The organism is Celeribacter sp., from assembly GCF_048266405.1.
Lineage (GTDB): Bacteria > Pseudomonadota > Alphaproteobacteria > Rhodobacterales > Rhodobacteraceae > Celeribacter.
Genome location: NZ_JBLWZO010000005.1, coordinates 1 through 57671, shown reverse-complemented (window position 1 = coordinate 57671; position 57671 = coordinate 1). Strand labels below are relative to the sequence as shown.

The window sequence follows — 57671 nt, the reverse complement described above, 5'->3', positions numbered from 1 at the left end:
CCCCCGCCCTTGACGGGCAGGTCTTTGATCAGCACCACAGTGTCGCCCGAGGACAAAACCGCGCCGTTGCTGTCGCGGTGGATGACTTCGGGTCCGACGGCCTTGGCCCACTCTTCGACCTCGGGGTCGAGGTAGAGCATATCTAGTGCATCAGACGCCCAGCCCTCATCCTTGTAGCGCGTCAGCAAACGCCACGACAGCACCTTGACCGCGTCGTTCTCCGACCACATCGCCGTGGTCAGCGCGTTCCAATGCCCCTCTGGCACCTCTTCGCCCTTGAGCCCATTCGCGCAGGTGATACACAGATTTGCCATGTCAGTCTTGGGCGCCACGGCAACACCCGACACGCCCTCAGACGCACCACAAATTTCACATTGTGACATAATAATCTCCTATTGAATGGCGCGGACACTAAGACGCGACACATACGCGGGCAAGCAACAAACCGCCATTGTTGCGCGAAACGGGCATCTGACCTCTGGAAACCTGTCGCGGAACCCATCATAGTCTCCCCGCGTTCACCCCGTAAGCGCACGAGTGGGAAGACTTTGGATAATCTTAGAAACGTTCTTTTGGTCGGTGCATGCCTCGCCTTCGCGAATGCGGCGAGCGCCTTTGAGCTGCGCGTCGACGCAGGGGCCGACACCGCCATAACCGAGGCCGTCAAAAGCGCCTCAGCCGTGGCCACGGCCAAATCCGCCAATGTGACTGCAACGGATGAAATCATCGCAGCGGTCCAAGCGGACTACCGCAATATTTTGGGCGCGCTGTACCGCAAAGGCTACTATGGCTCGACGATTTCCATCAAAGTGGACGGGCGCGAAGGCGCAGCCCTGTCCCTGATTTCGCTGCCTAAAACCGTAAACTCCGTCGCCATCTCGGTCGATCCGGGTCCAAGATTTTCCTTTGGAAAAACAAAGGTCTCGCCGCTTGCAACCGGCACGGAGATGCCCGCGGAGTTCACACGCGGCGCACCCGCCCTTGCGCCCTTGGTCGGTGAGGCAAAGGACGCCGCGATCTCCGCATGGCGCGACAACGCCCACGCCAAAGCCGCGCTCAAAGATCAATCCATCGTCGCCAACCACCCCAAGCGTGAACTCGACGTTGCACTCGCCATCGACCCTGGTCCCCGTGCCACTTTCGGGGAACTGGAGGTAAAAGGAGAGACCACCGTTTCCGCCCGTCGCATCCGCAAGATTGCAGGCCTGCCGGAAGGCCGCGACTTCTCACCCGAATATGTCGATTTGGCCGCACGCCGCCTGCAACGCACAGGCGCTTTTCGCTCTGTCACCCTGCGCGAAGCGGACACGCTGAACACTGACAACAGTCTCGACATCACCGCCACCATCGTGGACGAAAAGCCTCACAGATATGGCTTTGGCGCGGAGTTTTCCTCACTCGAAGGCGCGAGCCTTTCCGCCTATTGGATGGACCGAAATTTCACGCGAAATGCGGACCGCCTTCGGTTCGACGCAGAAATCGCAGGACTGGGGGGAGACACGGGCGTGGACTATACGCTCAGCGCCTCCTACCGCCGCCCGACGAGCTTTCACCCGAAATACACAGGCCTATTGAACGCCGAAATCGCGCGACTTGATGAACCCGATTACCAATCGGATACAGGCGAGTTCACATTCGGCGTTGAGGTCGAAGCATCCCTTTTGTCAGACGTCTCATTCTCCCTTGGCTACCGCTATTCCGACGTCACTGACACATTGGGATCTCGTCAGTTTCACCACCTCATTTTCCCCATTGAGGGTACGCGCGACAATCGTGACAATCGTCTCGACCCCAAGTCGGGCACCTATCTCGACGCCGACATCATGCCCTTTATCGGCCTGCGCGGTTCGGCCTCAGGGGGCCGCGTCTTTGCCGATGTCCGTCGCTATTTTACCTTTGGGACTGACGACCGTTTCACCTTGGCGGGACGCGCCCAAGTCGGCTCCGTCATTGGTGCAAGTATCGCGGAAACGCCGCCCGATTTGCTGTTTTTCTCTGGCGGTGGCGGCACCGTGCGCGGACAGCCCTATCATTCTCTTGGCGTCCCGTCAGGCGGCGACACCACGGGCGGGACAAGTTTCCTTGGCCTGTCGGGCGAGTTGCGCGCAGGGATCACCGACAAAATCGGTCTGGTCGGATTTTACGACATTGGCGCGATCGGCGACGACGCCCTACCAGCCTCAGGCGCACAGTGGCATTCAGGTGCGGGCTTGGGCCTGCGCTACAACACGGGCTTTGGCCCCATCCGTGTAGACATCGCTGCTCCTGTCACAGGCGATACAGGTTCAGGCATTCAACTTTACGTCGGGATCGGCCAAGCGTTTTGACCCGTTATACACTCATATGTGTCCTTGCGCTCGCGCCCCTCACAGCCACTGCGCAAGACGACAGCGACACCGCGCGTGACCGCTCCTTGATCCAAGGGTTCTTGGAAGACAATCTGTCAGGGGCGGGGCGTGAAATCCGGATCGAAGGATTTCGCGGAGCGCTCTCCTCCGAGGCCACACTTGACGAGCTGACAATCGCCGATGAAGACGGTGTGTGGTTCACGCTGCGCGATGCTGTGTTGGACTGGGACCGAGCCGCGCTCTTGCGCGGGCGGGTCGATATCGACCGCATTTCGGCTGCCGAGATTATCGTTGACCGCCTCCCGCAGACCGAGACCACAGGCCCCGCACCCGAAGCCACGCCCTTCGCCCTGCCCGATCTGCCTGTCTCTATTGCCATTGACGAGATCGAGGCCGAACGGGTCTCGCTTGGCGCTCCCGTGTTACGCATCGGGACGGCTGTCGATTTGTCGGTGTCTGGCGCGATGCAACTGGCCGACGGATCGGGCAGCGCGACATTGGATATCCTGCGGCTCGATGGGCCAGACGGCGCGTTCAACGTCGACGTAGCCTATACCAATGCCACCGAACAGCTTGACCTCGATCTGTCCCTGACCGAGGCGGAAGGCGGCCTCATCTCTGGTCTGGCCAGCATTCCCGGATCACCCGACATTGCGCTTACCGCCATCGGGTCTGGCCCTCTTGATGCATTCTCCACCGACATCACCCTCGCAACCCGTGGCCAAGATCGTCTTACGGGCTCCATTGCGCTCAAAGCAGAAACCATCGAAGACGAAGGGGCACCAGCACCGCGCCGTTTTGAGGCCGACCTGTCGGGTGATCTGTCGCCCTTGTTCGCCGCCGATTATTCGCAGTTCTTTGGCACATCGAGCCGTCTTGAGGCGCGCGGTGTGTCGTATCCCGACGGGATGTTCGACCTAGACCGCTTTAGCCTCTCAACCCAAGCGCTCTCTCTCTTTGGAAGCCTCTCCATTGCCGCCGATGGGCTTCCCTCCTCTTTTGACCTGACGGGCACACTTGCCACCCCATCACGACGCGCCACACTCTTGCCGCTGACAGGCGAGCGGACCTTTGTGGATCAGGCCAAAATCGTCGCAAACTATGACGCCGCGGCGGGCGAAGCATGGACGGCCAACGCCACGCTCGACGGTTTTTTGCGCGACCAGATCGCGATTGCCCATATCGACGTAACAGGCGAAGGCACGATCGAGCGCACTCCGCAATCCGATGTGACCACCTTTCTGCGCGGCGTCGCCGCAGAGATCGCAGTCGCGGTCTCTGGCTTTGAAACCGGCGATGCGGCCCTCCAAGATGCCTTGGGGGCTGACCTCAGCGCCGCGGCATCACTCGTCTGGACGGATGGCGATCCACTGTTGGTCGACCGTCTCGACATCACCACAGGGGCGACCGAGTTCTATGCCTCGGGCAGCGTTGGCGGCTTTGACAGCGGCTTCGAATATAACGGCGGCCTCGTGCTCGACACCCCGCGCCTGTCTCGGTTCGCGGCCCTGTCTGGCTTGGCGTTGAGCGGCGAAACCGAGGTTTCCGCCTCCGGACGCATTGTGCCGCTCGCAGGTGCCTTTGATGTCTTTATCGAAGGCACGGGGTACAATCTCGCTATGGGCATTCCGCAAGCTGATGCGCTTTTGGGTGGGACGAGCCGCTTTCAATTGACCGCCGTGCGCGACGAAACAGGCCTGACCCTTGAGGGAGCGGAGCTTGACACACCCGCCGTCGCCGCCCGCGCTTCGGGCACTGTGTCGTCCGAGGCGGGCGATCTCACCGCCACAGTGCGCCTTGATGACGTGGCGCGTCTCGACACGGGGCTGACAGGGCCACTCACCATCGAAGGCACGATGACGCATAGCGGCACAACCACGCCGTGGACCACGCGCGCCGATCTCGTCGGGCCTGGCGGGGCAACCGCCCGTGTGGACGGCAACATTGCGCAGGATTTCGACACCGCAAACCTCGCCATTACGGGCCGTGCGCCGCTTGGGCTTGCCAATACGTTCACAACCGCCGCCCTCGTGCAGGGCTCCGCGGGTTTTGACCTCGCCCTATCCGGCCCGCTCTCTCTCAACGCGCTGTCGGGGCAGGTCTCGATCAGCGACGGGGCCCGTGTCGTCCTTCCTGCCGCGCAACTGATCCTCACGCTGCGCCCCTCGCAAATCGACCTGCGCGGCACGCAAGCCACGTTAAACGTCAACGCCTCTCCTGAAAAAGGCGGATCAGTTGGCGTCACGGGAACAGTCGCACTAACCAACGGCCTTCCTGCCAGCCTCACGACCACGTTGACGAATTTTGCGCTCGAAGATCCGAGCCTCTATTCAACCTCGCTGAACGGCACCCTGACCCTGACAGGTACATTGACCACGGCTCCCACGCTTGCAGGAACCATCAATCTAGGGGAAACCGAGGTGCAAGTCGCCCCGTCGGCCTTGGGCGCAGGCGGAGATATTCCCGAGATCACCCATGTCGGCGCACCCGCCTCCGTGCAAACCACACGCGCCCGCGCGGGCGTCATCGGTGACGGGTCGGGCAGCGGGGCGTCATCGACCATCGGCTTGAACCTGACCGTACGCGCCCCGAACAAGGTTTTCATTCGCGGACGCGGTCTTGATGCTGAACTTGGCGGGCAATTGACGCTTCGCGGCACCACCACCGACATCATTCCCGTTGGCCAGTTTACCCTGATACGTGGACGCCTCTCGATCCTTGGTAAGCGCATTGATCTTGATGAGGGGGAGTTGGCTGTGAGCGGCGATATTGATCCGACATTCCGACTGGTCGGTGTGACATCCACAGACGATTTGAGCATCCAGATCACCACCCAAGGGCGCATTTCTGCCCCCGAGTTGTTGTTGACCTCCTCGCCTGAATTACCCGACGAAGAGATTCTGTCGCAACTGTTGTTCGGCCGTGCCTTGACCGAAATTTCCGCGCTGCAAGCGGCGCAAATGGCGGCGGCGGTGGCGACACTGACGGGCGGGGGCAGCGGCTTGTCCGGCTCCATTCGCAAGAGTTTCGGCCTTGACGACATCGACCTGACAACATCGGGCGATGGCGAAGCGGCGTTGAAGCTAGGCAAATATATATCTGAAAAAGTCTATACCGATGTGACCATCGACAGCACGGGAAAATCAGAGATCAACCTCAATCTCGACGCATCAAAATACGTCACGATCAAAGGCTCTCTCTCAACCGATGGCGACACGGGCCTCGGCGTCTTTTTCGAAAAAGACTACTAGGTCAGCCCGTGCCACTTCGACCATTATCGCGGCAGTTTTGCGTTCTGTTCGACGAAAGCGATGATGTCGCGAGCGGGACGCGCTCCTGCAAGGCGGGCAACTTCCTTGCCACCTTGATAGAGGATCAGCGCAGGGATACCCCGAATGCCGTTTTTTGCTGAAACGCTTGGATGATCTTCGGTGTTGATCTTCGCAAACCGTGCGCGCCCTTTCAGGCTTCGCGCGGCCTTTGCGAACTCAGGCGCCATTTGGCGGCACGGGCCACACCACGGCGCCCAAAAGTCCACGATCACGGGCAGATCATCGTTCTTGGCGACCGCGTTGAGCGTTTTCGGGTCCAGTTCAGCCACCTTGCCAGAGACAAGAGGATCGCCGCAGGTGCCGCATTTCGGACCAGCGCCGAGTTTGGATGTGGGCACACGGTTCATTTGACCGCAGGTGGTGCAGGCCAGTTTCACAGCATCTTTTGCAAGGGGTGCGGCCATATCAGCCTCCATTCATATTCTTTCTCATGAATAAATGAGACGCGCAGCCACATATTTCAAGGCCCCGATCCATGAGATCGGGGCCTTTCCATTATTCAGACGCTTCGATGTAGCTTTCCACGGGCGGACACGAGCAAATCAGATTGCGGTCGCCGTAAGCGTTGTCGACGCGACCGACTGGGGGCCAGTATTTGTCGACGCGGAACGCCCCCGGAGGGAAGCACGCCTGTTCGCGGCTATAGGGGCGATCCCATTCAGCCACGAGATCATTGACCGTGTGCGGCGCGTGAACGAGCGGATTGTTGTCGCGCGGCATCTCGCCCGCCTCAATCGCGGCGAGTTCCGAACGGATCGACAGCATCGCCTCGATGAAACGATCTAGCTCGGCCTTTGTCTCGGACTCCGTAGGTTCAATCATCAATGTCCCTGCCACGGGCCACGACATGGTCGGCGCATGAAAGCCGCTGTCCATCAGGCGTTTGGCGATGTCATCCACGCCCGTCTCCGTCGCATCACATATCTCACGCGGGTCGATGATACATTCGTGCGCCACACGGCCTTGTTTACCTTTGAACAACACGGGGAATGCACTCTCAAGACGCGCCGCCATATAGTTGGCGTTGAGGATCGCCACCTTCGTCGCCTGCGTCAGCCCCGCACCGCCCATGAGCATGCAATAGGCCCAAGAGATCGGCAGGATCGACGCGGAACCAAAGTTCGCCGCCGACACAGGCCCCGTGTCGCCACCGCCCAATGGATTGCCGGGCAAGAAGCGTGCAAGGTGGCTTTTGACGCCGATCGGTCCCATGCCGGGACCACCGCCGCCGTGCGGGATACAGAAGGTTTTGTGCAGGTTGAGGTGGCTCACGTCGGAGCCGATCTCACCCGGTTTGGCGAGGCCGACAAGCGCGTTGAGGTTCGCGCCGTCGAGATAGACCTGACCGCCAAAGGCGTGGGTGATATCACAGATTTCTTTCACCGATTCCTCGAACACGCCGTGGGTCGAGGGATAGGTGATCATACAAGCGGCGAGCTTATCTCCCGCGGCTTCGGCCTTGGCGCGGAAATCATCCACGTCGATATCGCCGTTCGCCGCGGATTTCACCACCACAACCTTCATCCCGCACATCTGGGCGGAAGCGGGGTTGGTGCCGTGCGCCGAGACGGGAATGAGGCAGATGTTGCGCTCACCCTGCCCGTTGGCACGGTGATAGGCCATGATTGTCAGCAGACCCGCGTATTCGCCCTGCGCGCCCGAATTGGGCTGCATCGACATCGCGTCATAGCCCGTGATCTCACAGAGCTTCGCACTCAGGTCGTCGATCATCTCGACGTAGCCTTGCGACTGTTCAACGGGCGCATAGGGGTGCATCGCGTTGAACTCTGGCCACGTGATCGGCATCATTTCAACAGCGGCGTTCAGCTTCATCGTGCAAGAGCCAAGTGGGATCATCGCCCGATCAAGAGCCAGATCACGGTCGGCCAAACGGCGCATATAGCGCATCATTTCGCCCTCGGCGCGGTTCATGCCGAAAATCGGATGGGTGAGATAATCGCTCTCACGCACCAAGGCGTCAGGGAAGCCGAGCGCTGTTGGGGCCTCATCCGCCTTGGCCTCGTGCCCAAAGGCCCGCCAGACCTTTTCAATCGTCTCGGGGGTTGTCATTTCATCAACCGAGATACCGATCCGGTTCTTGCCGATTTTGCGCAGGTTCAACCCCTCGGACATAGCAGAGCGCAAAATCACCCCCTGCATCGCGCCGACAGTCACCGTGATCGTATCGTAGAATGCGGCGGGCGCGACGTCGAAGCCTTCGGCCTTGAGCCCCTTGGCCAAACGCACGGCGTTAAAGTGGATGCGCTCACCGATAGCACGAAGCCCCGCAGGACCGTGGAACACCGCATAGAACGAGGCCATCACCGCCAAGAGCGCCTGAGCCGTACAGACGTTGGAGGTGGCTTTCTCGCGGCGAATATGTTGCTCGCGGGTTTGCAGACTCAAACGATAGGCCCGCTCGCCACGGCTGTCGATCGATACACCAACAATCCGTCCGGGCATGGCGCGCTTTATGCCGTCCTTGCACGACATAAAGGCCGCGTGTGGGCCGCCAAAGCCCATCGGCACGCCAAAACGCTGCGCAGAACCGACGGCGATATCGGCGTCCATCGCGCCCGGTTCCTTGAGCATGGTCAGCGCCATCAGATCTGTCGCCATGATCGCGATGGCTTTTGCCTCATGCAGCGCGGCGATCTCGGGGGTGAAGTCACGCACCTCGCCAAATGTCCCTGGATACTGGAAAATCGCGCCGAACACCTTGCTCGGGTTCAGATCATCGGGATGGCCCACGATCACATCAATGCCAAGCGGAGCGGCACGGGTTTTCATCACTTCGATATTCTGCGGATGGCAATTCTCGTCGATGAAAAAATGGGTCATCTTCGACTTTGCCACGCGCTGCGCCATAGTCATCGCCTCGGCACAGGCGGTGGCCTCATCAAGCAGCGAGGCATTGGCCACAGGCAAGCCCGTCATGTCGCTGACCATCGTTTGGAAATTGAGCAATGCCTCAAGGCGCCCCTGCGCAATCTCGGGCTGATACGGGGTGTAGGCCGTATACCACGCGGGATTTTCGAGGATGTTGCGCTGAATGGCGGGTGGCGTTGCCGTACCGTAGTAGCCCTGCCCGATGAGCGAAGTCATCACCGTGTTACGCCCTGCGACCTTGCGGATGTGGTCGAGCACTTCGTGTTCGGTCATCGGGTCCCACGTCAACGGCTCCAACTGTCGGATCGACATGGGAACGGTCTCGTCGATCAAACTATCGAGCGACGAGGCCCCAACCGCTGTCAGCATCGCATCCATCTCCGCGGGAGACGGGCCGATGTGACGGCGGTTGGCAAAATCGTAGGGGTTATAGGTCGAGGGCGTATAGGTCACGGGCAACAATCCTGTGGTTTGGGCCTTTGTCTATGGGGCCGAATGTCATGATCCGAAGGGATGACAAAGCGCGTCGGTTTACCCGATGAGCGCCTTGTAATCGGCCTCGGACAGCAGATCGTCGAGGGCCGACGGGTCATCGACTTTCATCTTGAAGAACCACGCATCGCCAAGCGGGTCTTCGTTGACCTTACCGGGATCTTCGGCGAGCGGTTCGTTCACTTCGACGATTTCCCCATCAAGCGGGGCAAGAATGTCTGAGGCGGCTTTAACCGACTCGATCACAACAACTTCGTCGTCTTTGGAGACCGTTGTGCCTTCGTCTGGCAGTTCGATGAACACAACATCGCCGAGCGCGGTTGCGGCATGTTCGGTGATACCGACGACGACAATATCGCCCTCAATACGGAGCCATTCGTGTTCTTCGGTAAATCTAATATCGTCGGCCATATGGGAGATCCCTTTTCGATAGGTTTAGCGTTTGTAGGTTGAGGGGCGGAACGGCATGTCCGCGACATTTACGGGAAGGCGTTTGCCACGCAATTCCGCAAAAACTTGGGTGCCTGTCGTGGCAAAACTGGTGGGCAAATACCCCATTGCAATCGGCTTTTCGAGCGAGGGCGCAAAGCCCCCAGAGGTAATTACACCAATCTGATCGGCGCTGTCCTCGGACGCGAACAAAGGCGTGCCCTCGCGCATCGGCGCACGGCCTTGCGGCAAAAGTCCGACACGCAAGCGCTCAGGTGTCCCGTCCAGTTCTGCCAGAATACGCGCCGCGCCAGGGAAGCCGCCCGCACGGGCCCCTCCCGTGCGGCGCACCTTTTGGATGGCCCACGCGATGTTGCCCTCTGCGGGCGATGTGGTGGTGTCGATGTCATGGCCATAGAGGCACAGCCCGGCCTCAAGGCGCAGACTGTCACGAGCGCCCAAACCGATGGGGGCAACCTCCTCCATCTCGCAAAGCGTTGCGGCAAATTCAGAGGCCAAATCAGCGGGCAGTGAAATTTCAAACCCGTCTTCGCCCGTGTATCCCGACCGCGAAATCCACCATTCGGCGCCGTTTACCTCAATGCGGTGGCTATCCATAAACCGCATCTCGGTCACGGCAGGCACGAGGCGAGCAAGGGCCGTTTCGGCGCTTGGGCCCTGCAACGCCAACAGCGCACGGTCGGTGATCTCAGTGACTGTGATATGCGCAGGCAAGTTGGCTTTGAGATGAGCAATATCCGCGCCCTTGCAGGCCGCGTTCACCACGAGGAACAACGCCTCGCCCGTGTTGGCAATCATCAAATCGTCGAGAATACCGCCCTCATCGTTGGTGAACACACCATAGCGCTGACGCCCTTTTGCAATCCCAGTGATCGATACGGGCACAAGGGCCTCAAGCGCGAGAGCAATCGCCTCGACACCTTGGTCAGAGGTGAGCATGACCTGCCCCATGTGGCTCACGTCGAACAGCCCCGCCTGCGCGCGCGTATGCAGATGCTCTTTCATCACGCCAAGCGGATATTGCACGGGCATCTCATAACCCGCAAAAGGCACCATTTTGGCCCCTTGGCTCACGTGAAAATCATAAAGTGGCGTGCGGCTCAACGTCGTCATGTCATCCTCTTTCCAACCCTACGGGACGTCCTCGTCGGTGACAGATCAACCGACATCACAACAGGGAAATCCCCTATCCGATGCCCCCTCTGTCCTGTGCGCCTGAGATCGTTATCCCTTCGGCGGGTGCGCATGACACCACTCTCCAGAGTTTTGATCCCGCGAAGGTCCTGTTGCCTGAGAGTTTACCGGGGCGGTTGCTCCTTCGGCACGGGGGCATTGCCCTTTCCGTTCTCCCAACACGAGATGTTTCGCGGACGTTATGCGAGCGCCAGATTCGGGGCAAGAGGCAAGTTTCCTATCGGAAACCAAAGTTGAAAAAACCCGCCCGTCGCGCAGGTGGCGAGGGCGGGCTTGAGACATTTTGCGCCAGTTTCGAGCAGCGCGTATCTTATTCGCTTAAAGCGACGGCGCTTTTTGCAACAGCGGCATCACGCTCGACATATCGGGGCCGCGCTCCATGCCCGTCACGGCTTTGCGCAGAGGCATGAACAACCCTTTGCCTTTACGGCCAGTGGCCTCCTTCACGGCAGTGGTCCACTCTTTCCATGTCTCGTCCGTGTAAGGATGGGGCGGCAACATGGCGAAGGCTTGGGCGATGAAGTCCTTATCCTCGTCATCCACGAGCGGCGTCGCGCCGTCTCGGAAAAGCTCCCACCACCCGGCCATGTCGGCCTTAACGGTGATGTTTTCACGCACAACGGTCCAGAAGGCCTCGGCCTGATCGGCAGGCACGCCAAGGGCGGCAACCTCGTCTTTGACTTCGGCAAACGGACGCGTGTGGTTGACCTGTGCCGAAAGCGGCAAAAGGTCTTTGGGGTCGAACTTGGTCGGAGCCGAGCCAAAGGTGGAAATGTCGAAGCCTTCGATCAGCTCCTCCATTGTGCTGCGCAACTCGACAGGCTGAGACGAGCCAAGGCGTGCCATCAGCGACAGAAGCGCCATCGGCTCGATCCCTTGGGCCCGCAAATCACGCAGAGACAAGGTGCCGAGACGTTTGGACAGCGCTTCACCTTCAGGGCCCGTCAAAAGCGAGTGATGCGCAAAGGCCGGAACCGTGCCGCCCAAGGCGGTGATGATCTGAATCTGCGTTGCCGTATTGGTGACGTGGTCGGAGCCGCGTACGACATGGGTGATGCCGTAGTCGATATCGTCGCACACAGAGGCCAATGTGTAGAGGAACTGACCGTCGGCACGGATGAGAACGGGGTCGGACACGGACGCGGCATCAATCGAAAGGTCGCCCAAGATACCGTCGGTCCATTCAATACGCTCGTGGTCCAACTTAAACCGCCAGACCCCATCGCCACGCTCGGCGCGCAGTTTGGCCTTTTCGTCTTCCGACAGCGCGAGATGGGCGCGGTCGTATACGGGCGGTTTGCCCATGTTGAGTTGCTTCTTGCGTTTGAGATCCAATTCCACGGGTGTCTCAAAACACTCGTAAAACCGACCATTAGCGCGCAGCTCATCGGCGGCCTGATTATAACGATCAAGGCGCTCGGATTGTTTTTCCAAACGGTCCCATGTCAGACCAAGCCATTCGAGGTCTTCCATGATCGCATCGGCGTATTCCTGTTTCGAGCGCTCGGGATCTGTATCGTCGAGGCGCAAGATGAATTGGCCGCCGCTTTTGCGAGCGATGAGGAAGTTGAACAGCGCAGTGCGCAGGTTGCCGATGTGGATGTAGCCTGTTGGCGAGGGGGCGAAACGTGTGACGGTCATGTCTATCTCCTGTTATCGCTTGCTCTTTCATATTGTGGGCAAAGAGTCCATATCGGGCGGGCCCCTGTTCATAAGGTTTGACCATGTCTGACACCCCGATCCACACCCCACTCGACGCCATTGCCCCCGACCTTGATCAAATCGAGGACATCGCCCACGCCACCCTTGCGGCCCTGCCGCCTGCGTTCAAAGTATTGGCCTCGCAAATCGCGCTTTCCGTATCGGATTTCGCACCTGAGGATTTGCTCGGCGAGATCGGGATCGAAGATCCGTTTGAATTGACGGGACTCTATACGGGCATTCCACTCACCGAGAAATCGGTGATGGATCAGGCCACCGCGCCCGACACGATCTGGCTGTTTCGCCGACCGATTTTAGACGAATGGGTGATGCGGGGGAATGTGACGCTACAGCAAATGGTGGCTCACGTGACCATCCACGAGTTAGCCCATCATTTCGGATGGTCGGACGAGGATATCGCAACCATCGACAAATGGTGGGTCGTCGATTGATCTGATGGCGAAACCCTCGGCAAGCCCTTCTCGTCACTTGACCTATTTGTCGCTGCAATATTTTCAAAGGAAAGATCAACATCTGCGCAATGCTGTGATTTGCATCAAGGTTGCTGGCGCGGTCATGTATAGTGTGGCGTCAACGATTCTATAAGAAACAGGAGCGCGCTCATGGCTGATATCCTGACGGTCACACTCAATCCAACCGTAGACCTGTCCACGGTGGCACCCGAGGTCACATCTGGACCGAAACTTCGGTGTGATACGCCCACCGCAGACCCGGGTGGTGGCGGCATCAACGTCTCGCGTGCCATCAAGTTTCTGGGCGGGAAAAGCACGGCTTTCATCGCCGCAGGGGGTGAAACGGGTGCACGGCTGTTGCAGTTATTGGCCGCCGAACATGTCAAATTCACGGCCTTCAATGTGACGGGCGACACCCGACAATCCATCGCCGTCACTGACGCCTCGACGGGAGAGCAATACAGGTTTGTGATGCCCGGCCCTGTGTGGGATCGCGCGACGGTAAGTGACGCGCTTCATGCTATTGAAGCCGCTGCGCCCAAAGGCGGACTTGTGGTGCTTTCCGGTTCTCAACCGCCCGGCGTTCCTGCGAGCTTCACCGCACAACTCCAAAGCATTTTGACTCCGAAATCATGCGACCTCTTTGTCGACACCTCTGGCGCGCCGCTCCATGCCTTGGCCACATCGGCGGTCGGACCCTTTGTCCTGCGCATGGATGATGTCGAGGCCGAGGATCTGGCCAACCGCCCTTTGCTCAAACGCACGGATACAGCTGATTTCGCCTCTGAGCTTGTAGCGCAGGGCGTGGCGCAGAACGTCATTATCGCCCGCGGCTCGGACGGTTCGACATTAGTCAACAAAGACGGGCGTTGGCATTGCTCTCGCGCCATTGACCCTGCGGACGTTGTCTCCGCAGTGGGCGCAGGAGACAGTTTCGTGGGCGCGTTCTGCATGGCGGTTGCCCGTGGCGACACGCTTGTCCATGCGCTTGCAATGGGAACTGCGGCGGCCTCTGCGGCAGTGATCACCGCAGGCACACAACTATGCAATGCGAGCGACGTTATGACACTGCTGCCCGACTGCGAGCTATCCGAAATCTAGCCCGTTTAGGACTTATCGCGCCATCCGTTCACAATGGGGTAGCGTCGATCTAGCCAGAAGGCGGCAGGGGTCAGGCGTGGTCCGGGTGCGGATTGGTAGCGTTTGTATTCGGAGATGTAGAGCAGATGCTCGACCCGCTTGACCGTCTCGCGTTCAAACCCTTTGGCCACCAGATCGGCGACGCTTTCGTCGTGATCCACAAGCCCTTCAAGGATCGCATCAAGCACCTCATAGGGCGGCAGGCTATCATCGTCGCGCTGATCGGGACGCAGTTCCGCTGAGGGGGGTTTGTCGATGATCGACACGGGAATGACTTCTCCCGCAGGGCCCTTCATCCATGGACGGTGGTTGGCGTTGCGCCACCGGCATTGATCGAACACGCGGGTTTTGTAGAGGTCTTTGATCGGATTGTAGCCGCCGTTCATGTCGCCATAAATCGTGCAATAGCCGACGGCGACTTCGGATTTATTGCCCGTGGTCAACAACATCGAGCCGAATTTGTTCGAGATCGCCATCAACAGCAAACCGCGCAGACGCGACTGGACGTTTTCTTCGGTCACGTCCGCATCGCGTCCCTCGAACAACGAGGCAAGCGTGTGGGTGATCGCATCGCGCCCCTCGGAGATCGGCACAAAGTCATAGCGACAGCCAAGCCGCTGCGCGATGTCTTTGGCGTCATCAAGCGAGCTTTGCGAGGTGTATTCCGATGGCAGCATCACGCAGCGCACATTCTCCGCGCCCAAGGCATCCGTGGCAATCGTCGCCACAATCGCGCTATCAATCCCGCCCGACAGCCCAAGCACGACCTTTTTGAAACCCGTCTTGCCAAGGTAGTCGCCCAAACCCTCGACCATCACGCGGTAATCTTGTTCCCATTCATCGGGATGATGCGTGATCTCGCCCTCGCTTGCGACCCAGCCTTCCGCCTCGCGGGTGAAATCCACGTGGCGCAGGCATTCATCGAACACGGGCAGAATATGCGCGGGCTTGCCGTGGCGGTTCAGAACAAATGAACCACCATCAAAAACCTGATCATCCTGCCCGCCGACCATATTGAGATAGACCAGTGGCACATCGTTCTCAGTGACGCGAGCCACCATATGGCTCAAGCGCACATCGAATTTATTGCGGAAATACGGAGAGCCGTTTGGCACGATGAGAATTTCAGCGCCGCTTTCGACTTGGGCTTCCGCCACATCCTCATGCCACGCATCCTCGCAAATAGGCGATCCGATCCGCATGGGGCCAATGGCGTACGGACCTTCAAGCGGGCCTTCGGAGAACAGGCGCTTTTCGTCGAAGACGTTGAAGTTGGGCAAGCGGTGCTTGCGCAGAACCTGCTTCACACCGCCCTCAGCCAAAATCCAGTACCCGTTATAAAGCGCGTCACCATAGGCATATGGCCCACCGACCCCGATGGCGGGACCATCGACGGTGAGGGCTGCAAGCTCGTCCATCTTGGCCATTGCGGCGTTGACCAAAGCGGGCTTTTTCACCAAATCCTGCGGTTGATAGCCTATCAGGAACAGCTCGGGAAAGACCACCATATCCGCCGAAGCCGCCTTGGCCTCCGCGTAAGCGGCCCGCACGGCATCGGCATTGGCGTCAATCGCGCCAACGGTCGGGTTCAACTGGGCCATCGTCAGACGGAATGTATCGCTCATATTGCACGCCTTTGCTCATTTGTGTTCGGTTTATCAGACTGTGCGGCAAGGGAAAGCCGATCACGGCAAAAACATTTGCTCATGTGTGCTGACCCCTTTACGCTTGCGCCAACGGCAAGACCTGAACGCGGTCCATTATTGAGGGCGCGCAACGGGCTATGACCAACTATGGGGTACGACAGGTGAAACGCGCGACATTTCTCACATCATTTGCAGTTTTGGGAGCCGTGATCTCTCTTTCGGCGACGCCACTGTCCGCACAAGACGCAGGCGAGGTGATCACCCGTCAAAACGATCAAGGCGGCATTTATGAGGGCACGTTCAAGGACGGCGTTCAACACGGTGTTGGCTCCTACCGCCTCCCCTCCGGATTTGAATACACAGGCGAATGGTTTGAAGGAGAGATCAGAGGCGAAGGCCTCGCGCGTTATCCCGATGGTTCCGTTTATGAGGGTGCTTTTGAAGCAGGCAAGCCCCACGGCTTTGGCCAAATCACCTATGCAGATGGCGGCACCTATGAGGGCGATTGGGTCGAGGGTGAAGCCACCGGCTCCGGCGTTGCGGTCTATGCCAATGGCGTCAAATACGAGGGCGGCTTTCTCGCCGCCAACCACCACGGTCAAGGGCGCATGGAAAGCCCTTCCGGTTATGTCTATGAAGGCGCATGGGTCAATGGCGTCAAAGAGGGCAAAGGCACCATCACCTACCCCGAGGGCGCCACCTATGTTGGCGATCTCGCCAATGATCAACGCTCGGGTGCGGGCGTTTTGACCATGCCTGACGGGTTGGTGTTTGATTGCACTTGGGCCGACAACCAGTGCAACGGCACAGGCACCATCACGCAGCCTAACGGCGATGTCTACGTGGGCGATCTCAAAGATGGCAAGCGCGAGGGGCAAGGCAAAGTCACCTATGCCAACGGCGATGTCTACGAGGGTGCCTTTGTCGATGACAAGCGTCATGGGATTGGCACCTACACGGGCACCGATGGCTACACCTACAAAGGACAATGGACCGAAGGCCGCATTGAGGGCAACGGACGCGTCACCCATCCAGATGGCTCGGTCTACGTCGGTGAATTCCTCGACGATCTCAGCCACGGCAAAGGTATGATCACCTATCCGTCGGGCACCACCTACGAAGGCGACTGGCAATACGGCATTATCGAGGGAACGGGCACGGCGAAATACGCCAATGGCCTGATCTACGAAGGCGAGTTCAAAAACGCGCGCAATCACGGCAAAGGAAAAATGACCTACACCGACGGCTTCGTCTACGAGGGCGACTGGATCGATGGTGTACGTGAGGGCAAAGGCAAAGCAACCTACACCGATGGCACAGTCTACGAGGGTGATTTCGTCGCGGGCCGCCGCGAAGGACAAGGCACAGCCGTAATGCCCTCGGGGTTCACCTATACGGGCGAATGGGCGAACGGTGAATTCAACGGCATGGGCCGCGCCACCTACGCAAATGGCGACATTTATGAGGGCATGTTCGCGGACGGCAAACGCCAAGGCAAAGGGACAATCACCTATGCTTCGGGCGAAGTGGCCTCCGGCGAATGGGCTGATGGCGCATTGGTCTCTCAGGTGTCTGATGCCACGACGCCCGAGACCACGCCAGATGAAGCGGCCCCGCAAGACCCGCCTGCCGACACCCAATAACGACGCTTTATATATAAAGTCCCAAACATGGGTTTACGCAGGAATACGCGCCTAGCCGCAATGTTCCGCGCCATAGGCTTGCGTCTATCACCTGCAAAAAGTTGGTTTTGGGGGTTTTCATTAAGGTTCGCGTGACTATAGTTCAAAACATGATGACAAACGCACATATCGCTCTTGCCCAACCGCGCCTTTGCGCGGGTTGCGCCCGTGCGCGTCTTCTCCTTCTTAGCTGCCTCTGAGCGTGCCTTCGGCGCGATGCTCAGAGGTTGACACTTTGCGCCGCTCCAAAACCACGCAAATCAATAGCTAAGGACACGATCCTATGACACCTGTTACCCTTGCTCAAAAGCTCACGCTTTTTGATGCTTGCCGGGCTTCCATACACGTATCAGCCCGCACAAACAGCCATATCATGGCTGCGACACGTCAGGGCAAATTCCCGTCTCTCTGTCATAAGACATCTAATGATTTCGCTCTCACGCTTGAGGGTGAACCGATCATGGATTACGAAGGCGTCGATCCGGTCATTGTCCCCGAGGGGCACACCCACCGCCCCCGCGCCAAAGCGAAGGCCACGGTCCTCCTGATCGCGCCGCACGGCAACACCAATTCCGGCGATAGCGGCAAAGACGCCCGCGCCAACAACATACATTTAAACGAGGCACGATATGTCTGACCAAGTCCTGATTTTTGACACGACCTTGCGCGATGGCGAACAATCTCCCGGCGCGACGATGAGCCATGACGAAAAGCTCGAAATTGCAACGTTGCTCGACGAGATGGGCGTAGACATCATCGAAGCGGGTTTCCCGATCGCCTCCGAAGGCGATTTCGACGCGGTGTCCGAGATTGCCAAAAACTCCAAGAATTCGGTGATCTGTGGCCTCGCCCGCGCGAGTTTCAAAGACATCGACCGCTGCATGGAGGCCGTCAAACACGCAGCCCGCCCCCGCATCCACACCTTTATCGGCACCTCGCCATTGCACCGTGACATCACGGCGCTCGACATGGACAGCATGGCCGACAAAATCCACGAGACCGTGACCCATGCACGCAACCTGTGCGACGATGTTCAATGGTCGCCAATGGACGCGATCCGCACCGAGCATGATTACCTGTGCCGCGTGGTGGAAATCGCGATCAAAGCTGGGGCGACCACGATCAACATTCCCGACACCGTTGGCTACACGATCCCGCGCGAAAGCTCCGACATCATCAAAATGTTGCTCGAGCGTGTGCCCGGTGCCGACGAAATCGTGTTTGCGACCCACTGTCACAACGACCTCGGCATGGCCACGGCCAACGCTTTGGCCGCTGTCGAAGCAGGCGCACGCCAGATCGAATGCACAATCAACGGCTTGGGCGAACGCGCGGGCAACACGGCGCTCGAAGAAGTCGTGATGGCGCTCAAGGTGCGCAGCGACATCATGCCGTACTCCACAGGCATCGACACGACAAAGATCATGAACATCTCGCGTCGCGTGGCGCAGGTGTCGGGTTTCCCTGTGCAGTTCAACAAAGCGATTGTCGGCAAGAACGCCTTTGCCCACGAAAGCGGCATCCACCAAGACGGGATGCTCAAAAACTCCGAAACCTTCGAGATCATGCGCCCCGCTGATGTGGGGCTGTCGGGCACCTCGTTGCCGCTTGGCAAGCACTCAGGCCGCGCGGCCTTGCGTGCCAAACTCGAAGAGTTGGGCTTCGAGCTTGCCGACAATCAACTCAAAGACGTCTTTGTGCGGTTCAAGGAATTGGCCGACCGCAAAAAAGAAGTCTTTGACGACGACCTGATCGCCCTGCTCCGCGATGCGGCTGGCGGCGAGCAGAACGACCACGTGAAACTCAAATCGCTCAAGGTCGTCTGTGGTACTGAAGGCCCGCAACAGGCCGTCATGGTTCTGGACGTCGATGGCGTCGAGAAATCTGCGGATGTGACGGGCGACGGTCCAGTGGACGCGACCTTCAAGGCGATCAAAGAAATCTTCCCGATGTCCTCGCGCCTGCAACTCTACCAAGTGCACGCTGTAACCGAAGGCACCGACGCACAGGCCACCGTTTCTGTGCGCCTTGAGGAAGATGGCAAGATTGCTACGGGTCAGTCGAGCGACACTGATACGGTTGTGGCCTCGGCCAAGGCCTATATCAATGCGCTCAACCGCCTGTTGGTGCGCCGCGAAAAATCCGCCCCCGGGGCGGATGTCAAAGAAGTAAAATACACCGACGCAAGCTAAGACGCTCGACTGCACGGTTTAACGATAATGGCCATCCTTCGGGGTGGCCATTTTTGTGACCGACCTGCTCACTTTTGACGGCGCGTCTCACAGACCCGTCACGCAAAAGTGGCGGCGCTTTGCCGCCTTGCTCGAAAGCGACCCTTTTCCATAGGGCCAGACCCTCTTATAAGACCTTCGGTGTGGGAGATTCTCTCCCATGTCGGAGTGAAGGACATTAGGGGCAATATGGCGGGTTTTTCGGGACTTTTTTCAGCGGATATGGCGATTGACCTCGGCACCGCAAACACACTTGTCTACGTAAAAGGCAAAGGCGTGATCCTCAATGAGCCATCTGTTGTGGCCTATCATGTCAAGGACGGGCGCAAGCAAGTGCTCGCTGTTGGCGAAGATGCCAAGCACATGCTCGGGAAAACCCCCGGCTCGATTGAAGCCATTCGTCCGATGCGTGATGGTGTGATTGCCGACTTCGACACCGCCGAAGAGATGATCAAGCACTTCATCCGCAAGGTCCACAAACGCACGACATTCTCCAAGCCCAAGATCATCGTCTGTGTCCCACACGGCGCGACCCCCGTTGAGAAACGCGCGATCCGCCAGTCGGTGATGTCCGCAGGGGCCCGTAAAGCCGGTCTGATCGCAGAGCCTATCGCCGCCGCCATCGGCGCGGGCATGCCCATCACCGACCCGACGGGCAACATGGTTGTCGACATTGGTGGCGGGACCACCGAGGTGGCCGTTTTGTCCCTCGGCGATATCGTCTATGCGCGTTCTGTACGCGTCGGCGGCGACCGTATGGATGACGCCATCATTGCCTACCTGCGCCGTCAACAGAACCTGCTGATCGGCGAAGGCACCTCCGAGCGGATCAAAACCACCATCGGCACGGCACGTATGCCCGACGACGGGCGCGGCTTGGTCATGACCATCCGCGGGCGCGACCTGCTCAACGGTGTTCCCAAAGAAATCGAGATCACACAAGCGCAAGTGGCCGAAGCTCTCGCCGAACCCGTACAGCAGATTTGCGAAGCGGTGATGCAAGCGCTTGAAACGACCCCGCCCGACCTCGCCGCCGACATCGTAGACCGTGGCGTGATGCTTACGGGTGGCGGTGCCTTGCTTGGCGATCTGGATCTGGCCTTGCGCGAACAGACAGGTCTGGCCATTTCGGTCGCCGATGAGCCGCTCAATTGTGTGGCTATGGGCACGGGTAAGGCCTTGGAGTTTGAAAAGCAGCTCCGTCATGTAATTGACTACGACAGCTGATACTGGGCGCCCATCTCCCCTCAGGGGCATCGGGTCACCACAGCATAAGAGGTGATCGTGGCTAGAGACAAAAACACATCGGACAACTACGTCCGCCCGATCCGGCGTTTGCTGGTCGGCCTTTTGGTGTTGGTGTTTTTGGCCCTGTTTGTCTTGTGGCGGATCGACAGCCCGCGCGTCGAACGCATCCGTGCAAATCTCGTTGACACCTTCGTTCCCTCCTTCTCATGGGCCTTGGTGCCTGTGACGAAATTTGTCGGCATGGTCGAAGGCTTTCAAAGCTATCAACGCATCTACGAACAGAACCAAGAGTTGCGCCGCGAGTTGCGCCAGATGACCGCATGGAAAGAAGCCGCACTTCAGTTAGAGCAAAAGAACGCCAAGCTGCTCGACCTGAACCAAGTGCGCATCGACCCGAAATACACCTACGTTACAGGCGTGGTCATGGCCGACAGCGGATCACCTTTTCGCCAGTCAGTCGTTTTGAACGTTGGCGCGCGGGACGGCATTATGGACGGCTGGGCGACGATGGACGGTGTCGGTCTGGTCGGACGGATTTCTGGCGTGGGCGAGAATACCGCCCGTGTAATCTTGTTGACCGACAGCAACTCGCGCTTGCCCGTCGCTATCCAGCCCTCGGGACAACGCGCGATCCTTGCGGGTGACAACTCCCCACGGCCACCACTTGAGTTCATCGAAAGCCCCGAATTGGTGCGCCCGGGCGATCGGGTTGTTTCATCGGGCGATGGCGGCGTCTTCCCCCCCGGTCTGTTGATCGGTCAGGTGGCATTGGGTCCGGACCGTCGGTTGAGAGTCGCACTGTCAGCAGACTACGAACGCCTCGATTACCTTAGGGTTTTGCGCACCCATGAGGGCGAAAAAATCGTCGACCCCGGCGCATTGATTGTCGGGCCAGAGCCACTCACCCCGTTCGCGGAAAACACCGAAGAGACCGACACACAAGACGAAGAGGCGACCGATGGTTGATCCTCATACGCTTCATCGGTGGTCGCATCGTCTCCTGTTTGTGGCGATTTCGGCATTCTCCTTGTTCATCTATATTCTGCCGTTGCATGTCGGCACGGCCCGTTGGCCCGGGCCGGACTTGATCGTGGCCTTTGCCTTTGCATGGGTGTTGCGCCGTCCCGCTTGGATGCCGCTATGGTTAGCCGCGCCGATCTTTTTGATCTGTGACTTTATGTTCTTGCGCCCTCCTGGCCTGTGGGCCGCGCTCTGCGTCATCGCTCTCGAATTTTTACGCACCCGCGAAGCAACCTCCCGCGATATGCCCTTCTTCGTAGAATGGATGATGGTCAGCGGTGTGATGCTTGCAATGGCTGTAGTTTACCGTGCGGTTCTTGCTGTATTCATGGTCGATCTCACCTCATTAGGCCTTGTCATCTCGGGACAAATTTCGACCCTGATTGCTTATCCGGTTGTGGTCCTGATCTCCACATTCGTTTTGGGCGTACGCCGTCTCACTCCCGCTGAGGCCGATGAATTGCGGGGACAAGTCTAATGCGTCGCTCTCCGCAAGAAACAGCCCTCTCGGCCCGCAAAATATCGCGTCGCGCAATGTTGCTGGGTGGCGCGCAGCTTGGCTTTATGGGCCTTTTGGGTCTGCGAATGCGTTATATGCAAGTCGAGCAAGCTGACGAATTCCGCCTGATGGCCGAGGACAACCGCATCAAGGTCCGCCTTTTACCGCCGGCTCGTGGCCTCCTGTACGACCGCAACGGTGTGGCATTGGCCGAGAACGAACAAACATTTCGCATCGTAATCCGCAAAGAGGATGCAAACCAGATCGATCAGGTTCTGGCAGAGTTGGAGCACCTCATAAATCTGCCCAAATCCGAGCAGGAGCGCGTGCGCGAAGGATTGCGTAAAGCAGGACCATCCGCCCCTGTGACCATTGCCGACCGCTTGTCTTGGGAAGCCTTTTCCGCCGTGGCGGCCAACGGCCCCGCGCTTCCGGGAGTGACACCCGAAGTGGGCCTGACCCGTCACTATCCGCTCGGTGAGGATTTCGCCCATACGGTTGGCTACGTCCGCGCCGTCACCCGAGACAAGTTGGACAAGATGGAAGTGGTCGATCCGATCTACCGCATTCCAGATTTCCAAATCGGTATGACAGGTGTTGAAACCACGTTGGAAGATCAACTCAAAGGCAAGGCAGGCACGTTACGTGTCGAGCAAAATGCGCGCGGCCGGATCATCCGCGAGCTCGACCGCCAAGAGGGGATTCCGGGTTCAAATATTCAACTGACATTCGATCACAAAATGCAGAATTTTGTGCAGGCCCGTCTTGCAGGAGAAAGCGCCGCGGCTGTCATTCTGGATATTGAAACGGGAGATGTTATGGCTGCGGGATCAACCCCCGCCTTTGATCCTAACCAGTTCGTGCGCGGTATTTCGGTGGCAGACTATAGCGCTTTACTGGAGAATAAATACCGACCTCTGCCCTCAAAGTCTGTCCAAGGGGCCTACCCCCCGGGATCTACATTCAAAATGGTCACGGCACTGGCCGCCCTTGAGGCGGGCGTCGTCGCCCCCGATGAAACCGTGCGTTGCGTAGGACATACCGAGGTGGGGGGGCGCAGGTTCCACTGTTGGAAACGCGCTGGCCACGGCAATGTTAACCTCGTCGGATCGCTGCGCCATTCATGTGATGTCTATTACTACGAGATGGCCCAACGCGCAGGTATTGAAAAAATCGCCGAGATGGGTCGCAAGCTCGGCCTTGGTGAAAGCTATGGATTGCCCTTGCCGGGGATGAGTTCCGGCCTAATGCCTGATAAACAGTGGAAACTCCAAAAACGTGGTGCCGAATGGGTGATCGGTGACAGTCTGAACGCCTCTATCGGGCAAGGTTTTGTGCTGACCACTCCAATGCAACTTGCCGTCATGACCGCTCGCATTGCGTCAGGACGTGAAGTAATCCCGCGCCTTGTGAAATCCATCGACGGGGTCGAACAGGAAATACTCGGCGGCGACAAACTGGATATCAACGAAAACATGCTCCGTGCCGTGCGTCAGGGCATGTATGAGGTGACAAATTCGTCACGCGGCACGGCCTATCGGTCACGGATCGCGGACGCGACACTACAAATGGCGGGGAAAACGGGCACCAGCCAAGTGCGCAACAAAGTTGTGAATAACAACAACGTCCCGTGGGAAGAGCGCGACCACGCCCTCTTCGTCTCCTATGCGCCCTATGACAATCCGCGCTATGCGGTTTCGGTCGTAGTCGAACATGGCGGCGGCGGATCATCGACAGCCGCTCCCATTGCACGCGATCTGATGCTGTTTGCCCTGCATGGCTCGGTGCCGCCGCTTGACAGCTATCCGTCCTCGCAACGCGGTACGATCCGCGAACGATTCCGCACCTTGCCTCTGCGCGACGACCCCGAGGCAGACACCGAGAAGAGCCGCGCATGAGTTATCTTGAAAGCAATATGAAGACGGTCCCAACGGGCCTATCCAAAGTGCTTTACGTCAATTGGGCCTTGGTCGTGCTACTCACGGCAGTCGCGTCAGTCGGGTTTATCATGCTCTATTCCAACGCAGGTGGGTCGCTCACGCCGTGGGCAGAACCCCAGATGAAGCGCTTTGCACTTGGGATCGCCCTGATGCTCTTTATCGGAATGGTGCCGATCTATTTCTGGCGCAACGTTGCCGGCCTTGGATACATCCTGTCGTTCGTACTCCTGTTAGTTGTGGAGTTTTTTGGCGATGTTGGCATGGGCGCTCAGCGGTGGATTGACCTCGGGTTTATGCGGCTGCAACCCTCGGAGTTGATGAAAGTCACCCTCGTGATGTTTTTGGCCGCATATTATGATTGGCTCGATATCAAGAAAGTCTCGCGTCCAATCTATGTGGCCATTCCCGTCATCCTCATCATGGTGCCGACCTTTCTGGTCCTCAAACAGCCTGACCTCGGGACTTCTATCCTGTTGGTCATTGGCGGCGCGATTGTGATGTTCGCGGCGGGAGTGTCGCTATGGTATTTCGGAGCAGTGGCCGCCATGGTCAGTGGCCTTGTCGCTGCTGTCTTCGCCTCACGCGGCACCACATGGCAGTTGCTGAAGGACTACCAATACCGCAGGATTGATACCTTCCTCGATCCTTCCTCCGACCCCTTAGGCGCGGGTTATCACATTTCGCAAGCCAAGATTGCGCTTGGTTCGGGCGGTTGGACGGGCCGCGGGTTCATGCAGGGCACCCAAAGCCGCTTGAACTTCCTCCCCGAGAAACACACCGACTTCATCTTCACCACTTTGGCCGAAGAGTTCGGGTTTCTGGGAGGGTTCTCGCTGCTGTTGCTCTACGCGTTAATCATCGTGTTTTGCATTGTCTCCGCCATGCGCAACTCTGACCGTTTCGGATCTCTCGTCACTATCGGGATCGCCGCGACTTTCTTTTTGTTCTTTGCGGTCAATATGTCGATGGTCATGGGCTTGGCCCCTGTCGTGGGCGTTCCCCTGCCGCTCGTCTCCTATGGAGGCTCGGCGATGCTCGTTCTTATGGCGGCCTTTGGCATAGTTCAGTCCGCGCACGTCCATCGCCCAAGAGGCCGCTCATGACGCTGACACTCTTGTTTTCCGCACCTGATCGGCTTTGGCCTGCCTATAGCGCCGCCCTGCCCCATGCCCTCGCCGAAGCGGGCATCGACGCGCAGATCACGCGCGAGACCGACAATCCTGAAACCGTCGATTACATCATCTACGCGCCCAACAAGACGCTGACCGATTTCACCCCGTTCACCCGCGCCAAGGCCGTGTTGTCGCTTTGGGCAGGCGTCGAGCGGATCGTCTCCAACCCGACACTGACCCAACCACTGTGCCGCATGGTCGATGACGGGTTGGCGCTTGGAATGCGGGATTATGTTGTGGGGCATGTGATGCGTCATCATCTTGGCATGGACGCACATATTCTCGGACTAGGTGGCGTGTGGGATCAGGTGGTTCCACCCCTCGCCCGAGATCGCACGGTTGCCGTTCTGGGTCTTGGGGCCTTGGGGCAGTTCTGTGCGACGGCCCTCGCGGAGTTCGGGTTCAAAACGTTCGGATGGTCGCGCTCACCCAAGGAGATCGCAGGGATCACCTGCGCGCACGGAGCAGACGGATTGCGTGACGTGTTGCGCCACGCCGAGATCGTTGTGACGCTCCTGCCCAATACACCAGAAACGGAGAACACACTCAATGCGCAGAGCCTTGCACTCCTGCCCAAGGGCGCTGTGATCATCAATCCCGGTCGAGGGGCGTTGATCGACGATGACGCGTTATTGTCATCCCTTGATACTGGCCACATCGGGCATGCAACGCTTGATGTGTTTCGCGCCGAACCATTGCCCGCCACGCATCCCTACTGGTCGCATCCGCACGTCACAGTCACGCCGCACATTGCTGCCGAAACGCGCCCAGAGACGGCGTCTCATGTTATCGCGGACAACATTCGCCGCAGCGAGACTGGCGCACCGCTTTTGCATGAGGTCGACAAAAAAGCGGGCTACTGACGCGCCCGCATTTTATCTCACGCAACCATCCTATCTCAATTTCGGGGGGCTTGACGGATCCATTCCCGGCGCGGATGGCCCCGTGTTGAGAGCCTCAGGCTCAGGCAAGTCGAACCGCAACCCATGACGTGCGAGTGCTGCACAGACCGGATCAGACGGACGGAAAAACGCCACATCAAGGGCACCAGCCTCCACCCCCGAAAAGATCAGCGCCTCAGAGACCAGTTTCGCCAAAGCCCCTTCAGAGCCGGGAACATGGTCCACAAAGGCGAGAATATGCGATTTCGCGCCGCCCTCGTAGGACACGCCCGCGAGATAGGCGAGCCGCGCCAAGCCGCCCGTGATCGCGAGCTTTTGATCCAATGCGGTGATGAGAACTTCGGGCAGCCCATGCGGCGGCGTTATTTCCTCAGGCGTGGCCTCGGTCTCTGTCGGTGCGGCACCAAGCGTATCGCTCAACCACTCTACGGCCTCGGGCGGCAGGAGCATTTCGGAGGGCGCGACAGAGAGATTGAGGCCAAGGCCAAGACCCGTCCCGCTCAACATTTCGGACAGCGCACGTCCCGATAGCGCCACATAAGGCACCGAGCCTGCGAAAGCAGCAAGGCGTTCTTCGCGATCAAACGCGAGCACGAATTGTGTGTCCTCGACAGGGAAAATGCGCGGCGTGACGGGGGCGTCGTCTTGGGGAGCCTCCTCAAGCAAGAGGAACAACTCCGCATCGGCGACACGTTCATAAAACCGCAGACGCGCATTGTCGTCGTCCGGAGAGGCCGTCATCGCGGCATGAGCATGGTCGATGGCAGTCTCAATGGGGGCTGTCGACGTATCGTTCATAGAACCTCCTGTATCCGTGCGCGCAAGGCGAGCAAAACCTCACCTTCGAACCACGGATTTTTCTTTAGCCAACCCGTATTGCGCCACGACGGATGAGGCAAGGGAAAGGCGCGGGGCGCATAGTCGCGCCAGTTGCGCACGGTGTCGGTCATCGCGCCTTTTGTGCCCAAATGGTAACGCATCGCGTGCAGTCCAATCGTGAGGATCAGCGGCACATCGCCAATTTCGGCCATCACGCGATCATGCCACGCCTCGCGGCACAGGACAGGTGGGGCAATATCTGACCCTTTGGCGTCATATCCCGGAAAGCAAAAGCCCATCGGTACGATTGAAATGCGGTCACGGTCGTAAAAGGTGGACGCATCTACCCCCATCCAGTCGCGCAACCGATCACCCGACGGATCGGTAAAGGGTGTCCCGCTCTCATGGACCCGCGCCCCGGGGGCCTGCCCCGCGATCACAATCCGTGCATTGGGGCGAAACCAGACCACGGGCCGCGGCGTATGAGCCGAGGCTGTAGCAGCAAATCGCTCGGCACATAAACGACAGTTTTTAATCTCTTGGGACAGTGACATAGGACGGTCATACCGCGCAGAGCGTTCGAAATCCATCCATCGCACCGCATAAGGCGCACAGCATCTCCCGAACCACCTCGCTAGTCGCTTGCCCTGCACCGCCCCTTCCAGTATTCCCGTTATAAACTTGTCAAAAAGGGGTGGATCAAAGACATGTATAAGGTCTGGAATTTTGTAACCAACTATTCGTTGTTGCTGATCTTTGGCGCAATTACGGCGCTCATCTGGGCCAACATTGACCCCGCATCCTATCATGCCTTTGTGGAGTTCCCGATCGCGAATGATTTCTTTATCGGGCATCTGCATGACGACGGTCAGGGCCATGTGTCGCGCACCCTGACTCTGCATTACCTCGTCAATGACCTGCTCATGGCACTGTTTTTTGCCATCGCCGCCAAAGAGGTCTGGGAAGCCGTCATTCTCAAGAATGGCTCGCTGCGCGGCAAAAAGGCCGCCACTCCGCTGGTCGCCACAGCCGGCGGTATGCTTGGACCGATCTTTGTCTATCTCGGTCTCGCCGCAATCTTGGGATCGGACACCTTCGACGCAGTTAAAAACGGTTGGGCCGTTCCCACCGCAACCGACATCGCGTTCTCTTATCTCGTTGGTCGCATTGTCTTTGGTGCAGGCCACCCTGCAGTTCGCTTCTTGCTGCTCTTGGCCATTGCCGATGACGCTGCGGGCCTTGTGATCCTTGCGGTCTTTTACCCAACGGGTGAACTGGCTGTGCAGTGGCTTTTGCTATCGATCGCTGCCGCTGTTGCCGTGTTTGTTCTGGCCAACTGGTTGCCACGCAAAATGGATCGCGGCAATGAGCTGCGCCCGAACTCCACTTGGGTCCGCCAAAAACTTGGCTTCTGGCCCTACCTGATTGCAAGCTGCCTGTCGTGGTATGGCTTTATGCGTGCGGGTATTCACCCTGCACTTGGCCTGTTGCCCATCGTACCGACCATCCCGCACGCGGACCGCGCCTTCGGTATCTTCGCCTCCGCAGAACAGCACCTGTCGGACCTGCTCAACGACATCGAACACAAGTTGAAACTGCCTGTCGAGGTGATCTTGTTCTTCTTCGGTCTGCTCAACGCGGGTGTGGAATTTAACGCGATTGGTGATCCGACGTGGCTCGTTCTTGGTGGACTCATCATCGGCAAACCTCTTGGCATCTTGGTCATGGGAGCCTTTGCCGCCCATATTCTCAAACTCGGCCTGCCCCAAGGGATGCGCACTATTGACCTCTTCGTCATTGGTTGTGTTGCCGCCATCGGCTTTACCGTGTCTCTGTTCATCGCCTCCGTGGCCTTTGATGCAGATGTGATGCTGGGCGATACACCCGTGCAAGCCGCCGCCAAAATGGGGGCTTTGTTCTCCTTCGCTGCGGCAGCGATTTCCATTATTGCGGGGAAACTCTGCAGGGTCGAAAAACAAAACGGCTAAACAAACCGCGTTTCGCCGGCAATCTCGAAAAATTGAACGGGGGCAATCATCAGATTGCCCCCGTTTTCTTCACAAAGACTGTATTCTAATGGCACTATTCCGCCGCACGGGACATAATGTCGCCCAATTGATAGTTAATCATTATATAGTGACGCAAAGCCGTTAAGAGCTTTGGCTTAAACAGTTTCGAGGCCACATTAGATGCTCGAGTTCGATAATGTCAGCAAGTCCTTCTGGACGGGCACGCAGCGCAAGGTCATCCTTGATCGCGCGTCGTTTCGCGTGGAATTGGGCAATTCGCTCGGCATTCTCGCCCCGAACGGAACGGGAAAAACGACAATTATCAACATGATGTCAGGCCTCGAAAAACCCGATGAGGGTGAAATTCGTCGCGGGTGTCGTATTTCTTTTCCGCTTGGGTTCATGGGCGGATTGATTGGAAAACACACCGCGCGCGAGAACGTACGCTTTATCGCGCAGCTCTATGACCTCGACCCTGATTATGTGGAAGCCTTTTGCCGGTGGCTTTGCGGACTTGAGGAATACTTCGAAATGCCCGTGGCAACGTATTCGTCAGGTATGCGTGCTCGCTTGTCCTTTGCCCTGCTCCTAGCACTTGATTTCGACATATATCTGATCGATGAGGGTATGCCCTCGACCACGGATGTCGAGTTTAACCGTAAAGCAGGGAGCATCCTACGCGAGCGGCTGGAAAAGTCGACGCTGATTGTGGTATCCCACCAGACAGCAACGCTCGAAAAATTCTGTCGTTCGGCTGCGGTCTTGCGCCGAGGCAAGCTGCATTTCTTTGACACCCTGGAAGAGGCGAAATCCCTGTATGACTACGAAGCCTAAGGTCCAGAAATATCGCGTGCGCCGCGGGCCGCGCACGGCTGCTCAAAGCCCTTCAGCTCAGGCGAGCTTGCAAGCTGCCGCGGCACAGGCCGCTGAGGACGCGGAGGTGGTACAAGAACGCGTGCGCAAATTGCAGGCAGCCAATACACCCGCAAATGATACCTCGAAAGCCCCTGCGGAATCCTCCAAGGAGGCACCGTTGCAGGGCGACAGCCTGTTTGATAATGGGGCTGCTGATGACGGATTTGGCGACGGTCCCTTTCCCGGATCTGCTGCTGCCGAAAAAGCTCAACCTTCACGTCGCACCGCGCGGCCTCATGGCGGCGTAGCCGCGGAACTGGCGGGTGCGTCTACCGCCAAAACAGGGGATGTAACCCCCGCCGATGAGACGAGCATTGACGCCGAGATTGATGCCATTCGCCGCGAAGGTCTCACGGGGCGCCAATTGCGTATGGCCCGCCGCGTCGCGAACAAGCATGGGCTTGCCCCCACATCCGACTTCGACGCCATCCGTCTTTTGCGCAAACAAGGGATCGATCCGTTTCAAAAGGGGACAATGCTCGATCTGGTCGAGACGGGAAAAGGGAACGGTGGGGGAGCGGGCCTACCTGCACACCAGAATCCTCAGCTCCCCAAAACGGTAGATCAACCTGCGCTGCCATCCGCAGCCGTATTGGAGCGCATCGCCCGCGAAGACGATATTTCGACCATCCAACGCGACATTGCCAAGCGCCGTCGCCGCAAAATTCTGTTGCTCGTCGCCCGCCTCACGGTCTTTGTCTTTTTGCCCACCGCTTTTGCAGGCTACTATTTCTATAATATCGCGACACCGATGTATGCCACCGATACCTCGATGGTGATCAAGCAGGCCCAGTCTCCGTCGTCAGGGTCCGGCTTGGGGTCTATGCTGTCTGGCTCGCCGCTTGGCACATCGCAAGAAGCTGTGACGGTACAGGACTATTTGCTGTCCAAAGACGCAATGCTGCGCCTTGACGCTGACGTCGGCTTCAAAGATCACTTTGCCTCTGAAAAAATCGACCCACTACAGCGCTTGCCAGAAAATCCCTCTAACGAAGAGGCTTACAAGGTCTATCAGGACCGCGTCATGATTGGCTACGACCCGACCGAAGGCATTCTCAAGATGGAAGTGGTGGCCGCTGATCCACAAGTTTCCAAACAGTTCTCCGAAGCGCTGATCAAATATGCCGAAGAACGGATGGACCAACTCACGCAGCGTATTCGCGATGACCAAATGAGCGGCGCTCGGGAAAGCCTCGACGAGGCGGAAGCCAAGATGAGTCAGGCACAAGAGGACGTCGTCAAGCTGCAAGAGCAAATGGGCATCATTTCACCTGACGCGGAAACCTCCGCACTGATGAGCCAGATCAACGGGTTTGAAACCCAGTTGCAGCAGAAACGTTTGCAACTGCAACAGTTGCTCGACAACAGCCGCCCGAACCAAGCGCGTGTTGAGGGCGTTCAGGGCGACATTGGCAGACTTGAGGCCCTCATTAGCGATTTGCGCAACGACATGACCGAAGCCCAACGCCCCGCAGGATCGCTTGCCCGAATCACGGCGCAACTGCGAATGGCCGAAGTAGAACTCCAAACTCGTCAGGCAATGGTACAGCAAGCCCTGATGAACCTTGAGAGCGCCCGTACAGAGGTGAACCGCCAGATTAGCTACCTGTCCACCGGTGTGAGCCCTGTCGCCCCTGAGGACCCCACCTATCCGCGCAAATTCGAAAACACTCTTCTCGCGTTGCTTGTGTTTTCGGGTCTCTACCTTCTGGCCTCTTTGACCGCCGCCGTATTGCGCGAACAAGTCTCGGCATAATTCGACGGCGCGCCTCCTCTTGGGCGCATTATCAGCAGGGCCACGCATCACAGCGCGGCCCTGCATGCGATTGAACCACCCGCGCCGCGCCACATAAGCGCGCACAGGAGCAGTCAGGGCACCTGAGGTATCTGGAGTGGAAATTCGGGCGACACGGGCGGTGTAGCGCAGCTGTGTCGTCATACGCCCTCAGCACTAAGGCTCCACGGCTCACCACATTGGATAAACCCAACGTTGCGCCCTTAGGAGGCGCTGATTTCTGCTCGGACTCGTGCAAAATCCCTCGCAACATGTCGGGAAACCCTTTTCCTTCGCCTCTTTGTGAAAATTCTTTTCTTTCTGGACCCGCTTTTTACCATTTCAGGGGTTGCACAGAACGCGCGGTCGGACTAATTACGCGTCCACGTTGGGATGTAGCCAAGTGGTAAGGCAACTGTTTTTGGTACAGTGTACCGTAGGTTCGAATCCTACCATCCCAGCCAACCTTCTCAAAAAATCGCTTAAAAACAATCCCGAGACCTTCGTGGCTTAGAAAGCTGCACAAGAAGGTTACACAAGGGGTTACAGAACCACATCCCTCGTCTTGATTCCATTTTCCTCCAGCAGTGACCAAGAATGAGGTCACGATGGATTATCCTACCTACCTAACGAAGTGTAAAACGCGGAGCAATAATGGGCCACAGAAGCTGCAGCGTATCGCAGTCGTAGCGGAGTATAATTCCGCCAGTTCGTGTCCGTCGTTTATTCGGAGGACGGGAGATGTATTCTGTGGATACTTATAATCGTGTGCGTCGTGCTTGCTTGAAGGGCGGCATGTCTGCTTCAGAAACTGCACGTCATTTCAACAAGGATAGTAAAACGATAGCGAAGATGCTGCGGCATGAATTGCCACCCGTTGCCTGTCAGGGCATGTTTACATGCCCGAGAAGGGGGATATCGCCGGTCAGAAGCACCACCTTGATGATTATGTCGGGGTCATCGATGAGATACTACGAACGGACAAATCCCTAATCAAAAAGCAGCGTCACACAGCCAAGCGTCTCTTTGAACGTAAGAGGGATGAACACGGTTATACAGGTAGCTTGACCACAGTGACCTATTACGTTCGCGAACAAAAGCGGCGCACTAAAGAAGTATTTGTACCTCTGTCGCATCGACCGGGTTATGTATTACCAGACAGGTGCAAGTTGATTTTGGCGAGACCCTTGGCGTGATCGGCGGCGTGGAATGCAAGATCCACTTCTTTGTTATGAGCTTACCGAATTCTGATGCGGTGTTTGTGAAGGGACATCCTTCCGAAACGACGGAGGCATTCTGTGATGGCCATATCTCGACCTTTGCTTTCTTTGGTGGCATTCCCCAAGCCATTCTCTGCGACAACACCAAAATGGCTGTGACCAGTATTCTTGGAGATCGAACGCGTGTGCGGACACGGCGCCTTACAGAACTGCAATCGCACTACCTGTTCGATGACAACTTCGGGCGACCAGCGCGAGGAAGCGATAAAGACAACGTTGAAGGCATGGTAGGATATACGCGCCGCAACTTCATGGTGCCCGCACCGCGTTACGAACGCTTTGATGGTCTAAATGCGCATCTGGAACAGGGATTTTTAGCGCGTCAGGGAGACAAATTGCGTGGTCGCAGCCAAACCATAGGTCAACGTTTGGCCTCCGATACTGAGGTTTTGATGGGATTGCGCTGCATCAGCGGTCCTATGCCAAAGCGGATATGATCTTTGATCCGCTCCACTTTCTACCTTTGATTGAGCAGAAGGTTAGGGCCTTAGATCAAGCCGCCCCTTTGCTGGGGTGGGATCTACCGGATGTCTTCGCCACCGTACATCGACTGCTTGAAGCCAGAATGGCAAGCCGGGCAAGCGGGAATATGTTCAAGTCCTGCGCCTGCTGGAAACCTTTGAGATGGATGTTGTGCAGGGTGCGGTCCAGCATGCGCTTTGGCACGCGTTAGCTATTTGGGGGCACACGCGCCAAAGCACATAATGCCCGAGAACTTAGTGGACCCATTTTACGCCGCGATCTGGTCTCCTTTTTACTTTGCGATTGGCAGGCTGCTGGAGTCTTCGGTGCGCATGGCTCCAGAATTCGGCGGGTTACAAGGGGGGAAGTTTCATGCGCAGATGTTCGAGTAGCTTATGGGCCAAACTGTTCCGGCGCGCATTGGGAGGCCACAGGGCAAAGAGGCCGGGCTTGCTCAACTCCCACTCAGGGAGGAGCTTTATCAGCCGCCCGTCGTCAATATCCTGCTGCACGGCAAACTCCAGTATTGACGCCACCCCGGCGCCCGCGAGGGCGAACTGAACGAGCGCCAGAGAATTGTCGACCGAGATTTGGTCGTCGCCCACAATGGTTGCCTTGCCCTTCTTGGGGTGGGTCACAACGGTTTCATCGGGAATGACGTCAAGCCGGATGAAGGACCAGCGTTCGAGATCGGCCGGCTCTTTAAGTTTCGGGTGCCTGGCGACATAGGATGGACTTGCCACCATACATCTGGCGATGTCTCCAATCCTCCGAGACTTAAGAGAACCATCCTTAACCTCGCCAATCCGGAAAGCAATATCTATGCCATCGCGGATCAAGTTGCTTGGGGCGTCTGAGAAGCTCAAGCGAAGCGCAATTCCGGGGTAACGATTGGTGAACGAGGTGAGTGCGCGGATCATGATTCCGGTATTCAAGAGCTGAGGCATCGTAACATGTAGAACGCCTACAGGTCCGGCGGCCTGATCGGAAAAAACCGTTAACCCCTCTTCGGCCGCAGCAACCATGCGTTGGGCGGATTCAAGTAATTTCGCTCCGTCGTGTGTAAGCGAAAAGTTTCGTGTTGAACGGTAGATCAAGGGTGCGCCCAGTCGCGTCTCCAAATTTGCGATGTGCTGGCTGACTACAGAGGGAGACAGGCCGAGAATGCGGGCCGCACCCCGAAATGAGCCCGTTTCCGCAACCTTGCTAAAAATCGCAATCGCGCGAATTTCATCGATCATATTGTTCGCATTTCAGAACAGTAAATTTTGAAAGTTCGTATTTATTATGCGGACGTGAGTCAATACTTTGCGGATAGGCAATTAAGGCAGAGGCGCCTTTGAATTCATAAGCAATCATCATGACGCAGAACGCTATGTCGCTCAGAAGCCAAGTTGTCGACGATGTCGCTGTTGGCATACACGTCAGGGCGATTAGAGAAAGCGTAATAAGTTGTTCAGAGCCATCTGAAGCAAACTCCCCTCTATGCCTTTGGATTCAAGTGAAAATACTTCTTACACGCCGTCTTCACAAGCTGCCCATGGGGACCAAAACCCAACCGAAACTGAATCGAGAAGGAAACCGATAATGAGAAAACTGTTAACAGCGATGGTGACTGTCGCTGGTCTTTTACCTGGACTTGCGACAGCGCAAGACCAGTTTGACTACGAGAAAACCAAAGCCCAATACAGCACGCGTGACTATGTAAATTCGAAGTTGCCAGAGCGTGGCTACGACTACTACAAAATTGCCGAAAACGCTTGGTTTGTGCATGACGACTTTGAAAATATGGTGTTCTTTGTCACCGACGAGGGTGTTGTTGTCATCGATCCCAAGCCGGACGTGTCGCCGTTTGTGCTTGAAGTGATCCCACAAGTGACTGACAAGCCGATCACGCATGTGATCTATACCCACCACCACCGCGACCATAGCCAGGGGGCCAGCCTCTTTCCCGAAAGCGCTGTCCTGATTGCCGAAAAAGACACGGCTGACCTGCTGGCAGAAGCCAACGACCCCAAACGTCCGCAACCTGATTTTGTATTCGATGATGAATACGTCCTCGAAACGGGTGGCTTGCGGCTGGAAATGAAAGACCTCGGGCGGAACTGGCATTCGCAAGATGACATGGTTATCTGAGCTCCCGAACAGAAAATCTTGTTCGCAATTGACATGTTCCATCCCGATGCAGCCCCCTGGATTCACTGGGGTGAAAGCTCGGACCCATGGTTCGCCTATGGTATGCCAGACCGGTTGCTGGAGAACTATGATTTCAATTTCGTTGTTGTCGGGCATGAGCGGATTGTCGGCACTCCCGAGCACGTGCGAACCTATAACGCCTTCATTAACGACATGAAGCAGACGATTATGGGGATCGTGCAAAGCGATTGGTACCAGACAACATCAAAAGAGGCCGCAGCGCGTTTTGACGAATCTGCGACGCACTACATGTACAAGGATGGCATCATGAGCGCCGCAAACGCCTGCGCCGAGCAGATGATTCCGAAATGGGCAGGCAAGCTGCGCAATGTCGAATTGAATATGGTCGAAAATTGTCAAACCATGTTCATGCATCTGGTCATTTTGGATCCGTAACGGGCTCTCGGAAAAAGCAAAACAGCGCTGGTTTGCCGCCCTCGGCAAATCAGCGTTTTTAATCTCCATGAAGTCGGATTGGGGCCTGTTCACAAAGAAGGGCCGGCCACCACCGTCTGCGGTTCAAAATTTACGTGCGCGACCTCCGCGAGTCGGAATTCGCCGTCTCTGGAACGTGGTCAAACTATGATCCTGAGATGGGTAATGACCAATTTTCTCGGCGAATATGGAAAGTCTCGCGCGGGATCCTATCTACGTCATTTCTACGTCCACGAGCCACTCTGGGTCGTCGGGTGGTAAGAGTTTTTCCGTAGAAATATACTCGTTCACCAACAGCACAGTAAACCAAGCGCATCGGTGCGCGTTTCGATCCGCCCTTACGCCGTTTACGCCAACGGAATTTTAAGCTTCACGATCAGCCCTAACTCTTGTGGCACCAGCTCGGCATCGCCCCCGTGACGGCGCAGGACATCCTGAACGATTGCAAGCCCCAAACCACTACCTTCCCCTTCGCTCAATTGAGCGAACCTTTTAAAGGCTGCTTGCCCACTGACGTCAGGGATGCCAACGCCGTCATCTTCTACCATCAGAACCGCAGATTGTCCTTCAATCTTAGTGCTCACACGGATCGCGGACAGACTTGCCCCGCCGTGGGTCAGCGCGTTTTCAAGCAGATTGGTAATCGCCTCACCGAGCAGGACAGGGTCACCCTTGATCGGAATAGAGTCTGCATAGGGTTCAAAGTCGAAATCCATGTCCCGCGACAGGATCGAGGGTGCAAAGTCACTGCAAACTTCGGCAGCGATGGCGTTTAGCTCATGAGCATCATACGCTGGTGCCTCGTCGTATCGCAGCCGTTCAAGAGACAACAACTGATTGGCAAGGCGCGCCGATTTGCGCGCCGCAGCAATCAATTCGCGTTCCCTTTGGCGGCGCTCTTGCGGGTCGCGGACATCTGGCAAAACCTCGGCCAGAGACAACAACGCCGAGGCAGGGTTGCGCAGCTGATGCGCAGCATTGGAGATGAAGGCCTGATGATCCTCGATGCTCTGCCGCACCTGCCCGAAAAGTCGGTTCAGCGTGGCGACAATGCCGAAGACCTCCGCGGGCACCGCGCGGCGTATATCGCGCAGGTCATCGGGAGACCGGTGTTGGATCGCGTCTTGCAAGTCGTTCAAGGGACGCAAGCCGATCTTCACCCCGAACCACACCACCAATGCAAGTGCTGCCATCAGGCTGGCAATCAGGGCAGCAGCACGCCGCGCCAAAGCGGCGGCGAATGCGTTCCGGTCACTTTCCCTTTGCCAGACCGTGACAATCGTGTCGCCGGTCAGGTTGCCGATGGTCGTACTCTCCGCCATCCGCAACACGCGCACTGGCTCGCCCCGATATTCGGCATCGGTGTAGTTTAGCCTGTCTTCGTCCGTTTGACCGCTGGACACGGGTGGATAAGCATAGCCTGTGATGTAGATGCCGCCGGGGCCAGTTACGTGGTAAAAAAGTTCCCCGCCCCCGGCATCGGAGACAAAATCCCGCGTGCTAGGTGACAGTGCATCTCCGCCAGAAATCGCCACATCGCGGGAGATCGCCAACGCTGCGGCCAGCAGGCTGCGGTCGAACAAGGTTTCAGAGGTGCGCTGCGCCACTTCAAAGCGCCAAAATCCCAGAATGATAGAGAGCAACAGCAACGGCGGCAGGATCAGCATGAAAAGCCGTGTGCGCAGCGACATTGAGGTCATACGCTAACAACCTCCAGCATATAGCCCAGCCCGCGCGCGGCCTTGATGCGGATACCGAAGGGAGCCAACCGTTTGCGGAGACGCGAAATATGCGGCTCAATTGCACTGTCGTCCTGTTCCGTCCCGGTACCATAAACATGAGTGATCAACTGGGATTTCGAAACGATCCGCCCGCGCCTTTCCAACAGGCACTCCAGCGTCGCCAACTCTTTGCGAGGGAATGCCAAGGGCTGCTCATTCTCCAACAATTGGCGACTTGTACGGTCAAAGACTAAGGGGCCAAGCGCGTCGCGGGCGGCGAACTCAAGGTTTTTTCGCCGCGCCATGGCCCTCAGGCGCGCCTCCAACTCATCCATCTCGAAAGGCTTGGTCAGGTAGTCATCGGCTCCTGCGTCCAGCCCGGCCACCCGCTCTGAGGTCTCGGCTCGTGCGGTCAGCAGGATCACTGGTGTTCCATCGCCTCGGCGGCGCAGGCGACCAAGAACTTCCAGCCCGTCGCAGCCGGGCAAATTACAATCGAGCACGATCAGGTCGGCCCCCTCAACGCGCAGAAATGCGTCGGCGTCTTCCCCGTCATGTAGCAGGTCCACCGCATGGCCGCGATCCCGCAAACGGTGTGCAATTCCCTGAGCAAGGGCCTCGTTGTCTTCGATGACTGCAATGCGCATGATTGAAATTTAATCCTATTGCGCAAGTTTCGCGCAAGGTTGAAAAGGCAGTGTGTCCGTATTGGAGGAGGGATTCGTTCCCTAAAACAAGTTCGATTTCTGGCAGACATGAGAGCCTGACCAGTACAGAATGTCTACGGGAGGACACCTATGACTATCAAGTATTTCGCAGCGACCGTTGCATCCACTGCCTGTTTTGCCGCCTGCCTAGCGGTTCCGGCATCGGCTGAGGTCGATTTTTCAGGCAAGACAATCGAGTGGGTCATTCCTTTCTCGGAAACCGGTGGCTCGGCCAAATGGGCAAACTTTTTTGCACCGCTTTTGTCCCAAGAACTGCCGGGCAACCCCACAGTCGTTGTCAAGTTCATGCCGGGTGCCGGTTCGACTAAAGGCGCGAACTGGTTCCAGGAACAAGAACACGAAGACGGTACGCTGCTCTTTGGCACTTCCGGTTCGACCCAGTTCCCCTATCTACTGGACGATCCGCGCGTGCGCTATGAATACAGCGACTGGACGCCCGTCATGGCATCGGGCACCGGCGGGGTCGCCTATCTGAACCCCACGGACGGTGAAAAATTCGACGGCACGGCCAACAACCTCAAGGACATCAACTTCATCTATGGTTCACAGGGCGCGACGCGTCTTGACCTCGTGCCGCTGCTGGCATGGGAAATGCTCGGGATGAACGTCGAGCCGGTCTTTGGCATCAAGGGCCGTGGTGATGGCCGTTTGATGTTCGAGCGCGGTGAGGCCACCATCGACTACCAGACGTCCTCAAGCTATCTCGGCGCCTCTGCTGATCTAGTGGAGAACGGTCAGGCCGTGCCGATGATGACATGGGGCGCTTTGGATGAAGACGGCAACATCGTGCGCGACCCCACCTTTCCCGACATCCCGACTTTCAAGGAAGTCTGCGAAGCCACCGAGGGCTGCGAGACGGAAGGTGAGGCGTGGGAAGCGTGGAAAGCTTTCTTTATCGCGGGCTTCCCAGTGCAGAAGATCGCCTTCCTGCCTGCGGGTACACCTGATGATGTGATCGCAACCTATACGGCGGCCTTTGACGCGGTACGCAACCGCGAAGATTTTGCCGAGATCGCCGAAAAACGTGTCGGGGAATATCCCGTCTTCGTCGGCGAAGCTGCAGCCATGGCGACGCAGCGCGGCACGACGGTCTCTGCGGAGGCGAAGGCCTTCGTCTCCAACTGGCTGCAAGAAGCCTATGGCGTTTCGCTGAAATAAGCGACCCCCTCTTGGCCTCGGGGTCACCTCGAGGCCACCCCCATTATTCAAAAATTCCGAGGTCGGTGCGATGGAACTGTTCGCAACCGCTCTGCCTGCGCTTGGCCAGGCATGGGCTCTAATTCTGCAACCTGTGGTTCTGGGTTATCTGGTGCTGGGCGTCGTGATGGGCCTTGCTGTCGGGGTCTTTCCCGGCCTCGGCGGAATCGCGGGGCTGTCACTTCTTTTGCCCTTTATGTTCGGCATGGACCCAGTTCTAGGTCTGGCGCTGATGATTGGCATGGTCGCGGTGGTGCCGACCTCTGACACCTTTGCCTCAGTCCTAATGGGCATCCCCGGCTCCTCCGCCAGCCAAGCCACGGTGCTTGACGGATTTCCGATGGCCAAGAAAGGCCAAGCCGCGCGGGCGCTTTCTGCGGCGTTCACCTCCTCGCTTTTCGGCGGGTTGGTCGGGGCGGCATTCCTCACAATGTTCATCGTCGTGGCACGGCCCATCGTGTTGTCCTTTGGCCTGCCTGAGATGCTGATGATCTCGATCCTCGGTCTGTCGATGGTGGCGGTACTGGCGGGACGCGTGGCTCTCAAAGGGCTGGCCGCGGCGGGGCTTGGCCTTCTTATCGGCACCATCGGCGAGGCCGACGCGGGCGGCAGCCTGCGCATGGCGACATATGACATCCCCTACCTGACCGACGGGCTGCAACTGGTAATCGTGGGCTTGGGAATTTTTGCAGTGCCAGAGATCGTATCCCTCCTGCGCCAAGATCGAGCCATTTCCAAAGAAGCGACACTTGGGGCGGGTTGGGGCGAAGGCGTGCGCGACTGGGTTGCCAACAAATGGCTCTCGGTGCGTTGCTCGCTGATCGGCGTTGTCGTTGGCGTCATTCCTGGCCTTGGCGGCTCTGTTGTCGACTGGATCGCCTATGGGCATGCCGTTCAGACCACGAAGGACAAGTCGAACTTCGGCAAAGGAGAGGTCCGTGGTGTGATCGGGCCGGAAAGTTCGAACAACGCGAAAGAAGGCGGCGGGTTGGTGCCCACGCTGCTCTTTGGCATTCCTGGTTCTGGTTCAATGGCAATCTTCATTGGTGCCATCGCGCTGCTCGGCTCTGGTGAAATTGAAGTCGGCCCTTCAATGCTGCGCGACAACCTCGACATTACCTATTCGATCGTCTGGCTGCTTGCGCTGGCCAATGTCGTGGGCACGTTACTGTGCATCGCGGCTTCGGGTGGTATCGCCAAGCTGACCACCATTCGGTTCACCTACCTAGCGCCGTTCCTCTTCATGCTCATTTCTTTCGCAGCATTTCAGTCCGGCCAGAACTTTGAAGACCTCCTCGCGCTCTTCGTTATCGGCCTGATCGGCATTTTTCTGCGTCGCTTTGACTGGTCGCGACCAGCATTCCTGATCGGTTTTGTTCTGTCCAACCCGGTCGAAAAATTCTCGAACCAGGCGTTTCAGATCGCCTCCTTCCGTTTCCGCAAATCCTTTGAGGAAGGGATGGACTACATCTTCTCGCCAATCGTCATTGTGCTGTTGATCATTACCGTGGTTTCGGTGGTGCTGGGCCTGCGCCAAGCCAAGTCGATCATGGCCGAAGGCGATGTGCAGTCAGGCTCGAAGCGCGCGCCGGTGATCTTCTTGCTGGTGATCATGGGGTATGTAGTGGCCGCATTGATCAATGCCTCGCTGATCCCTGACTACAACATGACCGACAAGATCGTGCCGCTGGTTGTGGCGGGCATCGCATTGGCTGCGCTGCTGATCCTGCTTGCGCAGATGATCCTGCGACCTGAAGGCGATGCGGTTTTTGCCGACAAGGAAGTCTCAGGCGAGGACGCAGATGCGCCCTATGGCCTTTGGGGCACTTTGGCTTGGTTCGCGGGGCTGATCGTGGCGACCTACTTCGTCGGCTTCATCCTCGCGCTCTTGGGCTTTTTGGTCAGCTTCCTGCGGATCCGAGCGCAGGCGCATTGGCCCAAAACCCTGATCCTGACCGCCTGTGGCATCGCATTGATGTGCGTCATGGCCGGTGCGCTCAATCGCGATTTCCCGCCGGGTCTGCTGCAAGACGCAATCAATCTTCCGTGGCCACTGAAATGAGGAGTGTTGAGATGACACAGACGGCTATCCCCTATCTGTTCATGCGCGGCGGCACTTCACGTGGCCCGTACTTCAACCGCGCGGATCTGCCCGAGGATCGCGAAACCCTTGCTAGAGTCCTGCTCGCCGTGGTCGGCTCTGGCCATCCACTGAACATTGACGGCATCGGAGGTGGTGCTGCGGTGACCACCAAGGTCGCGATGCTCTCCCCCTCGCAAGACGCTTGGGCGGATGTGGATTACTTTTTCGCTCAGATCTCGGTCTTGGATCGAATGGTCGATTTTAAGCCAACCTGCGGAAATATCCTCTCTGGTGTCGGCCCTGCGGCGGTCGAATTGGGACTGGTCGAGCCCACCAGTGATGTTACGGAAGTAAAAATCCACGCCGTTAATACTGGGGCCAAAGTGCTGTCTAAGGTGCTGACCCCCGATGGCGTGGTGACCTATGATGGCGACGCGGAGATCGCAGGCGTGCCCGGCACGGGCGCTCCTATTACGCTAAACTTCATGGAGATTGTCGGCTCTTCGACTGGGGCGTTTCTACCCACGGGCCACCTCCGCGACACCTTTGACGGTATCGAAGTCACATGCATGGATGTGGCAATGCCGATGGTCATCGCACGCGCGGTAGACTTTGGTCTGACCGGTCACGAAAGCGCCGACGAGCTGGACGCAAACACCGATTTCTTTGCCCAGATGGAGGCGATACGCCTTCAGGCGGGGTTGGCTATGGGCATGGGAGACGTGTCGAAATCCGTCACACCAAAGTTCGGATTGCTTGCCCCTGCCAAGGACGGCGGCACCATTGCGACACGCTATTTTATGCCGTGGAATACACATCCGTCCATGGCGGTGACTGGGGCACAATGCCTCGCGTCTTGTGCGCTCACTCCCGGCAGTGTGGCAGATGGCTTGTTGGAACGTCCCGACCAAAGCCCCGCCAATGTGGTGCTGGAACACGCCTCTGGCACGATTGACGTGCTGGTAGATTACGACACGTCGGAGGGATTTTCTCTGAACTCGGCTGGGCTATTGCGGACAGCGCGCAAACTGGCGGACGGCCGCGTGTTTGTCCCGTCACGCATTTTGGAGGGTCACTGATATGCCCGTTATGAACTTACTTGTTGCCTTCAACGGATCCGACGCCTCTGTCGCTGCGCTGCGCTATGCCGCGTCACTGGCCAAGGAGCGCGGAGCGCATGTGACCGCGTTCCTTGCCCATGCCGCGCATGAGGTGATCGACCGCCGCTCGCGTTGGATCCCCGAAGAGGCCCGCGCCCTGTTGGTGGCCGCCAATAAAGAGATTGTGGCCGAGGTCACTCGCCAGTTCGAAGAGCTACGCCCCACGCTTGGTCTGGGCGATGCGCTGGATTTTCGCGATGAGACCGGTCGTGTCGACACGCTGCTTTCAGAGGGAGCGCGGTACTATGACATGCTGATAGTCGGCGCTCGCGCCGATAGTGATGACGCCCATGTGACCAACCACCCGGATCGCATCGCGTTGCAATCCGGGCGTCCGGTGATCGTGGTCCCGGCAGGCTATGATGCAGGTGCACAGCACAGACACGCGGCACTGGCATGGGACGGCGGGCGCGCAGCAGCGCGAGCGTTGTCCGACAGTCTTCGCCTGCTCGAAGGCGAAGGACGGGTCAGTGTCCTGACGGTGGGCAAACGGACCTCTTGGCCGATCACCGATCTGATGACCCATCTCGACCGCCACGGAGTCGAAGCCGTGCATGAGAACTTCCCCACCTCCCATCCGGTGGCGCCGACTCTGCTGTCCTACTGCGAGCGGCACAATCCCTCGCTACTGGTCCTCGGCGCCTATGAACATTCCAAGTTCCGCGAAGATCTCTTGGGCGGAGTGACCGCCGAAGTGCTTCAAAAGATCAAGATCCCGGTTCTGTTGTCCCACTGAGAAGAAAATGATGACCTATTACGAGAAAATCCACATCGCCCGCCGTGAACTAGAAAAACTGCGCGCCGAACTGATTGCCAAGCTCGGTACGCAAGATGCCCGCGATACTGACCTTCTCATACTACATGAACGGGTTAGCAAAGCGATCAGCGCACTTTCAGCATAGGGTGCTGTGATGAAAGTCCATATCCTTGACGACTGGTTCGATACACTGCGCGGGCTGCCATGTTTTGACCTTCTGAATGGTCACGATGTTACAGTCTGGACAGACCATCAGCCCGATGAGGCCATATTGGCTGACCGCTTGCAGAATGCTGAATGCGTAGTCCTTTTTCGCGAGCGGACCAAGGTGTCGCGCGGATTGCTGGAGCGCCTGCCAAGGTTGCGGTTGATTTCGCAGCGCGGGGCCTATCCGCATGTGGATGTCGCTGCCTGCACCGACAACGGCGTGCTGCTGTGCTCCAATAAAGGCGCCGATGGCGCCAACTACGCGGCGGCGGAACTGACCTTCGCGCTGATCCTCTCGGCCATACGCCAACTGCCACAGCAGATGGCAAGCGCCAAGGCGGGAGGCTGGCAGATGGGCGTAGGGCGCAGCCTGCGTGGGCGACGGTTGGGGCTTTACGGATATGGACGCATTGGACGTGTGGTGGCCGACTATGCCCGCGCCTTCGGAATGGAGGTCGTCTGGTGGGGATCCGACGCAGGACGCGCGCGCGCCAAAGCCGATGGCGAGATTGTCGCCGAATGCCGCGCGGCCTTTTTCGGAACAAGTGACGTCGTCTCGTTGCACTTGAGACTAACACCTGAGACTCGAGGCAGTATTACCGCCGAAGACCTCGGCGCCATGTCGCCCCGCGCAGTGCTGGTGAACACGTCACGAGCCGGTCTGATTGCAGAAGGCGCATTGTTTCAAGCGCTCAACGCTGGCCATTTGGGCGCAGCAGCGGTGGATGTCTTTGACACAGAACCGCTGACTGATCCCGCTGACCCGCTGCTGTCACATCCCAAGCTTATCGCTACCCCGCATATAGGCTTTGTCACCGAAGACGAATTCAACAAGCAATTCACCGACATTTTCGCGCAAGTGAATGCCTATGCGGCGGGCGCGCCAATCCATATGATCAACCCTTCCGTCTACGCGCGATAAGGCCCGCGACCAGCGGCGCACCGACGATCACCAACACGATGCGGGTCAGGTGGTGTGTGATGACAAAGCCCAGATCGGCACCGGTCACGATGGCCAGAACCGTCATTTCGGCCTGCCCGCCAGGCGCGAAAGCGAGGAAAGCCTCAACCGGCTCGCCCAGTCCTGCCGTCGAAACGAAGGCCGTGAAACCTGCGGCCAAAACGCCGAGAACCAGAACATAAGCGATGCCCGCCAGCACCACCCGCGTCAGCTCGCCCCATGTCACGCCAAGAAAATGCACTCCGATCCCGCAGCCGATAAAGAACTGCGCGGTGAGGATGGATTCGGCGGGAGGTCGGCTGTGAATCAGACCGAAAAGCGAAAGCACAGCAGTGACAATCATGGGGCCAAGGATTGACGCGCCAAAGAGACCTATTCGCTCTCCCCCCTTCCAACCGATCAAGGCTGCAATGACCATCAAGGCCATCTCGCCCATAGGCAATTCTGTCGCCGGCGCGCCGATGGGATTGGTCAGCCCCGCCCCATAAACCAGCGTCAGGAAAGCGGGTGCAAGGGTGACGATAATCAACACCCGCGTGGCATGGATCAACGACAGTGCACGCGGATCGCCCCCCGCTTCGGTGCCAAAGATCACCATGTCCTGTAACCCGCCAGGCATCGCGGCGTAATAGGCCGTCGGCGCATCGAACCCCCAGATACGCCGAAAGAACGGCACGCCCACCAGCCCGATGAGCGCGATGAACACCGGCACCAGCGCCACCGACATCGCCATTTGCGGGAGTTGGTGAAAGAGCGCGGGTGTGATCGACGCGCCCACAGCCACCCCAAGGATCGTGCGCGCCGCGACCGAGACCTGCCCGAAGCCTTGGATCTGCACATGCGACAACGCCGCGATAAGGCAGGCCGCCATTGGGCCAAAGAGGAATGGCAGAGGCAGATCAAGCCACCAGAACAGCCCTACCCCCGCACCCGCGAGGATCAAGGTTAACGCACGACGCCGACTGACTGGGGAGCGGTATAAAGGGGGCAATTTTACGTATCCTTCCGGCCTTGACCTATATTGGATACACCTGTATCCAACTGTATGCAATAGGTGCAAGAGGAGCGTTCCATGAGCGAAGAAGACCGCACACCGCAAGGCAACTCTGCCTATAATCAACTGATGGACGAGCTGCGCGCCGGACGATTAAACCCAGGCGACAGGCTGCGTGAGACAGAATTAGCCGAGCGCTTGGGGGTGTCCCGCACCCCTGTGCGCGAGGCGATCCGTCAGTTGGAGACTGACGGCATCGTGGCCCATATCCCCCGCCAAGGGGCGAGCATTCGCACCCTGGGGTATGCCGAGGTGATGGAACTCTACGAGATGCGCGCCGTGCTGGAGGGCACAGCAGCACGGCTGGCCGCCCGCGCCGCGTCGGATATCGAGATTGAAGAACTGCAAGACATGAACCAGACCCTTGCCACTTTGGGGAACGTGCCCGAGGCCTTCATACTCAACCGCCAGTTTCACGCGGCACTACTGGATGCGGCCAAAAACCGATTTTTGACCCGCTCGATTCACACCTTGCAGAAAACGTTGCTGATTCTTGGTCCAACGACCCTGACCGATCCTGCCCGCGCCGAAAAAGCTGTCGAAGAACACTTTGGAATCCTCAATGCAATCAAGGCCCGCGACGGAACCCTCGCCGAAGCCGCCATGCGTGCGCACATTGAGGCCGCGCAGCGAGTCCGCGTGCGCGCCCTACGCACACAGCCGTCGAGCATCGAGACCTATGATGGAGACCTGCTGTGACCGAAGCATACGATATCGTCGTCATCGGCGGCGGCAATGCCGCGCTCTGCGCCGCGATCACCGCGGCCGAGGAAGGCGCCCGCGTGCTAATCCTTGAGACCGCGCCCAAACCCTACCGGGGCGGAAACTCGCGTCATACCCGCAACTTTCGCTGTATGCACCATGGGCCACTGGGACCGTTGGTGGAGAGCTACACCGAAGACGAATACCTTGCCGATCTGATGAAGGTAACGGGCGGCAAGACCGATCAACACCTCGCCCGCCTCGCCATCCGCACCTCGGAGGAATGCCTGCCTTGGATGGAGGAACATGGCGTCCGGTTTCAGCCGTCGCTCTCGGGCACCCTGTCGCTGGCGCGCACCAATGCATTCTTTCGCGGCGGCGGCAAAAGCCTTGTGAATGCCTATTACCGTACCGCCGAGGGGCTGGGGGTGGATGTGCTTTACGAAGCTGCCGTGACCCATCTGGAACTGGAAGGAGACCGGGTGACAAGGGTGGATTATACCCATGAAGGCATCAACAAGAGCCTCTCGGCCAAATCCGTTGTCGTGGCCTCCGGCGGCTTTCAGGCTGACACCGACTGGCTGGCGCGCGCATGGGGGCCCGCCGCGAAGAATTTCCTGATCCGCGGCACACCCTACAATCGCGGCGTCGTGCTGGCTGATCTGCTGGATCAAGGCATCTCACAGGTCGGCGACCCGACCCAATGCCATGCCGTCGCCATCGATGGACGCGCGCCAAAGTTTGACGGCGGAATCGTGACGCGGCTGGACTGCGTGCCCTTCTCAATCGTCGTCAACAAGGACGCGCAGCGTTTCTATGATGAAGGTGAGGATGTCTGGCCCAAACGCTACGCGATCTGGGGCCGTTTGGTGGCTGCGCAGCCTGATCAGGTGGGCTATGTCATCATCGACGCGAAATCTCTGAACCTTTTCATGCCTTCCGTCTTTCCGCCGATCAAAGCGGATACACTGACGGAACTGGCCGAGAAGATGGGCCTGCCGGCTGATGCGCTGGAGCAAACAGTGGCCGAGTTCAACGCAGCCTGCGGCGATCAAAGCGGCATTCACCCGACCGAGCTTGACGGTGTGGCGACCCACGGGATCACCCCGCCCAAAACCAACTGGGCGCGCCCGATCTCTGAGCCACCGTTCTACGGCTACAGCCTGCGCACCGGTGTGACCTTTACCTATCTCGGGCTGAAGGTGGACGAAAACGCGCAATGTTCCATCGGCGACCAGCTTGTCAGCAATCTCTGGGCGGCGGGCGAAACCATGGCCGGCTCGATTTTGGGGCAAGGCTATCTCGCCGGATTCGGCATGACCATCGGCACCGTCTTCGGACGTATCGCAGGCAAGGAGGCCGCAGCCCATGCAAATTGATCTACTTCAAGAAGCCCGCAGACAGGTCGAAATTTGCAATGCCTGCCGGTATTGCGAAGGCTACTGCTCTGTCTTCCCTGCCCTACAGGCGGAACGCGCGTTCTCCGACGGCGACCTGACGCAACTGGCGAACCTGTGTCACAACTGCCGTGGCTGTTACTACGCGTGCCAATACACGGCCCCGCATGAGTTTGAGTTGAACCTGCCCCAAGCCCTGGCTGACGTGCGCCAAGACAGCTGGGAAGAGTTTGCCTTTCCCCGTGCCGCCGCAAAAGCCTTTCAGAAAAACGGCCTCGCTATCGTGCTCGCCACTGTGTTGGGCTTTGCCCTTCTGTTCTGGGCCGCCCGCTCGCTGTCTGCTGGGGGAGGCGAAGGTTTCTACGCGGTACTGTCACACAACGCGATGGCCGCGATCTTCCTGCCCGCTTTCCTGTTTCCATTGTTGAGCATTGCCATTGGCCTCCGTCGCTATTGGAAAACCGTTGGCGGTGCCACGATCCACCTGTCCCATTTGCGTGAGGCCACCACCTCCATCGCGAATATGCGCAACCTTAAAGGTGGCCACGGTGATGGCTGCAACTTTGAGGACGAGGACCGCTTCACGCATGCCCGACGCTATGCGCATCAGGCGATCATGTATGGCTTTCTTCTGTGCTTTGCCTCGACCAGTGTGGCGACGCTGATGCACTATCTACTGGATATGCCCGCCCCCTACGGGCTGTTTTCCGCGCCCAAGATCCTTGGACTGTCCGGCGGCCTTCTATTGGTTCTGGGCTGTACCAAGATGATTTGGCTAAAGCTGCGCTCAGACAAGGCGCTTGGCGCAACCAATGCCTTTGGCGGCGAGATCGCCTTCACTGGACTGCTGGGATTTGTCGGACTGAGTGGCCTGTTGCTCTATGCAGCAGGTGGCTCCAGTTGGATGCCAAGTCTTCTGGTCATTCACCTCGGCGCGGTGCTGGCATTCTTCTTGCTGACGCCTTTCACCAAGATGGCCCATGGCTTCTATCGAATGGCCGCCTTGGTGCGGGATGCACAGCGGCGCGAAGGTAGCTGACGGCTCGGACTTCGAACCGCAGATAATCCGAAATGCACTGCTTCACTGACTAAGCTCTCCTGCCAAGAAACACACAAATAGCAGCGTGAAGTTCTCACGTCGCGAACTGTCAGACCAGACGGCGAAGATTCCCAGCGGCATGAGTTGCCATTCCGGGAAAAGGCGTATCATCTTGCCGGCAGCTGTCGCCGGGCTGGTGAATATAGGATCTGTCTCTGGGTCAAAGAAGGCGGGGGTTTTTATCGGGTCCCCGAAACTGCCGTCCGCTTCAAAGGTATAGCTCGCAAGTGTTCCATCGCCACATACGGTAGAAAAGGACAAACCCTCGGCGGCCGGCATGATGGTCCAACAGCCCGGTGTTGGAATTTCCGCGATATGTTTTCCTTCTTCTAGGGAGACAACGCCAACCGAAGTGGCGGGAGTCGCATACTGTATTAGAACGAACTTTTCATCAGCTGTAAGGGCGACCATCGTGGGCTGGTTTGTCGCCATCACGAGCCGATCGGAAATCGGAATTTCGCGCAGGAGTGTAAGGCTTTGCGTATCCCATTCGGCGAGAACCGGATCATCGGGTCCAGAGATTATGCGCTTGAAATAGTGTGAGGCGCTATAGATCCGCGCACCATCACACGTGAGCCTGCGGTTCTCAGCCTCATAATCCACAGATGATGCCTGTGACGCAGCCTTCGCGCAATGCTTCATCCATGTGTAAAGTGAATAAGTGCTGACGCCCAATCGCTCTGAAACCTCACGAACTGGATATACACGCACCTTGATCTGATGCACAGAATCACGCTTGAAATCTTCACTGAAATTTGACGTCCCCATAACGGCCTCCGTACCTCAAAATTAGGGAAGAAAGCGTCTACAATATTAGGGGCTATTCAGAGTGTAGGCGTTGGTGGTTGCAGAAGGTCATCCATTTCCGGATGCCCGTCTTTGCTTCAGCCCCGGCCTCTCAGGCATGCAGGTAAACACACTCGTATTTCAGGGTCCGCAAAAGCCGCTCGATGAAGGTATTTTCGAGAAACCGCTCCCTTCCGTCCATCGAGATGCGCACGACGGTCCGTCCAGACGAAGGAGGAGAACTGGTTCCTATTATATGACTATCAGTATTCATTATCTCGGGCGGGCCAAACTTGTGGTTGGCCTCGTTCAGCGCCTCGACCTTTGCCTGGCAGGCGATTTGCAACGCATATCTGCCGAGAGGGGCAGAAGTTGGCCTCAAGCGTGTTCGAGATCCACCAGGACAGAACCTTGCGGGAGTGCCAGTCCATGATGGCGACCAGATACAGGAACCCGCGCCGCATCGGTAGATAGGTAATGTCCGAGCACCAGGCTTGGTTCGGGCGATCCACGCGCAGACCTCTCAGCAGGTAAAGATAGGTCTTTTGCCCTTTCGCCCGCTTGCTGGTATTAGGCTTCTGATAGATTGGCATCAGATTGAAGTTCTGCGCGGCCTCGCCCTTCGCCGTGTAATAGAATGACGTACGTGAGATCGACAGCAGCTTGCTCTGCTGGACGACAGACAGTTGGGGGGGATCGGGCTCAATCATACCGCGCCTCACTTCCCGCCCCAAGGCTTCAGCTTTCTTTCCCAAAAAAAGAGCTGGCCACGGCGTGCGCCCACTCTCTCCAACGCATGGCCTTCGCGGGCTTACCACACAATCTTGGCCTGGAGTTCCTTCACCTGCTCCTCATTGATCTCGGGCTTCTTTCTGCCGCCGCGTTCAAACATGCCGGAGGCGCCCTAATGGAGCGAACGTTTCCATTGATGGATCATCGTCGGATGCCCCCCCGAACCGGCTCGCCATCTCGGCGGCGGTCTCCTCGCCCTTCAGGGCCTCCAGCGCGATCTTCGCCTTAAATTCAGGCGCATGTTGTTTGCGTTTCGACATATCTAATCTCCTTCGCGTTGAAGATCAGCAGACTGCAAATCACATCTTACGTCAGTGTCCAATGAACTACCCCGCTGACTTCAGCCTACGGCTCGTTGCGGGCCTTAGTCACAAGCCATGCCGCGTTGCAACTTCACCAGACTGGACTGTTATTCATCACTCAGCTTTATGCGTTGCTCGATGATGGATAGAATTCTCATTCTCTTCTCTTCCGTCATCGTAGCTAAGTTTTGTTTGTCCGGCAGTGCAAAAAACCTTCATTGGAGGATTTTGACCAATCTCAAAATAACGTGTGCAGACACCTACATGTTTGCAAGGCTGGACCAGCGATACTAAGCCGAGAGAACCCTATCCAAGCGAGGTTTGATGAAAAATGTCATTGCGAGGCTCATCGCAACGGCAACTGGCAATGCCGCAATCAGGATACTGACCCAATATCCACCGAACCCCGCGCCCCAGCCATGCAATTGCAGGGTAGTTACGCTAGCCATCATGCTTTCCATCAGCAACGCCATGCTCGCACCCAGCAGGATTTTTTGCTTACCAGCCGCCATATTTGGGAAAACGATGCTGATGACTTTGCTCATCAGATACATGAGCGCAAAACCAAGTGGGGCAATGACAAGCGCGGCCCTCATCCAAACGGGCAGCCATGCATCGATAAATCGCTGCCCATCCGGCAACCCCGCATATGTCATAACAGCAGTCATAAGCCCCGTCAGTGTAAGAAGCATCGCGGCAAGCAGGCTAACCTTGGTAAGTGTCTTGTTCATCTTGTCTATCCATCAGTTCTGAGGTATGTTGACTTTATCAACTAAATTTAATTGTGGATAAAGTCAACCAAAAAAGGTAAGCCGCAAACATGGACACCTCTTCTGAGCTATCACAGCTGATGAACATATTTATGCGCCGCATGAAAACAGGCATGCAGCAACGGGTTAAAGATATCGCCCCAAGCGGCTTTGGGCCGCAGGGCGCTATGGTTCTTCAGATCGTGGCCAATGCTCAGCCAATACCGATAAACGCCTTGGTCGCTGAATTGGCCCGCGACAAATCACAAGTGACACGAATGGTTTCCGAACTGGAAGGCTACGGGTTGATCCAACGCAGCAATGACCCCAACGATGCCCGCGTTCGTTTGCTGAGTTTAACGGATGAGGGGCAAGCTTTGGCCGCGTCCTTGACCAAGGTAATGACAGACGTGGTCAGTGGTATCCTCGACCCGCTATCTGCGTCTGAGCAGGAGCAACTTGTCGAGATCATGCGGAAAATTTGACCTGTTATGGGGGGCAATCGCTCTGAATTGAGATGAATGGCCGCTTTCAAACGGAAGGTAGAAAAGCCTACGCGACTGTTTGTACCCCAAAAATTTGAGCGGGGAACTTATAAGGTTTGCACAACAAAAAAACGAAATGGACTTTTTCAAAGAAGATTAGTTTTCTGATCGGTCGATACGTCACTGCCGTTCAAGCAAAAATAGCCCTCAAACGTGCGTCAAAAACCATAGTATTTTCAGATCAACCATATTTAGAGCAGTGATCTAACGACGCCACCCAAAACAACGGCACCTCAACCACCCATGCGCCCGAGTAGGTACAATTCAAGTTGTACGAATGCATCATAGATCAACACCGCGAAGAGCCCGACGATCAATCCGCCTTGCAATACGTACGCGGTGTTGTTGGTCAAGAGCCCGGCGATGATAACCTCTCCCAGCGTTCGGGCCGCGACAGTAGAGCCTATCGTCGCCGTGCCCAAGGCGATGACAATGGAGAGCCGGATGCCCGTCAGGGTTACCGGCAATGCCAGCGGCAGTTCGACCCGCAAAAGGCGTTGCCAGCGGCTAAGGCCAATACCGCGTGCGGATTCCATTGTGGCGCGGGGAAGATTGGTCAACGCGGTGACTGCGTTCTCGAATATCGGTAGCAACCCATAGAGGAAAAGCGCCACCAGCGTCGGCCCGGCACCGAAACCCAAAGAAGGAACGGCCAGCGCCAGTACTGCGACGGGCGGAAACGTCTGCCCCATATTGGTGATCGTGCGCGACAACGGTCGGAATGCAGCGCCAGCCGGACGCGTCACAAGAATGGCGAGCGTCACTGCGACAATTGTCGCCGCAGCCGAGGCAAGCGCCACGATTCCAAGGTGACTAACCGACAAGGACAGCATTGATGCCCGTTGATAGATCACAGGACCACCGTCGGGCGCGAAGGGTGCAAATATCGGAACAAACCATTCGGTCCGCAGCACCAAAGCCAGCAGGAGTGCGATCAGCACGGAGCGAAGGATCAGGCCGATTTTCATACGTGTGCCCCGGCACGTGCGCGAATGGCTTTGAGTGTCACACGTCCTACAACGGCGCCCCCTCTGGTGGCGGGCAAGGCATCGCGCCCTGTCCACAGGCAGGCTGAGAGGGCGTCTCGCAAGCTTGCGGTTTCTGGCAGTGCCTCTCCGTCGGCTTCACCCGGCTCGATGATTTCGGACACTGAGATCAACGACAAAAGCCGCAGAGGCCGTTCGGCATCTCCGACCATGTTTGCCACGAAGTCTGTCGCGGGTCGGGCGATGATTTCGGCTGGGGGGGCATATTGTACCAGCTTGCCACCATCCATCACGGCGACTTGGTCCCCCAGACTGATGGCTTCTTCCATGTCATGGGTCACCAACATAATCGTCGATCCCAGCTTGCGCTGGATCTGTCGCAGGTCTTCTTGCGCCTGGGTCCGGATGATCGGGTCCAATGCGCCGAAGGGTTCGTCCATCAGCAACAGATCAGGCCGCGATGCCAGTGCGCGCGCCACGCCGACACGCTGTTGCTGCCCACCGGACAGTTCGGCCGGAAAGCGGTCGCGGAATTCTGTAGGGTCCATTGAAAACAGCGCAAGCAATTCATCGACGCGGGCATCGATTTTGCCGCGGGGCCATTTCAGCAATTCGGGAACCGCGCCGATATTGCGAGCCACCGTATGGTGTGGGAAAAGTCCGTGGCCCTGAATGGCGTAGCCGATGCGCCGTCTCAAAAGATGTGGTTTAACCGATAAGGTGGATGTGCCGTTGATCCGCACTTCGCCAGAAGTCGGTTCCTCAAGGCGGTTTATCATCCGCAATAACGTGGTTTTGCCAGACCCCGAGGTGCCAACAATCACGGTGATCGATCCTGTTTCCACCGTCATGGATACTGCATCGACCGCGTTTACCTTGCCGTAGGTTTTGGTGATGTGGTCTATCTCGATCATGCTGCCTCCTCGGGTGTTTGACGGGTGAGCTCTACCAGAATGTCCATGACAATTGCCGCCGATAGGGCCAGCACAACTGTGGGTAATGCGCCTAACAGGATCAGATCAGTCGCGGTCTGGTTCAGCCCTTGAAAGACGAAAGTCCCGAAACCGCCACCACCAATTAACCCAGCAATGACGGCAAGGCCGATGTTCTGCACAAGCACGATGCGCAAACCGGTCAGGATGATCGGCAGACCAAGCGGCAACTCAACGCGCAACAGACGCTGGGCAGGCGTCATTCCCATGCCGCGTGCGGCCTCCAGCGTGGCGGACGGCGTAGAGGCGAGGCCAGCAACCGTGTTCCCAACGACAGGAAGTAGGGAATAGAGTAACAGAGCCAGAAATGCAGGAGCAAACCCGATTCCTGCGATGCCGATTGCTTGCGCCCACGGAACGGTACTTCCGAACCATCCAAGGATCGGGATCATCAACCCGAACATGGCAAGTGACGGAATGGTCTGCAAAAAGCTGAGCACCGGGAGGATTGCACCCCGCAGCTGCGCGTTCCTGTGGCAAAGGATACCAAGCGGAAAGCCGATCACCGCAGCCGCTGCAACTGACCCGAAAGCAAGCCCCAGATGCCGCAACAACTCGGTGAAGAATGCGTCACGCCGGCTGGAAAACTCCTGAAGAACCGACAAGTCGGACAGCAGGCCCGAGCCTAGGATGAGGGCCAATGCAACAAGAGCTGAGACAAACAATAGACCGCGCATGAACGGCCCCGGCTTCAGTGCGGCCAACGCATCAGCCATCAGCAGCATAAGAACGACCAGCAGGCACCAAAATCCCGCCGACGGTGAAACGCGTGCATACTCTCCGGCTTGCGACAGCAGAACGGGCGCGCCTCTGGAGAGCAGCCAGAGCAGCCCCGTCAGGCCAAGAACCGCCCCCAGCAAACGCAGGCGGGTCCACCCTGCGACTAGGCCCATAGCCAAACCGATGACCACCGCCGCCAATCCTGGGGCGGTGATCGCTGGCCCCGCAATGTTCCATGCGACTATGCCATCACCGGCCACGATGCGATTAGCCGCAAGTGTCATGAAAGGGGCCAGCAACGCGGCCAGGCCCAGCACGGCAAAAAGCAAGCCGGGCGGCGAGATATGTGCGCGAAAGCCCGTCATGTTCCGGCCTCTAGGCAATCAATCCAAAACACCCATCTCAGTCAGGTATTGGCGTGCCACATCTTCGGCAGGCTCTCCACCGACCTGGATGCGACCGTTCAGCTGTTGCAGTGTCTGCATATCAAGTTCGGCAAAGATCGGGTTCAGGATTTCCGGTATCGAGGGATATTCCGACAAAACGTCAGCCCGAATAATTGGAGCAGGCTCATAAACCGGCTGCACGCCTTTGTCGTCTTCCATCACGACGAGTCCAGTCGCGCCGACACCCCCGTCAGTGCCGTATACCATGGCTGCGTTCACACCCGATGTGCCGCGTGCTGCGGCTTGGATCGTTGCGGCCGTATCGCCACCGGATAGGATTATCGTTTGATCGGAGGTCAGGCTAAACCCGTAAGTGTTCTGCATCGCAGGCAGAACCGCAGGAGAAGAAACAAATTCTGTCGAGGCCGCAAGTTTGACGTCGCCGCCACCCGCAACCCAAGCGCCGAAGTCAGACATTGTCACCAACTCATTCTCCGCCGCAACCTCACCAGTCACCGCGATGGCCCACGTGTTATTTGCGGGTGCGGGATCAAGCCATGTGACGTTGTTCTGTTCACTATCCAACTCCGCCGCGCGGGCGTGTGCCGCAGCAGGATCCTTCCAGACATCGCTGTCTGCTTCGTTAAAGAAAAACGCGGCGTTGCCGGTATATTCGGGGTAAATATCGATCTGATTAGACAGCAGTGCTTCGCGTACAATCTGCGTGCCGCCAAGCTGCAGGCGACGCTCGACTGGTAAGTCTGCGTCTTCCAATGCCAAGGCTATGATATTGCCCAACAAACCGCCCTCAGTGTCGATTTTGGAAGAAACCGTAACGTCGGCAGTAGCTGTGGTCGCCAGAAGGGCGGAAAGGCCTATTACTGAAATAAACTGGCTGGGTTTCATGATTAACTACTCCGATATTGTAGGATTGTGGTTGTGGTAAAACTATGTTTTTTTAGCGTAGCACGGCTGGCCTTGAAGCCAAGTTCTGTCTCATTTCACGCTTCCCAGGGGGGGAGGCACTTGGAGCCGAGGGGATTTATTCATTATGCTCCGTTTTTGCGATCCCGTTTGCGCGGGCTTCTAACAATGCAGTCGCATTCTGAATACAGACCTTCAAGGTCTTCCATTGTCATCTTTCCGGTCAAACAACCCGCGATCGCTGGCGGCGCAAATTGTAACCCAGCCGATAGGCCTCCAGCGCAATCAGCGGCACAAAATGCACCATCGCAGCACCAACCCCGCCCCATTCATGCAGCGCGGCCCAATGCAGGAGCGTCAGCACTGCGGCCCCGTAGATGAACCGTTGGAGGGTCTTCCAACGAGGCCCCAATTTGCGCACCCAGCCGTCTGTCGATGTGACGGCCAAAGGCACAAAGATGAGAAAGGCAATCCAGCCCGTCCAGATGTAGAATTTGGAGATTTCTCCGCCCGTAAAGGCGACCGCACCTTCGTCGATGAGATACAGGATCGCATGGGCAAAGGCATAGGCAAAGGCCGCAACGCCGAGATAACGCCGCCGCTTCATCAGCCATCGTGGGCCACGCCACCCTTTGAGCAACATCATCAAGGGCGTGATCATCATCGCGATGATCATGAACCGTGCCGCAAATTCACCTGTGGGGTGCAGCAGTGCCTTGATTGCTTCGGGATCATCTGAGGATAGTCCGAGTACCAATGGAATGGCGGGCAGCGTCAGGATGGCCCAGAAGGTATAGGGGGAATTGAAAAACGTTTTAATTGAAGACATCAGGGCTACTTTCATCATTGGATGTTGAGCGGAACAAAAGAATGGTAAACACAACATCTGGAACGGTTTGTATGGCGGGAATGAGCAGGGCAGCCCATTCCCGCGTCAGTTTTCAACGTGGCGGCTTAGCCTGCAAGTGATCCGAAATAGTCGTCCCAGCTTTGATGCGGTCTACCTGCGATCTCCGCAAAGTTGCTAGGTTCATCGTAGATGCCGAGACGAATGCCCTCATAAATGCCGCCGATAATAGGACCGATGAAGCCGCCCAATTCGGCCACGCGATCCGCGACGAAGTCTTCGGGTGTCATTGCGCGGTAGGTCAGTGAGGTGCCAAACGCGCTGTTC

At 57.6% G+C, this 57671-nt stretch carries 51 protein-coding genes, 1 tRNA gene, 1 pseudogene and 1 riboswitch (1 of these 54 running past the window's edge); of the genes and pseudogenes, 30 read left to right on the top strand and 23 right to left on the bottom strand.

What is annotated here, in order from left to right; translation table 11 throughout:
• On the bottom strand, positions 1-383 hold the 5' portion of the coding sequence (locus ACN0TS_RS11120; RefSeq protein ID WP_417259429.1) for an alkylphosphonate utilization protein. It extends 127 nt beyond the left edge of the window; the window shows 383 of its 510 coding nt (coding positions 1-383); its start codon is at positions 381-383; the stop codon falls past the left edge of the window.
• A gap of 165 nt (positions 384-548) precedes the next feature.
• Here ACN0TS_RS11120 and ACN0TS_RS11115 point away from each other — a divergent pair, with 165 nt between their 5' ends.
• Both ACN0TS_RS11115 and ACN0TS_RS11110 read left to right on the top strand, forming a co-directional pair.
• The gene (locus tag ACN0TS_RS11115) at positions 549-2327 is read left to right on the top strand and encodes an autotransporter assembly complex protein TamA (RefSeq protein WP_417259428.1); all 1779 of its coding nucleotides are present in this window, start codon (positions 549-551) and stop codon (positions 2325-2327) included.
• Positions 2324-5599, top strand: coding sequence for a translocation/assembly module TamB domain-containing protein (locus ACN0TS_RS11110; protein ID WP_417259427.1), 3276 nt, complete (start codon positions 2324-2326; stop codon positions 5597-5599). The genes ACN0TS_RS11115 and ACN0TS_RS11110 overlap by 4 nt, the downstream gene beginning before the upstream one ends.
• Positions 5600-5622: 23 nt before the next feature.
• On the opposite strand, the gene trxC is transcribed toward ACN0TS_RS11110, so the two are convergent.
• From trxC to gltX, 5 genes are all read right to left on the bottom strand, one after another.
• On the bottom strand, positions 5623-6084 hold the full coding sequence (gene trxC, locus ACN0TS_RS11105; protein ID WP_417259426.1) for a thioredoxin TrxC: 462 nt from the start codon (positions 6082-6084) through the stop codon (positions 5623-5625).
• A gap of 91 nt (positions 6085-6175) precedes the next feature.
• On the bottom strand, positions 6176-9022 hold the full coding sequence (gene gcvP, locus ACN0TS_RS11100; protein ID WP_417259425.1) for an aminomethyl-transferring glycine dehydrogenase: 2847 nt from the start codon (positions 9020-9022) through the stop codon (positions 6176-6178).
• A 78-nt stretch (positions 9023-9100) separates the two neighbouring features.
• Positions 9101-9472, bottom strand: a complete 372-nt coding sequence (gcvH, locus tag ACN0TS_RS11095) for a glycine cleavage system protein GcvH (protein ID WP_417259424.1) — start codon at positions 9470-9472, stop codon at positions 9101-9103.
• A 24-nt stretch (positions 9473-9496) separates the two neighbouring features.
• Positions 9497-10624 carry a glycine cleavage system aminomethyltransferase GcvT gene (gcvT, locus tag ACN0TS_RS11090; protein ID WP_417259423.1) on the bottom strand — a complete coding sequence of 376 codons (1128 nt, stop codon included), beginning with the start codon at positions 10622-10624 and terminating at the stop codon, positions 9497-9499.
• 155 nt (positions 10625-10779) lie between these two features.
• Positions 10780-10873, bottom strand: a riboswitch (glycine riboswitch).
• Positions 10874-11023: 150 nt separating this feature from the next.
• On the bottom strand, positions 11024-12346 hold the full coding sequence (gene gltX, locus ACN0TS_RS11085; RefSeq protein WP_417259422.1) for a glutamate--tRNA ligase: 1323 nt from the start codon (positions 12344-12346) through the stop codon (positions 11024-11026).
• A gap of 83 nt (positions 12347-12429) precedes the next feature.
• On the opposite strand from gltX, the gene ACN0TS_RS11080 reads away from it, so the two are divergent.
• Together ACN0TS_RS11080 and ACN0TS_RS11075 are read left to right on the top strand one after the other, a co-directional pair.
• Positions 12430-12858 (top strand): metallopeptidase family protein, encoded by a 429-nt coding sequence (locus ACN0TS_RS11080; protein ID WP_417259421.1) that lies wholly within the window; start codon positions 12430-12432, stop codon positions 12856-12858.
• 171 nt (positions 12859-13029) lie between these two features.
• Positions 13030-13980, top strand: a complete 951-nt coding sequence (locus ACN0TS_RS11075; RefSeq protein WP_417259420.1) for a 1-phosphofructokinase family hexose kinase — start codon at positions 13030-13032, stop codon at positions 13978-13980.
• A 5-nt stretch (positions 13981-13985) separates the two neighbouring features.
• On the opposite strand, the gene ACN0TS_RS11070 is transcribed toward ACN0TS_RS11075, so the two are convergent.
• A complete protein-coding gene (locus ACN0TS_RS11070) occupies positions 13986-15644 on the bottom strand; it encodes an NAD+ synthase (protein ID WP_417259419.1) in 1659 nt (552 codons plus the stop codon).
• 158 nt (positions 15645-15802) lie between these two features.
• Here ACN0TS_RS11070 and ACN0TS_RS11065 point away from each other — a divergent pair, with 158 nt between their 5' ends.
• From ACN0TS_RS11065 to ACN0TS_RS11025, 9 genes are all read left to right on the top strand, one after another.
• Positions 15803-17308 carry an MORN repeat-containing protein gene (locus ACN0TS_RS11065; protein WP_417259418.1) on the top strand — a complete coding sequence of 502 codons (1506 nt, stop codon included), beginning with the start codon at positions 15803-15805 and terminating at the stop codon, positions 17306-17308.
• Between the two features lie 412 nt (positions 17309-17720).
• Positions 17721-17984 (top strand): hypothetical protein, encoded by a 264-nt coding sequence (locus ACN0TS_RS11060; protein ID WP_417259417.1) that lies wholly within the window; start codon positions 17721-17723, stop codon positions 17982-17984.
• A complete protein-coding gene (locus ACN0TS_RS11055; protein WP_417259416.1) occupies positions 17977-19539 on the top strand; it encodes a 2-isopropylmalate synthase in 1563 nt (520 codons plus the stop codon). Before ACN0TS_RS11060 ends, ACN0TS_RS11055 begins: the two co-directional genes overlap by 8 nt.
• A 228-nt stretch (positions 19540-19767) precedes the next feature.
• Positions 19768-20805, top strand: a complete 1038-nt coding sequence (locus ACN0TS_RS11050) for a rod shape-determining protein (RefSeq protein ID WP_417259415.1) — start codon at positions 19768-19770, stop codon at positions 20803-20805.
• 57 nt (positions 20806-20862) lie between these two features.
• Entirely contained in the window at positions 20863-21792 is a 930-nt protein-coding gene (gene mreC / locus ACN0TS_RS11045) for a rod shape-determining protein MreC (protein ID WP_417259414.1), read from the top strand.
• On the top strand, positions 21785-22324 hold the full coding sequence (locus ACN0TS_RS11040) for a rod shape-determining protein MreD (RefSeq protein ID WP_417259413.1): 540 nt from the start codon (positions 21785-21787) through the stop codon (positions 22322-22324). Before mreC ends, ACN0TS_RS11040 begins: the two co-directional genes overlap by 8 nt.
• A complete protein-coding gene (mrdA, locus tag ACN0TS_RS11035; protein ID WP_417259412.1) occupies positions 22324-24243 on the top strand; it encodes a penicillin-binding protein 2 in 1920 nt (639 codons plus the stop codon). The genes ACN0TS_RS11040 and mrdA overlap by 1 nt, the downstream gene beginning before the upstream one ends.
• The gene (gene rodA / locus ACN0TS_RS11030; protein ID WP_417259411.1) at positions 24240-25388 is read left to right on the top strand and encodes a rod shape-determining protein RodA; all 1149 of its coding nucleotides are present in this window, start codon (positions 24240-24242) and stop codon (positions 25386-25388) included. Before mrdA ends, rodA begins: the two co-directional genes overlap by 4 nt.
• On the top strand, positions 25385-26320 hold the full coding sequence (locus ACN0TS_RS11025) for a 2-hydroxyacid dehydrogenase (RefSeq protein ID WP_417259410.1): 936 nt from the start codon (positions 25385-25387) through the stop codon (positions 26318-26320). The genes rodA and ACN0TS_RS11025 overlap by 4 nt, the downstream gene beginning before the upstream one ends.
• Before the next feature lie 30 nt (positions 26321-26350).
• On the opposite strand, the gene ACN0TS_RS11020 is transcribed toward ACN0TS_RS11025, so the two are convergent.
• Entirely contained in the window at positions 26351-27157 is an 807-nt protein-coding gene (locus ACN0TS_RS11020) for an SseB family protein (RefSeq protein WP_417259409.1), read from the bottom strand.
• A complete protein-coding gene (locus ACN0TS_RS11015) occupies positions 27154-27768 on the bottom strand; it encodes a uracil-DNA glycosylase family protein (RefSeq protein ID WP_417259408.1) in 615 nt (204 codons plus the stop codon). The genes ACN0TS_RS11020 and ACN0TS_RS11015 overlap by 4 nt, the downstream gene beginning before the upstream one ends.
• A 117-nt stretch (positions 27769-27885) precedes the next feature.
• Between ACN0TS_RS11015 and ACN0TS_RS11010 the strand changes: the two genes are divergently transcribed.
• The 5 genes from ACN0TS_RS11010 (at position 27886) to ACN0TS_RS10990 (ending at position 33593) form a co-directional block, all read left to right on the top strand.
• Positions 27886-29166 carry a Na+/H+ antiporter NhaA gene (locus tag ACN0TS_RS11010; protein WP_417259407.1) on the top strand — a complete coding sequence of 427 codons (1281 nt, stop codon included), beginning with the start codon at positions 27886-27888 and terminating at the stop codon, positions 29164-29166.
• Between the two features lie 201 nt (positions 29167-29367).
• Positions 29368-30021: an ABC transporter ATP-binding protein gene (locus tag ACN0TS_RS11005; protein WP_417259406.1), complete on the top strand. Its 654-nt coding sequence runs from the start codon at positions 29368-29370 to the stop codon at positions 30019-30021.
• Positions 30005-31858: a capsule biosynthesis protein gene (locus tag ACN0TS_RS11000; protein WP_417259405.1), complete on the top strand. Its 1854-nt coding sequence runs from the start codon at positions 30005-30007 to the stop codon at positions 31856-31858. The genes ACN0TS_RS11005 and ACN0TS_RS11000 overlap by 17 nt, the downstream gene beginning before the upstream one ends.
• A 407-nt stretch (positions 31859-32265) precedes the next feature.
• Positions 32266-32340 (top strand) — tRNA-Gln (locus ACN0TS_RS10995).
• Positions 32341-33068: 728 nt separating this feature from the next.
• Complete coding sequence (locus ACN0TS_RS10990) at positions 33069-33593, top strand: hypothetical protein (RefSeq protein WP_417259404.1); 525 nt, start codon at positions 33069-33071, stop codon at positions 33591-33593.
• A gap of 378 nt (positions 33594-33971) precedes the next feature.
• Here ACN0TS_RS10990 and ACN0TS_RS10985 read toward each other — a convergent pair whose 3' ends face one another.
• Positions 33972-34859 carry a LysR family transcriptional regulator gene (locus tag ACN0TS_RS10985; protein ID WP_417259403.1) on the bottom strand — a complete coding sequence of 296 codons (888 nt, stop codon included), beginning with the start codon at positions 34857-34859 and terminating at the stop codon, positions 33972-33974.
• A gap of 346 nt (positions 34860-35205) precedes the next feature.
• Here ACN0TS_RS10985 and ACN0TS_RS10980 point away from each other — a divergent pair, with 346 nt between their 5' ends.
• On the top strand, positions 35206-35754 hold the full coding sequence (locus tag ACN0TS_RS10980; protein WP_417259402.1) for an MBL fold metallo-hydrolase: 549 nt from the start codon (positions 35206-35208) through the stop codon (positions 35752-35754).
• Positions 35755-35787: 33 nt separating this feature from the next.
• On the top strand, positions 35788-36210 hold the full coding sequence (locus ACN0TS_RS10975; protein WP_417259401.1) for a hypothetical protein: 423 nt from the start codon (positions 35788-35790) through the stop codon (positions 36208-36210).
• 386 nt (positions 36211-36596) lie between these two features.
• Here ACN0TS_RS10975 and ACN0TS_RS10970 read toward each other — a convergent pair whose 3' ends face one another.
• Both ACN0TS_RS10970 and ACN0TS_RS10965 read right to left on the bottom strand, forming a co-directional pair.
• The gene (locus ACN0TS_RS10970) at positions 36597-37949 is read right to left on the bottom strand and encodes a sensor histidine kinase (RefSeq protein WP_417259400.1); all 1353 of its coding nucleotides are present in this window, start codon (positions 37947-37949) and stop codon (positions 36597-36599) included.
• A complete protein-coding gene (locus ACN0TS_RS10965; RefSeq protein WP_417259399.1) occupies positions 37946-38617 on the bottom strand; it encodes a response regulator transcription factor in 672 nt (223 codons plus the stop codon). The genes ACN0TS_RS10970 and ACN0TS_RS10965 overlap by 4 nt, the downstream gene beginning before the upstream one ends.
• 150 nt (positions 38618-38767) lie before the next feature.
• Between ACN0TS_RS10965 and ACN0TS_RS10960 the strand changes: the two genes are divergently transcribed.
• The 6 genes from ACN0TS_RS10960 to ACN0TS_RS10935 all read left to right on the top strand — a co-directional run bounded on the left by ACN0TS_RS10960 (position 38768) and on the right by ACN0TS_RS10935 (position 45024).
• Positions 38768-39856, top strand: coding sequence for a tricarboxylate transporter (locus ACN0TS_RS10960; protein ID WP_417259398.1), 1089 nt, complete (start codon positions 38768-38770; stop codon positions 39854-39856).
• Positions 39857-39926: 70 nt separating this feature from the next.
• The gene (locus ACN0TS_RS10955) at positions 39927-41957 is read left to right on the top strand and encodes a tripartite tricarboxylate transporter permease (RefSeq protein WP_417259397.1); all 2031 of its coding nucleotides are present in this window, start codon (positions 39927-39929) and stop codon (positions 41955-41957) included.
• 11 nt (positions 41958-41968) lie between these two features.
• On the top strand, positions 41969-43057 hold the full coding sequence (locus ACN0TS_RS10950; protein ID WP_417259396.1) for a 4-oxalomesaconate tautomerase: 1089 nt from the start codon (positions 41969-41971) through the stop codon (positions 43055-43057).
• Between the two features lies 1 nt (position 43058).
• Positions 43059-43874: a universal stress protein gene (locus ACN0TS_RS10945; RefSeq protein ID WP_417259395.1), complete on the top strand. Its 816-nt coding sequence runs from the start codon at positions 43059-43061 to the stop codon at positions 43872-43874.
• Between the two features lie 7 nt (positions 43875-43881).
• Positions 43882-44040 (top strand): hypothetical protein, encoded by a 159-nt coding sequence (locus tag ACN0TS_RS10940; RefSeq protein ID WP_417259394.1) that lies wholly within the window; start codon positions 43882-43884, stop codon positions 44038-44040.
• Between the two features lie 9 nt (positions 44041-44049).
• Positions 44050-45024 carry a D-2-hydroxyacid dehydrogenase family protein gene (locus tag ACN0TS_RS10935; protein ID WP_417259393.1) on the top strand — a complete coding sequence of 325 codons (975 nt, stop codon included), beginning with the start codon at positions 44050-44052 and terminating at the stop codon, positions 45022-45024.
• Here ACN0TS_RS10935 and ACN0TS_RS10930 read toward each other — a convergent pair.
• On the bottom strand, positions 44999-46054 hold the full coding sequence (locus ACN0TS_RS10930; RefSeq protein ID WP_417259392.1) for an AbrB family transcriptional regulator: 1056 nt from the start codon (positions 46052-46054) through the stop codon (positions 44999-45001). The genes ACN0TS_RS10935 and ACN0TS_RS10930 overlap by 26 nt on opposite strands.
• Positions 46055-46135: 81 nt before the next feature.
• Here ACN0TS_RS10930 and ACN0TS_RS10925 point away from each other — a divergent pair, with 81 nt between their 5' ends.
• From ACN0TS_RS10925 to tcuB, 3 genes are read left to right on the top strand one after another with little or no spacing between them, the layout of a single operon-like run.
• Positions 46136-46816: a GntR family transcriptional regulator gene (locus ACN0TS_RS10925; RefSeq protein WP_417259391.1), complete on the top strand. Its 681-nt coding sequence runs from the start codon at positions 46136-46138 to the stop codon at positions 46814-46816.
• A complete protein-coding gene (gene tcuA / locus ACN0TS_RS10920) occupies positions 46813-48198 on the top strand; it encodes an FAD-dependent tricarballylate dehydrogenase TcuA (protein WP_417259390.1) in 1386 nt (461 codons plus the stop codon). Before ACN0TS_RS10925 ends, tcuA begins: the two co-directional genes overlap by 4 nt.
• Entirely contained in the window at positions 48188-49255 is a 1068-nt protein-coding gene (gene tcuB / locus ACN0TS_RS10915; protein ID WP_417259389.1) for a tricarballylate utilization 4Fe-4S protein TcuB, read from the top strand. The genes tcuA and tcuB overlap by 11 nt, the downstream gene beginning before the upstream one ends.
• 42 nt (positions 49256-49297) lie before the next feature.
• On the opposite strand, the gene ACN0TS_RS10910 is transcribed toward tcuB, so the two are convergent.
• The 4 genes from ACN0TS_RS10910 to ACN0TS_RS10895 all read right to left on the bottom strand — a co-directional run bounded on the left by ACN0TS_RS10910 (position 49298) and on the right by ACN0TS_RS10895 (position 51926).
• Positions 49298-50083, bottom strand: a complete 786-nt coding sequence (locus ACN0TS_RS10910) for an amine dehydrogenase large subunit (protein WP_417259388.1) — start codon at positions 50081-50083, stop codon at positions 49298-49300.
• Between the two features lie 281 nt (positions 50084-50364).
• The gene (locus ACN0TS_RS10905) at positions 50365-50811 is read right to left on the bottom strand and encodes a DDE-type integrase/transposase/recombinase (RefSeq protein ID WP_417259387.1); all 447 of its coding nucleotides are present in this window, start codon (positions 50809-50811) and stop codon (positions 50365-50367) included.
• Between the two features lie 174 nt (positions 50812-50985).
• Positions 50986-51153, bottom strand: a complete 168-nt coding sequence (locus ACN0TS_RS10900; RefSeq protein WP_417259386.1) for a hypothetical protein — start codon at positions 51151-51153, stop codon at positions 50986-50988.
• 332 nt (positions 51154-51485) lie between these two features.
• Entirely contained in the window at positions 51486-51926 is a 441-nt protein-coding gene (locus tag ACN0TS_RS10895) for a DUF2798 domain-containing protein (RefSeq protein WP_417259385.1), read from the bottom strand.
• A gap of 131 nt (positions 51927-52057) precedes the next feature.
• Here ACN0TS_RS10895 and ACN0TS_RS10890 point away from each other — a divergent pair, with 131 nt between their 5' ends.
• Positions 52058-52429 (top strand): MarR family winged helix-turn-helix transcriptional regulator, encoded by a 372-nt coding sequence (locus ACN0TS_RS10890; RefSeq protein ID WP_417259384.1) that lies wholly within the window; start codon positions 52058-52060, stop codon positions 52427-52429.
• A gap of 293 nt (positions 52430-52722) precedes the next feature.
• On the opposite strand, the gene ACN0TS_RS10885 is transcribed toward ACN0TS_RS10890, so the two are convergent.
• The 6 genes and pseudogenes from ACN0TS_RS10885 to ACN0TS_RS10860 all read right to left on the bottom strand — a co-directional run.
• On the bottom strand, positions 52723-53457 hold the full coding sequence (locus tag ACN0TS_RS10885; protein WP_417259383.1) for an ABC transporter permease: 735 nt from the start codon (positions 53455-53457) through the stop codon (positions 52723-52725).
• Entirely contained in the window at positions 53454-54389 is a 936-nt protein-coding gene (locus tag ACN0TS_RS10880; RefSeq protein ID WP_417259382.1) for an ABC transporter ATP-binding protein, read from the bottom strand. The genes ACN0TS_RS10885 and ACN0TS_RS10880 overlap by 4 nt, the downstream gene beginning before the upstream one ends.
• Complete coding sequence (locus ACN0TS_RS10875; protein WP_417259381.1) at positions 54386-55552, bottom strand: ABC transporter permease; 1167 nt, start codon at positions 55550-55552, stop codon at positions 54386-54388. Before ACN0TS_RS10875 ends, ACN0TS_RS10880 begins: the two co-directional genes overlap by 4 nt.
• 18 nt (positions 55553-55570) lie before the next feature.
• Positions 55571-56479 carry an ABC transporter substrate-binding protein gene (locus tag ACN0TS_RS10870; RefSeq protein WP_417259380.1) on the bottom strand — a complete coding sequence of 303 codons (909 nt, stop codon included), beginning with the start codon at positions 56477-56479 and terminating at the stop codon, positions 55571-55573.
• Positions 56480-56720: 241 nt separating this feature from the next.
• Positions 56721-57326 (bottom strand): sulfite oxidase heme-binding subunit YedZ, encoded by a 606-nt coding sequence (locus ACN0TS_RS10865; protein ID WP_417259379.1) that lies wholly within the window; start codon positions 57324-57326, stop codon positions 56721-56723.
• A gap of 125 nt (positions 57327-57451) precedes the next feature.
• Positions 57452-57671, bottom strand: a pseudogene (locus ACN0TS_RS10860) (SDR family NAD(P)-dependent oxidoreductase); the annotation flags it as partial.

Coding starts and splice junctions, on each gene's coding strand:
- trxC (WP_417259426.1), bottom strand. CDS start 6,084: ATGGCCGCACCCCTTGCAAAAGATGCTGTGAAACTGGCCTGCACCACC.
- gcvH (WP_417259424.1), bottom strand. CDS start 9,472: ATGGCCGACGATATTAGATTTACCGAAGAACACGAATGGCTCCGTATT.
- gcvT (WP_417259423.1), bottom strand. CDS start 10,624: ATGACGACGTTGAGCCGCACGCCACTTTATGATTTTCACGTGAGCCAA.
- gltX (WP_417259422.1), bottom strand. CDS start 12,346: ATGACCGTCACACGTTTCGCCCCCTCGCCAACAGGCTACATCCACATC.
- ACN0TS_RS11080 (WP_417259421.1), top strand. CDS start 12,430: ATGTCTGACACCCCGATCCACACCCCACTCGACGCCATTGCCCCCGAC.
- ACN0TS_RS11075 (WP_417259420.1), top strand. CDS start 13,030: ATGGCTGATATCCTGACGGTCACACTCAATCCAACCGTAGACCTGTCC.
- ACN0TS_RS11070 (WP_417259419.1), bottom strand. CDS start 15,644: ATGAGCGATACATTCCGTCTGACGATGGCCCAGTTGAACCCGACCGTT.
- ACN0TS_RS11065 (WP_417259418.1), top strand. CDS start 15,803: ATGACCAACTATGGGGTACGACAGGTGAAACGCGCGACATTTCTCACA.
- ACN0TS_RS11060 (WP_417259417.1), top strand. CDS start 17,721: ATGGCTGCGACACGTCAGGGCAAATTCCCGTCTCTCTGTCATAAGACA.
- ACN0TS_RS11055 (WP_417259416.1), top strand. CDS start 17,977: ATGTCTGACCAAGTCCTGATTTTTGACACGACCTTGCGCGATGGCGAA.
- ACN0TS_RS11050 (WP_417259415.1), top strand. CDS start 19,768: ATGGCGGGTTTTTCGGGACTTTTTTCAGCGGATATGGCGATTGACCTC.
- ACN0TS_RS11040 (WP_417259413.1), top strand. CDS start 21,785: ATGGTTGATCCTCATACGCTTCATCGGTGGTCGCATCGTCTCCTGTTT.
- mrdA (WP_417259412.1), top strand. CDS start 22,324: ATGCGTCGCTCTCCGCAAGAAACAGCCCTCTCGGCCCGCAAAATATCG.
- rodA (WP_417259411.1), top strand. CDS start 24,240: ATGAGTTATCTTGAAAGCAATATGAAGACGGTCCCAACGGGCCTATCC.
- ACN0TS_RS11025 (WP_417259410.1), top strand. CDS start 25,385: ATGACGCTGACACTCTTGTTTTCCGCACCTGATCGGCTTTGGCCTGCC.
- ACN0TS_RS11020 (WP_417259409.1), bottom strand. CDS start 27,157: ATGAACGATACGTCGACAGCCCCCATTGAGACTGCCATCGACCATGCT.
- ACN0TS_RS11015 (WP_417259408.1), bottom strand. CDS start 27,768: ATGGATTTCGAACGCTCTGCGCGGTATGACCGTCCTATGTCACTGTCC.
- ACN0TS_RS11010 (WP_417259407.1), top strand. CDS start 27,886: ATGTATAAGGTCTGGAATTTTGTAACCAACTATTCGTTGTTGCTGATC.
- ACN0TS_RS11005 (WP_417259406.1), top strand. CDS start 29,368: ATGCTCGAGTTCGATAATGTCAGCAAGTCCTTCTGGACGGGCACGCAG.
- ACN0TS_RS11000 (WP_417259405.1), top strand. CDS start 30,005: ATGACTACGAAGCCTAAGGTCCAGAAATATCGCGTGCGCCGCGGGCCG.
- ACN0TS_RS10985 (WP_417259403.1), bottom strand. CDS start 34,859: ATGATCGATGAAATTCGCGCGATTGCGATTTTTAGCAAGGTTGCGGAA.
- ACN0TS_RS10980 (WP_417259402.1), top strand. CDS start 35,206: ATGAGAAAACTGTTAACAGCGATGGTGACTGTCGCTGGTCTTTTACCT.
- ACN0TS_RS10975 (WP_417259401.1), top strand. CDS start 35,788: ATGTTCCATCCCGATGCAGCCCCCTGGATTCACTGGGGTGAAAGCTCG.
- ACN0TS_RS10970 (WP_417259400.1), bottom strand. CDS start 37,949: ATGACCTCAATGTCGCTGCGCACACGGCTTTTCATGCTGATCCTGCCG.
- ACN0TS_RS10965 (WP_417259399.1), bottom strand. CDS start 38,617: ATGCGCATTGCAGTCATCGAAGACAACGAGGCCCTTGCTCAGGGAATT.
- ACN0TS_RS10960 (WP_417259398.1), top strand. CDS start 38,768: ATGACTATCAAGTATTTCGCAGCGACCGTTGCATCCACTGCCTGTTTT.
- ACN0TS_RS10955 (WP_417259397.1), top strand. CDS start 39,927: ATGGAACTGTTCGCAACCGCTCTGCCTGCGCTTGGCCAGGCATGGGCT.
- ACN0TS_RS10950 (WP_417259396.1), top strand. CDS start 41,969: ATGACACAGACGGCTATCCCCTATCTGTTCATGCGCGGCGGCACTTCA.
- ACN0TS_RS10945 (WP_417259395.1), top strand. CDS start 43,059: ATGCCCGTTATGAACTTACTTGTTGCCTTCAACGGATCCGACGCCTCT.
- ACN0TS_RS10940 (WP_417259394.1), top strand. CDS start 43,882: ATGATGACCTATTACGAGAAAATCCACATCGCCCGCCGTGAACTAGAA.
- ACN0TS_RS10935 (WP_417259393.1), top strand. CDS start 44,050: ATGAAAGTCCATATCCTTGACGACTGGTTCGATACACTGCGCGGGCTG.
- ACN0TS_RS10925 (WP_417259391.1), top strand. CDS start 46,136: ATGAGCGAAGAAGACCGCACACCGCAAGGCAACTCTGCCTATAATCAA.
- tcuB (WP_417259389.1), top strand. CDS start 48,188: ATGCAAATTGATCTACTTCAAGAAGCCCGCAGACAGGTCGAAATTTGC.
- ACN0TS_RS10910 (WP_417259388.1), bottom strand. CDS start 50,083: ATGGGGACGTCAAATTTCAGTGAAGATTTCAAGCGTGATTCTGTGCAT.
- ACN0TS_RS10905 (WP_417259387.1), bottom strand. CDS start 50,811: ATGATTGAGCCCGATCCCCCCCAACTGTCTGTCGTCCAGCAGAGCAAG.
- ACN0TS_RS10900 (WP_417259386.1), bottom strand. CDS start 51,153: ATGTCGAAACGCAAACAACATGCGCCTGAATTTAAGGCGAAGATCGCG.
- ACN0TS_RS10895 (WP_417259385.1), bottom strand. CDS start 51,926: ATGAACAAGACACTTACCAAGGTTAGCCTGCTTGCCGCGATGCTTCTT.
- ACN0TS_RS10890 (WP_417259384.1), top strand. CDS start 52,058: ATGCGCCGCATGAAAACAGGCATGCAGCAACGGGTTAAAGATATCGCC.
- ACN0TS_RS10885 (WP_417259383.1), bottom strand. CDS start 53,457: ATGAAAATCGGCCTGATCCTTCGCTCCGTGCTGATCGCACTCCTGCTG.
- ACN0TS_RS10880 (WP_417259382.1), bottom strand. CDS start 54,389: ATGATCGAGATAGACCACATCACCAAAACCTACGGCAAGGTAAACGCG.
- ACN0TS_RS10875 (WP_417259381.1), bottom strand. CDS start 55,552: ATGACGGGCTTTCGCGCACATATCTCGCCGCCCGGCTTGCTTTTTGCC.
- ACN0TS_RS10870 (WP_417259380.1), bottom strand. CDS start 56,479: ATGAAACCCAGCCAGTTTATTTCAGTAATAGGCCTTTCCGCCCTTCTG.
- ACN0TS_RS10865 (WP_417259379.1), bottom strand. CDS start 57,326: ATGTCTTCAATTAAAACGTTTTTCAATTCCCCCTATACCTTCTGGGCC.